The 57,671-nt window shown below is 38.0% G+C and carries 46 protein-coding genes and 1 pseudogene (2 of these 47 running past the window's edge); 28 read left to right on the forward strand and 19 right to left on the reverse strand.

Going from position 1 to position 57,671, the window contains the following annotated elements; genetic code table 11:
* The 3 genes from FJR11_RS17655 to FJR11_RS17665 all read left to right on the forward strand — a co-directional run.
* On the forward strand, positions 1 to 1,374 hold the 3' portion of the coding sequence (locus FJR11_RS17655) for a CHAT domain-containing protein (protein ID WP_254444777.1). The gene continues 1,149 nt to the left of window position 1, outside the view; 1,374 of the gene's 2,523 nt are visible here — the last part of the coding sequence; the start codon falls outside the window, past its left edge; it ends in the stop codon at positions 1,372 to 1,374.
* Positions 1,375 to 1,774: 400 nt separating this feature from the next.
* On the forward strand, positions 1,775 to 2,488 hold the full coding sequence (locus tag FJR11_RS17660) for a DUF928 domain-containing protein (RefSeq protein WP_254444778.1): 714 nt from the start codon (positions 1,775 to 1,777) through the stop codon (positions 2,486 to 2,488).
* A gap of 12 nt (positions 2,489 to 2,500) precedes the next feature.
* Positions 2,501 to 4,432, forward strand: a complete 1,932-nt coding sequence (locus FJR11_RS17665) for a CHASE2 domain-containing protein (protein WP_371417574.1) — start codon at positions 2,501 to 2,503, stop codon at positions 4,430 to 4,432.
* On the opposite strand, the gene FJR11_RS17670 is transcribed toward FJR11_RS17665, so the two are convergent.
* The 6 genes from FJR11_RS17670 to FJR11_RS17695 form a co-directional block, all read right to left on the reverse strand.
* A complete protein-coding gene (locus FJR11_RS17670; RefSeq protein WP_168506006.1) occupies positions 4,429 to 4,869 on the reverse strand; it encodes a ubiquinol-cytochrome c reductase iron-sulfur subunit in 441 nt (146 codons plus the stop codon). The genes FJR11_RS17665 and FJR11_RS17670 overlap by 4 nt on opposite strands.
* 54 nt (positions 4,870 to 4,923) lie before the next feature.
* Positions 4,924 to 5,229 carry a cell division topological specificity factor MinE gene (minE, locus tag FJR11_RS17675; protein ID WP_168506008.1) on the reverse strand — a complete coding sequence of 102 codons (306 nt, stop codon included), beginning with the start codon at positions 5,227 to 5,229 and terminating at the stop codon, positions 4,924 to 4,926.
* Positions 5,230 to 5,267: 38 nt separating this feature from the next.
* On the reverse strand, positions 5,268 to 6,074 hold the full coding sequence (gene minD, locus FJR11_RS17680) for a septum site-determining protein MinD (protein WP_168506010.1): 807 nt from the start codon (positions 6,072 to 6,074) through the stop codon (positions 5,268 to 5,270).
* A gap of 117 nt (positions 6,075 to 6,191) precedes the next feature.
* The gene (minC, locus tag FJR11_RS17685) at positions 6,192 to 7,358 is read right to left on the reverse strand and encodes a septum site-determining protein MinC (RefSeq protein WP_174763104.1); all 1,167 of its coding nucleotides are present in this window, start codon (positions 7,356 to 7,358) and stop codon (positions 6,192 to 6,194) included.
* Positions 7,359 to 7,475: 117 nt separating this feature from the next.
* Positions 7,476 to 8,801 carry a four-carbon acid sugar kinase family protein gene (locus FJR11_RS17690; protein WP_168506012.1) on the reverse strand — a complete coding sequence of 442 codons (1,326 nt, stop codon included), beginning with the start codon at positions 8,799 to 8,801 and terminating at the stop codon, positions 7,476 to 7,478.
* A gap of 11 nt (positions 8,802 to 8,812) precedes the next feature.
* Positions 8,813 to 9,475 carry a hypothetical protein gene (locus tag FJR11_RS17695; RefSeq protein WP_168506013.1) on the reverse strand — a complete coding sequence of 221 codons (663 nt, stop codon included), beginning with the start codon at positions 9,473 to 9,475 and terminating at the stop codon, positions 8,813 to 8,815.
* Between the two features lie 349 nt (positions 9,476 to 9,824).
* Here FJR11_RS17695 and FJR11_RS17700 point away from each other — a divergent pair, with 349 nt between their 5' ends.
* Positions 9,825 to 10,280 carry a DUF29 domain-containing protein gene (locus FJR11_RS17700; protein ID WP_168506015.1) on the forward strand — a complete coding sequence of 152 codons (456 nt, stop codon included), beginning with the start codon at positions 9,825 to 9,827 and terminating at the stop codon, positions 10,278 to 10,280.
* 26 nt (positions 10,281 to 10,306) lie between these two features.
* Here the strand turns inward: FJR11_RS17700 and FJR11_RS17705 are convergent, their stop codons facing one another.
* The gene (locus FJR11_RS17705; protein ID WP_168506017.1) at positions 10,307 to 11,005 is read right to left on the reverse strand and encodes a YdcF family protein; all 699 of its coding nucleotides are present in this window, start codon (positions 11,003 to 11,005) and stop codon (positions 10,307 to 10,309) included.
* A gap of 320 nt (positions 11,006 to 11,325) precedes the next feature.
* Here FJR11_RS17705 and ctpB point away from each other — a divergent pair, with 320 nt between their 5' ends.
* Entirely contained in the window at positions 11,326 to 12,660 is a 1,335-nt protein-coding gene (gene ctpB, locus FJR11_RS17710; RefSeq protein WP_168506020.1) for a carboxyl-terminal processing protease CtpB, read from the forward strand.
* An 84-nt stretch (positions 12,661 to 12,744) separates the two neighbouring features.
* The gene (locus FJR11_RS17715) at positions 12,745 to 13,731 is read left to right on the forward strand and encodes a glycosyltransferase family 2 protein (protein WP_168506022.1); all 987 of its coding nucleotides are present in this window, start codon (positions 12,745 to 12,747) and stop codon (positions 13,729 to 13,731) included.
* A gap of 81 nt (positions 13,732 to 13,812) precedes the next feature.
* Here FJR11_RS17715 and FJR11_RS17720 read toward each other — a convergent pair whose 3' ends face one another.
* Together FJR11_RS17720 and FJR11_RS17725 are read right to left on the reverse strand one after the other, a co-directional pair.
* Entirely contained in the window at positions 13,813 to 14,376 is a 564-nt protein-coding gene (locus tag FJR11_RS17720; protein ID WP_168506024.1) for a hypothetical protein, read from the reverse strand.
* Positions 14,376 to 15,770: an AAA family ATPase gene (locus tag FJR11_RS17725; RefSeq protein ID WP_168506026.1), complete on the reverse strand. Its 1,395-nt coding sequence runs from the start codon at positions 15,768 to 15,770 to the stop codon at positions 14,376 to 14,378. The genes FJR11_RS17720 and FJR11_RS17725 overlap by 1 nt, the downstream gene beginning before the upstream one ends.
* A 222-nt stretch (positions 15,771 to 15,992) precedes the next feature.
* Here FJR11_RS17725 and FJR11_RS17730 point away from each other — a divergent pair, with 222 nt between their 5' ends.
* A complete protein-coding gene (locus tag FJR11_RS17730; RefSeq protein WP_168506028.1) occupies positions 15,993 to 16,688 on the forward strand; it encodes a response regulator transcription factor in 696 nt (231 codons plus the stop codon).
* Positions 16,689 to 16,934: 246 nt separating this feature from the next.
* Here the strand turns inward: FJR11_RS17730 and FJR11_RS17735 are convergent, their stop codons facing one another.
* A complete protein-coding gene (locus tag FJR11_RS17735) occupies positions 16,935 to 17,216 on the reverse strand; it encodes an Npun_R1517 family heterocyst differentiation transcriptional regulator (RefSeq protein ID WP_168496733.1) in 282 nt (93 codons plus the stop codon).
* Positions 17,217 to 17,982: 766 nt separating this feature from the next.
* On the opposite strand from FJR11_RS17735, the gene FJR11_RS17740 reads away from it, so the two are divergent.
* The 4 genes from FJR11_RS17740 to FJR11_RS17755 all read left to right on the forward strand — a co-directional run bounded on the left by FJR11_RS17740 (position 17,983) and on the right by FJR11_RS17755 (position 23,325).
* Entirely contained in the window at positions 17,983 to 18,339 is a 357-nt protein-coding gene (locus tag FJR11_RS17740; protein WP_168506030.1) for an NAD(P)H-quinone oxidoreductase subunit M, read from the forward strand.
* Between the two features lie 309 nt (positions 18,340 to 18,648).
* The gene (locus FJR11_RS17745; protein ID WP_168506032.1) at positions 18,649 to 20,817 is read left to right on the forward strand and encodes a PP2C family serine/threonine-protein phosphatase; all 2,169 of its coding nucleotides are present in this window, start codon (positions 18,649 to 18,651) and stop codon (positions 20,815 to 20,817) included.
* A gap of 191 nt (positions 20,818 to 21,008) precedes the next feature.
* A complete protein-coding gene (locus FJR11_RS17750; RefSeq protein ID WP_168506373.1) occupies positions 21,009 to 22,610 on the forward strand; it encodes a CHAT domain-containing protein in 1,602 nt (533 codons plus the stop codon).
* 76 nt (positions 22,611 to 22,686) lie between these two features.
* The gene (locus FJR11_RS17755) at positions 22,687 to 23,325 is read left to right on the forward strand and encodes a hypothetical protein (RefSeq protein WP_168506034.1); all 639 of its coding nucleotides are present in this window, start codon (positions 22,687 to 22,689) and stop codon (positions 23,323 to 23,325) included.
* Between the two features lie 127 nt (positions 23,326 to 23,452).
* Here FJR11_RS17755 and FJR11_RS17760 read toward each other — a convergent pair whose 3' ends face one another.
* From FJR11_RS17760 to FJR11_RS17770, 3 genes are read right to left on the reverse strand one after another with little or no spacing between them, the layout of a single operon-like run.
* Positions 23,453 to 26,497: a hypothetical protein gene (locus tag FJR11_RS17760; RefSeq protein WP_168506036.1), complete on the reverse strand. Its 3,045-nt coding sequence runs from the start codon at positions 26,495 to 26,497 to the stop codon at positions 23,453 to 23,455.
* Positions 26,498 to 26,527: 30 nt separating this feature from the next.
* The gene (locus tag FJR11_RS17765) at positions 26,528 to 29,260 is read right to left on the reverse strand and encodes a tubulin-like doman-containing protein (RefSeq protein ID WP_168506038.1); all 2,733 of its coding nucleotides are present in this window, start codon (positions 29,258 to 29,260) and stop codon (positions 26,528 to 26,530) included.
* A gap of 21 nt (positions 29,261 to 29,281) precedes the next feature.
* On the reverse strand, positions 29,282 to 31,114 hold the full coding sequence (locus tag FJR11_RS17770) for a VWA domain-containing protein (RefSeq protein WP_168506040.1): 1,833 nt from the start codon (positions 31,112 to 31,114) through the stop codon (positions 29,282 to 29,284).
* Positions 31,115 to 31,252: 138 nt separating this feature from the next.
* Here FJR11_RS17770 and FJR11_RS17775 point away from each other — a divergent pair.
* Both FJR11_RS17775 and FJR11_RS17780 read left to right on the forward strand, forming a co-directional pair.
* Positions 31,253 to 31,378: pseudogene (locus FJR11_RS17775) on the forward strand (transketolase C-terminal domain-containing protein); the annotation flags it as partial.
* A gap of 162 nt (positions 31,379 to 31,540) precedes the next feature.
* On the forward strand, positions 31,541 to 32,017 hold the full coding sequence (locus tag FJR11_RS17780) for a DUF1499 domain-containing protein (protein WP_168506042.1): 477 nt from the start codon (positions 31,541 to 31,543) through the stop codon (positions 32,015 to 32,017).
* A gap of 346 nt (positions 32,018 to 32,363) precedes the next feature.
* On the opposite strand, the gene typA is transcribed toward FJR11_RS17780, so the two are convergent.
* Positions 32,364 to 34,154: a translational GTPase TypA gene (gene typA / locus FJR11_RS17785; RefSeq protein WP_168506044.1), complete on the reverse strand. Its 1,791-nt coding sequence runs from the start codon at positions 34,152 to 34,154 to the stop codon at positions 32,364 to 32,366.
* Between the two features lie 192 nt (positions 34,155 to 34,346).
* Positions 34,347 to 34,556, reverse strand: coding sequence for a ribbon-helix-helix domain-containing protein (locus FJR11_RS17790; RefSeq protein ID WP_168506046.1), 210 nt, complete (start codon positions 34,554 to 34,556; stop codon positions 34,347 to 34,349).
* Positions 34,557 to 34,673: 117 nt separating this feature from the next.
* Between FJR11_RS17790 and FJR11_RS17795 the strand changes: the two genes are divergently transcribed.
* Entirely contained in the window at positions 34,674 to 36,014 is a 1,341-nt protein-coding gene (locus FJR11_RS17795; RefSeq protein ID WP_168506048.1) for a serine/threonine-protein kinase, read from the forward strand.
* Between the two features lie 88 nt (positions 36,015 to 36,102).
* Positions 36,103 to 36,675, forward strand: a complete 573-nt coding sequence (locus tag FJR11_RS17800; protein ID WP_168506049.1) for an HD domain-containing protein — start codon at positions 36,103 to 36,105, stop codon at positions 36,673 to 36,675.
* A 65-nt stretch (positions 36,676 to 36,740) separates the two neighbouring features.
* Here FJR11_RS17800 and FJR11_RS17805 read toward each other — a convergent pair whose 3' ends face one another.
* Positions 36,741 to 37,757 carry a ribose-phosphate pyrophosphokinase gene (locus FJR11_RS17805; RefSeq protein ID WP_168506051.1) on the reverse strand — a complete coding sequence of 339 codons (1,017 nt, stop codon included), beginning with the start codon at positions 37,755 to 37,757 and terminating at the stop codon, positions 36,741 to 36,743.
* Between the two features lie 765 nt (positions 37,758 to 38,522).
* Here FJR11_RS17805 and FJR11_RS17810 point away from each other — a divergent pair.
* From FJR11_RS17810 to FJR11_RS17820, 3 genes are all read left to right on the forward strand, one after another.
* Complete coding sequence (locus FJR11_RS17810; RefSeq protein WP_168506054.1) at positions 38,523 to 40,202, forward strand: serine/threonine-protein kinase; 1,680 nt, start codon at positions 38,523 to 38,525, stop codon at positions 40,200 to 40,202.
* 66 nt (positions 40,203 to 40,268) lie between these two features.
* Entirely contained in the window at positions 40,269 to 40,952 is a 684-nt protein-coding gene (gene bioD / locus FJR11_RS17815) for a dethiobiotin synthase (protein ID WP_168506056.1), read from the forward strand.
* A gap of 128 nt (positions 40,953 to 41,080) precedes the next feature.
* Positions 41,081 to 42,298, forward strand: coding sequence for a M20 family metallopeptidase (locus FJR11_RS17820; protein ID WP_168506058.1), 1,218 nt, complete (start codon positions 41,081 to 41,083; stop codon positions 42,296 to 42,298).
* Here FJR11_RS17820 and FJR11_RS17825 read toward each other — a convergent pair.
* Entirely contained in the window at positions 42,295 to 42,966 is a 672-nt protein-coding gene (locus FJR11_RS17825; RefSeq protein WP_168506060.1) for an S-layer homology domain-containing protein, read from the reverse strand. The genes FJR11_RS17820 and FJR11_RS17825 overlap by 4 nt on opposite strands.
* Before the next feature lie 242 nt (positions 42,967 to 43,208).
* Between FJR11_RS17825 and rpiA the strand changes: the two genes are divergently transcribed.
* The 5 genes from rpiA (at position 43,209) to FJR11_RS17850 (ending at position 51,185) form a co-directional block, all read left to right on the forward strand.
* Positions 43,209 to 43,919: a ribose-5-phosphate isomerase RpiA gene (gene rpiA / locus FJR11_RS17830; RefSeq protein ID WP_168506062.1), complete on the forward strand. Its 711-nt coding sequence runs from the start codon at positions 43,209 to 43,211 to the stop codon at positions 43,917 to 43,919.
* Positions 43,920 to 44,177: 258 nt separating this feature from the next.
* A complete protein-coding gene (locus FJR11_RS17835) occupies positions 44,178 to 48,179 on the forward strand; it encodes a PAS domain S-box protein (protein ID WP_168506064.1) in 4,002 nt (1,333 codons plus the stop codon).
* A gap of 14 nt (positions 48,180 to 48,193) precedes the next feature.
* Positions 48,194 to 49,279, forward strand: coding sequence for a hybrid sensor histidine kinase/response regulator (locus FJR11_RS17840; protein WP_168506066.1), 1,086 nt, complete (start codon positions 48,194 to 48,196; stop codon positions 49,277 to 49,279).
* 105 nt (positions 49,280 to 49,384) lie between these two features.
* Positions 49,385 to 50,566 carry an aldo/keto reductase gene (locus tag FJR11_RS17845; RefSeq protein ID WP_168506068.1) on the forward strand — a complete coding sequence of 394 codons (1,182 nt, stop codon included), beginning with the start codon at positions 49,385 to 49,387 and terminating at the stop codon, positions 50,564 to 50,566.
* A gap of 85 nt (positions 50,567 to 50,651) precedes the next feature.
* A complete protein-coding gene (locus tag FJR11_RS17850) occupies positions 50,652 to 51,185 on the forward strand; it encodes a hypothetical protein (protein WP_168506070.1) in 534 nt (177 codons plus the stop codon).
* Between the two features lie 101 nt (positions 51,186 to 51,286).
* On the opposite strand, the gene FJR11_RS17855 is transcribed toward FJR11_RS17850, so the two are convergent.
* Together FJR11_RS17855 and FJR11_RS17860 are read right to left on the reverse strand one after the other, a co-directional pair.
* Positions 51,287 to 52,723, reverse strand: coding sequence for a diguanylate cyclase domain-containing protein (locus FJR11_RS17855; protein ID WP_168506072.1), 1,437 nt, complete (start codon positions 52,721 to 52,723; stop codon positions 51,287 to 51,289).
* A gap of 82 nt (positions 52,724 to 52,805) precedes the next feature.
* Positions 52,806 to 53,693, reverse strand: coding sequence for an alpha/beta fold hydrolase (locus tag FJR11_RS17860; protein WP_168506074.1), 888 nt, complete (start codon positions 53,691 to 53,693; stop codon positions 52,806 to 52,808).
* Between the two features lie 143 nt (positions 53,694 to 53,836).
* On the opposite strand from FJR11_RS17860, the gene FJR11_RS17865 reads away from it, so the two are divergent.
* The 5 genes from FJR11_RS17865 to FJR11_RS17885 all read left to right on the forward strand — a co-directional run.
* Positions 53,837 to 54,148 (forward strand): carbon dioxide-concentrating mechanism protein CcmK, encoded by a 312-nt coding sequence (locus FJR11_RS17865; protein ID WP_168506076.1) that lies wholly within the window; start codon positions 53,837 to 53,839, stop codon positions 54,146 to 54,148.
* 88 nt (positions 54,149 to 54,236) lie between these two features.
* Positions 54,237 to 54,587 carry a carbon dioxide-concentrating mechanism protein CcmK gene (locus FJR11_RS17870; RefSeq protein WP_168506078.1) on the forward strand — a complete coding sequence of 117 codons (351 nt, stop codon included), beginning with the start codon at positions 54,237 to 54,239 and terminating at the stop codon, positions 54,585 to 54,587.
* Between the two features lie 552 nt (positions 54,588 to 55,139).
* On the forward strand, positions 55,140 to 56,327 hold the full coding sequence (locus tag FJR11_RS17875; protein ID WP_168506080.1) for a HetZ-related protein 2: 1,188 nt from the start codon (positions 55,140 to 55,142) through the stop codon (positions 56,325 to 56,327).
* A gap of 355 nt (positions 56,328 to 56,682) precedes the next feature.
* Positions 56,683 to 57,366 carry a Crp/Fnr family transcriptional regulator gene (locus FJR11_RS17880; protein ID WP_168506082.1) on the forward strand — a complete coding sequence of 228 codons (684 nt, stop codon included), beginning with the start codon at positions 56,683 to 56,685 and terminating at the stop codon, positions 57,364 to 57,366.
* A gap of 111 nt (positions 57,367 to 57,477) precedes the next feature.
* Positions 57,478 to 57,671, forward strand: partial view of a class I SAM-dependent methyltransferase gene (locus FJR11_RS17885; protein WP_168506084.1) — the 5' end (the start) only. Its footprint extends 730 nt past the window's final position; the window shows 194 of its 924 coding nt (coding positions 1-194); its start codon is at positions 57,478 to 57,480; its stop codon lies off the right edge, out of view.

The raw sequence follows: 57,671 nt of genomic DNA on the forward strand, positions 1-57,671 counted from the left end.
CAAGCATTGAACTTAGTCCCATCTTTTGAATATCCTGATATTGCTTATCAATTACATTGGCAATTAGGACGAATTCAAGAACTACAGAAAAATACTGAAGCAGCAATTTCTCAATATACTCAATCTATTAAAATTCTCGGTTCTTTGCGTGGTGATTTGGTGACAGTTAACCCCGAAGTGCAATTTTCTTTTCGGGAAAGTGTTGAACCAATTTATCGGGAGTTAGTTGGATTGTTGTTGCAAGAAGAAACTCCCAGTCAAGCTAAATTGCAACAAGCTCGGCAAATAATTGAATCTTTGCAATTAGCAGAATTAGATAACTTTTTCCGTGATGCTTGTGCAGATATTAAACCGAAATTAATTGATGAAATTGATCCCACTGCGGCTGTTATTTATCCGATTATTTTAAATGACAGACTAGAAGTTATTCTCTCTATTCCTGGTAAACCCTTACGTAAATACACAACTAATCAACCCCAAGTAGAATTAAAAACTATCATCAAGCAAGCCCGAATTTCCCTGAGACGGACGGCTTTCCCCCAAGAGCGATTACCAATACTTCAAAAACTCTACAATTGGCTAATTCGTCCCGCTGAGGCTGATTTAACCGCCAATGGTATCAAAACTTTGGTGTTTGTCCTCGATGGTGCTTTGCAAAGTTTACCCATGGCCACGCTCTATGATGGTCAACAATATCTGCTGGAAAAATATAGCATAGCCTTGACTCCCGGACTCCAACTTCTCGAACCTAAACCCCTCACCCAAGTTAAGCTCAAAGCCTTAATTGCGGCACTGACAGAAGCACGTCAGGGTTTTCCCGCTTTACCAGATGTGGCTACTGAAGTTCAGCAGATTTCATCAGCAGTACCCACAAATACACTTTTAAATCAGCAGTTTATAGTTGAGTCCCTCCAAAAGCAAATCAAAGCCGCATCTTTTCCCATTGTTCATTTAGCTACTCATGGTCAATTTAGTTCTAATGCCGCAGACACCTTTATTTTGACTTGGAATGACCGACTAAATGTCAAAGAATTAGATCAATTACTGAGAGAATCCCGCAGCGATAACCAAAAACGTCCCATTGAGTTATTAGTTCTCAGTGCCTGTGAAACCGCTGCCGGTGATGAACGGGCGGCTTTAGGCTTGGCAGGTATAGCAATTCGTTCGGGCGCTCGCAGCACTGTAGGGACTCTTTGGCAAGTGAATGACGAATCAACCTCTATTCTGATTAGTGAATTTTACCGGCAATTGGCTAAATCTAGAGTTAGTAAAGCCGAAGCCCTTCGCAATGCTCAACTATTACTCTTGAAAAATCGCCAATTTCAGAATCCCTATTTTTGGTCTGCCTTTGTCTTGGTAGGCAATTGGCAATAAACATTATACCTACTTGTGGGATGGGCTTCTAGCCCGTCCAGGTTTAAGGGCAGGCAAGATGCCTACCCCACAATAATTAATGGGATATTTTTTGATTAAAAGTCCTCTTTTTAAAGTTATTGTGAATTTTCAATAGGGGGTATTTTATTTTCTACGACTTTTCAGTATAATCACACTAGTTGTGAGAAAAATCAAAATTAATTTATCTCTGTAATCTGTATAAAGTCAAAAAAAATTCATCTTGCACTCCTGCAAATTCTAGTCAATCAATGCTTTATCAGTAAATACCGATAATATTCGGTTCAGAAAAAACACTTAGAAATTAGCAATTGTCATCCCGGAAATACAGTAAATATTCCTTGTTTCTAAGATTAGTCACTTTCACTCCGACATTATGAATATGCAAAAATTATCTCGTTCTTTATTATCTTTGCTCTTTACCGGACTGGTATTACTACCATTAGTCCCAGCCCAAGCTGTCACCTTTAAAGCTAAAGGTAGTCCCCAGAAAACCGCAGGGGGAGCAACTAGGGGAGTTTGTCAGCATCTTGGGACTTCATCCCCCCAACCAATTTTGACTGCTTTGATTCCAGCCACAGAAAAGGAGTTAACAGTTGCAGCTTATCCCACTGTGCTAGTCAAGATATCTGAACCAGGGACTCAGAAAGCTGAGTTAACTTTATGGGACCAAGAAGGCAACGGAATTTATCAAACTATTGTGGATTTGACAGCTACTCCGGGAATTACTAGCTTTAAAATTCCTCAAGCGGCTGGGGCTTTGGCCGTTGGTCAGCAGTATAAATGGAATCTGGCTTTGATTTGTGATCCAGCAGAACGACAACGAGATATTGTTTTGGAAGGCAGATTGGAACGTGTCGAACTTAGTTCTACCCTCAATAGTAGTTTAGCAACTGCCAGCCCTTTGGAAAAAGCTAAACTTTATGCTCAAAATGGTCTGTGGTATGACACTGTAGCCACATTAGCTGATTTAAAGCGATCGCTTCCCCAAAATAGCCAAATTGGCGCAGAATGGCACGAACTTCTTCAGTCTGTTGGTTTAACTGAACTAAGCCAAGTTCCTGTAGTTGATTGCTGTCAGCAGCCCAAAAATTAAAAATCCGCTGCTGTGATTAAACTCAAACAGTTCCTCAATAACTGGCGAGCAGTATTGGTAATAACTCCATCAGTAGCGGGTTTTATCATTGTCATGCGGGTTTTGGGGTTGTTTCAGATGATAGATTGGGCAGCACTTGACCAATTTTTTCAACTGCGTCCCCCAGAACCTCCAGACTCCCGGATTGTGGTAGTTACTATTGATGAAGCCACAATTAGAAAAGTTGGACAATGGCCAATTCCCGATGCTGTCCTGGCGAAAATGCTCGATAAAATCCGCCAACAAAAACCTGTGGCTATTGGTTTGGATTTATATCGAGATTTACCTGTACAACCTGGTCATCAACAACTCATTAAAATCCTCAAATCTACACCCAATCTCATTGGGGTACAAAAGGTGGTAGGAGATGGATTTGGACCGGAAATAAATCCCCATCCCATCTTAAGTAAACTTGATCAAATAGCTGCTTCCGATTTGTTATTAGATGCTGATGGTAAAGTCCGTCGGGGTCTAATTTCTCTTGAGCCGAAATCCGGTGAGGAAGTCTTGAGTTTGGCAGCAAAACTATCTTTAATGTATTTAGAAAATAAAGGTATTGAGTTAAAAGAATTAGATGCCCAAAAACGTCATTATCAATTAGGAAAAGCTACTTTTATTCCTTTTGAAAAAAATGATGGTGGTTATATTCGCACCGATGATCGAGGTTATCAGATTTTACTAAATTTTCGAGGCACACAAGACCACTTTCAAAAATATTCAATTATGCAAGTGGTGAATGGTGAAGTCCCTGCAAATTGGGGAAAAGATCGGATTATTTTAATTGGTGCAACTGCGGAAAGTCTGCATGATGATTTTTTCACTCCTTACAGTAGTTCTTTGAGCGCTTTTCCGGAAAGAATGCCTGGGGTAGTTATTCATGCTAATGTTGTGAGTCAAATGTTGAGTGCTGCACTGGACGGAAGACCCATGATGCGAGGTACTTCGGAAGCAATACAATGGCTATGGATTATTTTTTGGTCTTTTGTTGGTGCTATTCTCGGCTGGACATTACGTTCTCAAAAATTTATTTATAAAAATATTTCCTATAAAGAAACAATATTAAGTTTAATCGTGGCTGGCAGTAGTTTAATTTTAGGTTCTTACCTGGTTTTTCTGCAAGGTTGGTGGATTCCTGTAGTTCCACCGCTGTTAGGTTTAGGAGGATCGGCGATCGCTATTGCTATCTATACTACCAGTTTAGAACGTCAAGACCGATACACTCTCATGGCATTATTTAAACAGCAGGTGACATCTGAAGTTGCTGATCAAATCTGGACATCTCGCCATAATTTACTGCAAAAAGGGTCAGTTATTGGGCGAGAAATGACAGCAAGCGTACTATTTTCAGACTTAGAAGGTTTTACCTCTATTTCCACAACCATGACTCCTACGGCACTAATGTCATGGCTGAATGAATATATGCAAGCAATGGCTGATATCGTTCTCGAATACAACGGTATGGTAAATAAATTTATTGGTGATGCGGTAATGGCGCTGTTTGGTGTGCCAATTGAACGCACAAACTTGGTAGAAATCGCCATTGATGCTGAAAACGCGGTTGGTTGTGCTTTAGCAATGGCAGATAAATTGCGATCGCTTAATCAACAGTGGCAGTTATCAGGTAATCCCACTGTTACCATTCGCATTGGTATTGCCACAGGAACAGTAGTTACTGGGATGTTAGGCAATGCCCAAAGAGCCGAATATACAGCCCTGGGAGACACGGTAAATGTAGCATCTAGATTAGAAAGTTATGATAAATCTTTAAATTGTGGACTTTGCCGAATTCTCATTAGTGAAGAAACTTATCAACATATTAAAGATAAGTTTCCTACCCAATTTATCGGCAGCATTAAGCTAAAAGGACGGGATGAATTAACTCAAATCTATCAAGTTTTATCTTAAGCCGTCTTCACAAACACAGAACCAGCTTCAATCTTAGCCTGGTAAGTTTTCAGTGGTTTTTTAGCTGGCCTTTGTTGTACCTTACCATCACGAGCAAATTCTGCACTATGACAGGGACAGATAAATTTACTTTGTTTTGCTTTCCATGCAACGGTACAACCTTCATGAGTACAGGTAGGATTAACCGCAATTAAGTTTTTGGCCGCTTTGGATGTGCCAACTACCAATACTGCGCCAATTGGCGAATTTTCTGCCAATAGTTGACCAGTTTTATCTAACTCTGCCACAGTACCCACCTTTTGCCAGCCCTTAGTAGCAGCATTAGATGTAGAAGTAGCTGATGCGTTTGTTTCCGGAGAACAAGCAGCAAGTGCGACAGGGAGAGAACTAGCTAAACAACCCAATCCTACCCAATTGATAAACTCACGACGTTTCATATTTGCTTTTAATTAATGTCTGATCTAACATCTCAAGGCACAGTATCTGCGCCCCTACAATAAGATATCACTGCTTTCTAACTTAGTTTCATCTAAACTTTCCTTAACCCTGCGGATGGGTAAATTAGCGATTAAAGCCGTTGTCCGTTGGCTGCTTTCTAGGGAGAATTCCAAACCATCTGTTTCTATTTCCACATAGCGACAAACAATAGCCAGGATTTCCTGACGCATTTTTTCTAAGGTTTGGGGGTCTAAGTCCGCACGATCATGGGAGATAACCACTTGCAGACGACGTTTAACATCATCGCGGCTGTTATCGGGACTACGAGCAAAAAGTTTTTCTAAAATTTCAAGAATCATTGCGGGTATGTGTCAGGCACAAGAAACTGGGAAGTTAATTAAACAATCTTTGACCACAACATCTTTCTTAAGCGGGAGAAGATGTTTTTATTAGATGAGTCAAGCTCAAGAAATTCGACAGTTTCCCCTTCCAATCTCCGAGCAATGTTCTCAAAAGCTGTGGCAGCTAAAGAGGGAGTGTCTGATAATACTAAAGGTTCGCCACGGTTGGTAGAGACAATCACACGCTCATCATCGGGGATTACTCCAATTATGGGGATGGCGAGAAGTTCCTGAACATCCTGTACAGACATCATATCATTTGCCTGTACCATTGCTGGTCTAATTCTGTTAACTATTAAGTTAATCTTTTTTACACCTTGGGCTTCGAGTAATCCCACTACCCGATCAGCATCACGGACTGCGGAAATTTCGGGAGTGGTAACAATCAGGGCTTCTTTGGCTGGTGCAGTCGCATTTTTAAACCCCATTTCAATCCCCGCAGGGCAGTCAATCATCACATACTGATACTTTTGCGCTAGGGCATTTACCAGTAACTTCATTTGATCTGGTGTTACCGATTCTTTATTTCGATGTTGGGTAGCTGGAAGCAGTACCAAATTAGGTTGTCGCTTATCTTTCACCAAGGCTTGTTCTAAACGACACTCCCTAGCTAGAACTTCCACTGCTGTATAAACAATGCGATTTTCTAGCCCCAGGAGTAAATCTAAATTTCTCAAGCCAAAATCGGCATCAATTAAGGCTACTTGCTTGCCTATTTTGGCTAAGGCCATCCCTAAATTAGCTGAAACTGTGGTTTTACCCACTCCCCCTTTACCGGAGGTAATGACAATAATACGAGTCATGATAATGCTGTATGAGACTTGAGGGAACAACAATAAAATATTTAAAGCTATTGATTGATTCTAATTCAGTCATCGTCACAGAATTAATTACTATAGATTCTTTGTTACCCAAGAACTTCAGATCAGATTTTGTGTAATTAATTGCGTCCGACTACTTAATTGACTACGAGAAAAATCAGCGGCTTTAACAATGCGAATTCCTTCGGTTGTAATATGTGCAACTTCAGGAAAAAAGTTGATTGGGGGCTTTTCTGGCGCTCTAGCGACAGCATCAGCAATTCGCAATTGGGTTGGTTCCATTTGCAAGGCCATGATCAGAGATTCCCGATTTCCACCGGCTCCAGCATGGGCAACTCCCCGCAATCGTCCCCAAATCAGAATATCCCCATCGGCAATGACGATACCACTAGGATTAATATCTCCCAAGATAATTACTGTACCGGGATGACGAATTTCCACACCGGATCTGACTGTCATTTGCAGATAGAGGGCATCTGCCAGGGGACTGGGGGTAGATTGAATATCACCGGAGAGGGATGTTTGGAGTTGGATTTGCTCTACGGAATAACCCAGGGTACAAGCAGCAATGGCCGTTTGTCTCCGACTGGTGGCTACGGATTTTAGTTGGATTTGGTATGTATTTAAAGTTTCTGCCAAATCTTGCAGTTGTCTGTTATCTAATAACCGATCTTTAGCTACCAGATGCAGGGCTGTATTTGGCTTCCGTAAGCGATCGCCTGCATTGAGACGCTGTTTCATTTGTTGCCAAATCTCCCACCAATTAAATTCTGATGGTGGTACTTGAGATTCAGTGGGCAAAATTAATAACAGTCGCTCTCCTTCAGTTTTTAACTGAACTTGAATATTATGATCTGGTAATTCTAAATCAGTATTTGGTAACTCAGATAAAATAAAACTAGATTCTCCAGAATCAGAAAGATTAGATTCTAAATTTTCCGCAGTAGAATTACCTTTTAAATAGGCAATCACAGAGTTTAACTCTGTATTGGGGATAATAGGATCAGATTCTACTTTATGATCAGCAGAGTCTATATTTATCTCGCCAGGGTTAGAATTAGTTACCTCTTGATCAACCTGCTCAGAAATTGACTCTGATTTAGGAAATTCAGAGTTTATTTGATCAGCTTGAGTAGCATCAGCAGCATCTACATTAGTTTGGACAGAATGAGAATTAGTTATCTCTTGATCAACCTGATCAGAAATTGATTCTGATTTAGGAAATTCAGAATTTATTTCATGAGGTTTAGCAGAATCAGAATTCATGCAGCACTAGCCAAAATACACCAACATTGAGATATTCATAAAAGTTGGATAATTGGCAATTGGTAATTGGTAATTGGTAAGACTCTTGCCTTTTGCCTTTTGCCTCTTGCCTTTCTTTTACATCTTCCCTATCAATCTTTGATAAACTGTCCCTAACGCATCAGCATTACCGACATTACCGGGAAACAATACCACTGGTAAATTAGGAAACAGGGGATGATCAGATGGTGTAATTACCATTGAACAACCTGCTAAAATTTGACCAAGTAACCGAGCGGAAGTTAAAGTCAGTCCCGTACTTAAAACATCGTTGGAAGTAATACCACCCTTACTGATTAGAAATCCCAGATCAGATGGTAAACCCTGGACAATATCCATAAGTAAAGCGGAAACTGTGCTGCCAAAATCTAACCTAGTTTTGACATCTTTAAAAGCCAATTCCTGACGGCTAGTATAAACTACTGGAGTTTTACCAGCATTATGTACTACTTTGACATTTTCGAGAATCTCGGTTAGCAGTTTAGCAGATTCATTTACCCCATTCTCAAGTAATCTGCCGACATTAACTTCTATACCTACTGTTCCCTCAACTTGTAACAGTGATTCTAACTGTTGAGTTGTCTTTTTGACGTGAGAACCCACAATGATTGCACCGGGTTTACCACCACGCACGTATTCTGCCATATTTTCAGCAGCAATGGGTTGGGGAGGTAAGGCAGCCAAAGCTGTTAAAATACTAGCAGCAGACCGGAATAAAAAGCGTTTTCCCTGACTTGCGGCTGTTAATAAATCTACAGCAAAGGTGTTGAGATCCTCCTGATTTTCCCCGTCTACGACACCACACTGATTATTCTCAAGTTGCAATAAGCTTTCTAAACTACCAGCACGGATATCTGCAAGTAAAAATCTAGTCACGGTATCTTCTTTGATCCGGCCTTTGGTTTTTTCTTCTACATACTTGGGCAGGTAGCTATAATTGTAACCAAAGACGGAATCACGGGCAAATTCTGTTTCATGTACGGGAGTGGGAACACCATCAATAATTAGATAGTGAATGCTATCGCGGGTAATTCTCCCTCCTTCAAAAAATGCGGGAACGAGAAAATGAGCATCAAAAGGACCGAGTTCTTCGGTAATCACATCAGTTTCGATGGGATAATGTCCCCGTAAGGTGGAGTCAGAACGACTAACTACGAGAAAATCGCCGATTTTTTCGGCTGCTAATGCGAGTTTAAGGTTATGACAAACTTCTCTAGTTACAGATGCGGCTGCTTCTGGGGTGAGGGAACGAGTATTTGTTAAAATAAAGAAAATGGGAGCATCATCTTTTAGTCCTAAACGTAAAGTTTCTACATCCCAGCGCATTAATAATAAACAACTGTGGACGGTTTGCGAACCGGTGGGATCATCATCAAGGACAATTATTTTGGGTTGGTTATTCATAATTTATTTTTTTACACTTTTGTGAGTTTTCTGAGTTCTGCTTGCACATCTAAGGCAATCTGTAATGATTGATTCAGAAGTTGAGCATATTCACTAGCTTGATTACTAATTTGTAAGTTTTGCAGGTTGGCTAAATTATTTACCACTAAATCCTGGTTATTAGCAAGCAGTTTTTTATTATCGCGCAAAATCCGCTCACTTTTTAAGGCGCGGACTAAATCTTCTCTAATTAGTTGCAATGCAGATATTACCTGTTCTCTGTCGCTAATGCTACTTTTGGCGTTACCAGAGTTAGTAAGTTGATCATTAATATCTATAGCTTGAACGACTTGATGATATTTTTCCACTTCGTCTAACAGGGTTGTGAGTGCGTGGGGACAGGTTTTTTTTCGCCAGAGCGATCGCCCGACAACCACCGCAACGGGTACAATAATGAGTAGAATCACCCCCAGTTTATTGGAAGATCCCAACGTGGGTAAAATGATAAAAGCATAAATAGTACCAACTATAATCGGTGTCAGCGCCAAAGCTACCAAAGCTTCATTGAGAAAAAAGCCAAGTCGCTTTTCTTTGTCTGCCATGATTGAGGGACGAAAAACGTCTTCAGGATCAAATCCAGTTAAGCGTCTTAGTTCCCCTTTGCTGATTTCTAAACCTACTAAATCTGGCTGCACTCGGTAGATACTCCTTGAGAAAGGGTGAGTTAAGTATCTATTTTAGTTGATCTACAAGATCCCCGACTTCTTTGAGAAGTCGGGGATCTAAATTCAAATATGATAGCTATATTCACGGAAACCAGTTTTCAGGATTTGTGCCAAAGAAGCAATGGATCTTACCTATTCTTCCAGCCTGTAAATCCTTAAATCCTGGATATCCTGATAGCGTTCGCGGTAGCGGGTATGACTCCTACGTCGTCACGCAAGCTATAGCCATTTCAGACAAAATAAATTATGTGCTATGATCAAGTGCATATAATTGTTCATAGTTTGACATTTTTAATTAAGTAGGGAATATGAGGTATTGATGAAAACCACATTAACCAGCTTATCATCTTCTCTCTACAACCAAGATTTTCATCTTTGGGTAAAATCAACAATTGAAATATTACAACAAAAAAGATTTGCAGAATTAGATATTGAAAATTTAATTTCTGAAATAGAAAGCATGGGAAATAATGATAAAAAATCAGTTAAAAGTAACTTGAGAATTTTATTAATGCACTTGTTAGAATGGCAATATCAACCAGAAAAACGGACAAATAGCTGGCGCACAACCATTAAAGAACATCGTCACCGTTTGGAAGATGATTTTGCCGATAGTCCAAGTTTAAAGAATTACTTTTTAGAAGTGTTTAATGAATGTTATCAAAAAGCTAGAGATTTAGCAGCCTCAGAAACAGGTTTATCTATATCTGTTTTTCCTGTGGAATGTCCTTTTGATGCTAATTTAGTTCTCAAGTCTGATTTTTTACCAGAATAGGGGAATTAATGGTTATGATTAGCCCCTTACCTCTTCAACCCCCCCTGATATTCACAGCGAAAACCCTTTTGTTCCCATACTGGCATATCAACATCAACTAACTTAATAATATGTGGACATTGGGTCTGAATAAATTGACTTAAAACCGCCCAGCCTAAACTGCGGATAATATCTAAAATAGTTTTATACCAATATTCCCGATTAGCAGGAACGCCTTTTTCCTTCACCACTTCCGATTCTACCCAAATCCCATGAGAACCTAAGATAATTTGCGCCATTAACTTAGCTCGGAAAGTATGCGTGCCAGAAGTAATTAATTTTACCTTGTGTACCCCCCAACTTTGTAAAATAGGTGTTCCATAGTAAAAATTATCAAAAGTAGAATTAGCGCAATTTTCTAAATTGACTTGCTGAAAATCTACACCTTCCCGCTGAAAAATTAGCCAAATACAAGGATCTTGAGAACCGCGAGAAATTAAAATGGGGATGTACGGAGACTGTTTTGCTAATTGAGCAACATGAATTTCCCGACGAATACTACCACCCAGCACAAAAAAGCCATCTACTGGCTGTAAGCAAGCAAAAACTAAGGTTATACTGGTAATAACCAGCCAGCTAATTAGGAGTATTCTTAAACCCCACCATAATTTTTGTAACAATCGCCACGATTTATTAAATTTACCCGGAAAGTGAATTAATAAATTGATGTTAAATTTAGGAAACATAAAGAACTAATAAAAGTTTAATTATCTATTGATGGAAATCACAGCTACTCAGCTAAGAAAGTGCTATCTTAAAGAAGATAATTGAGCATTTATCAATAACACTGATACAAGTGTTACATATTTTGCCTTGTTGTTTTGCCAAAAAAACGATCAACTCAAACCATATTTGTGAACCGACAAATAACATACCTAACTCATCATTGACAACAGGCCAAAAGATGGATGGAGTATAAAGGTTATTAGGATAAAAAAAACAAAGAAGACATCAGGAAATTCTGATTGATAAACTGTCAAAAACACAACTATTTCAGCTAATATACATGAACCAATCTGCGAAACGTTACTCACCGCTCCAAGCTGCCATGATTGGTGGAGCGATCGCCACAACTGCTACTATATCTGTATTTGGTCAAGCTTTGACACGCTCCGTTCATGCGGCTTTACAAGACAGTCCGAAAGCGTTAGTTGACCAAGTTTGGCAGTTGGTGAATCGTGAATATGTTGATGGTAAATTTAATCAACAAGATTGGCAAGCAATCAGGCAGAGCTTATTAAGTAAAGACTATACTTCTAAAGATGAAGCCTACGTAGCGATCCGCGAAGCTTTGCAAAAGCTAGGCGATCCCTATACCCGGTTTATGAACCCCAAGCAATACGAATCCCTGACTAGCCAAACATCTGGGGAAGTGTCCGGGATTGGTATTCGGATGCAAGTCAACGAAAAAACCAAGCGTCTCACTGTTGTAGAAGCTATAGAAAATTCTCCAGCCCTAAAAGCCGGACTCAAATCCGGTGATGAGATTTTGGCAATTGATGGTAAATCGGCTCTGAAAATGTCAGTCGAAGATGCCTCAAAATTAATTCGTGGTCGAGTCGGTACTTCTGTTAGCTTGGATCTGGAACGACCAGGTAACAAATTTAACATCAAACTCACAAGGGCGACAATAGAAGTTCCCACAGTTCGGTATACCCTCAAACAAGAAGCTGGTCGGAAAGTTGGGTATATTAGATTACAAGAATTTAGCTCCCACGCCGCTGATCAAATGCGTGTAGCTATTCGTAACTTGAACAACCAAAAAGTTGATTCCTACGTTTTAGACTTGCGCGGTAATCCTGGTGGTTTGTTGAATGCGAGTATAGAAATTGCGAGAATGTGGCTAGATGATGGTCATATCGTCAAAACCGTAGACCGCAAAGGATCAAGCGCCCAAACAAAAGCTAACCGTACAGCTATTACCAAATTACCTTTAGCAATTTTAGTTGATGGTAATTCTGCTAGTGCTAGTGAAATCCTCACCGGCGCACTCAAAGACAATAAGCGGGCTGTGGTTGTTGGTAGTCAAACCTTTGGTAAGGCTTTGGTACAGTCAGTCCATGAACTAGGAGATGGTTCCGGTTTAGCTGTGACTATTGCTCATTATTACACACCCAACGGTACAGACATCAACCATAAAGGGATTGTACCGGATATCAAGTTAGATTTGACACAAACTCAGGAACGCCAATTGGCTTCTAATCCAAATTTAATCGGGACAAATAGTGATCCCCAATATGCTCGCGCTATTGCTGTTCTTTCTAATGGCAAATTAGCACAAACCGTGAAAAGTCAAAATTCCCAGTCTGTTAGTGTCAGCGCTAAAGACTTGAAATTTTAGGATTTGAGGTTTAATTCCATCCTTTGGGGTGGGATTAAATTTAATTTTCAGTTATTAGTTATTTTTCTTAGCACTGCATCTGAGATGATAAATTCCCCAGCAATTGATATAACCACTGATAACCTGTTTACACCCAAGGTATCAGTGGTTATTCCTATTTATAATGGTGAAGCAGATTTACCAGAATTGCTCAATTGTCTATTTTCCCAAACTTATCCACAAGACAAAGTAGAATATTTATTAGTAGATAATCATAGCAGCGATCGCACTCTGGCCATTCTCAAAACAACCGCTGAAAATTCACCGATTACTATTCAGCCATTAAGTGAAAATAATATTCAAAGTTCCTACGCAGCCCGCAACACAGGAATTAAAGCCGCTACTGGTGAAATTATCGCTTTTACCGATGCTGATTGTCGTCCCCAACCTCAATGGTTAAATACATTAATTCAACCTTTTATAAATTCAGACGTGGTAATTGTTGCTGGTGAAATTGTAGCATTACCAGGTACAAGTTTATTAGAACAATTCGCCGATAAACAAGAAACCTTATCTCAAAAACATACTCTTGCTCATAAATTTTGTTCCTATGGACAAACTGCAAATTTAGCAATTCGTCGTCAAGTTTTCAACACTTCAGGTTTATTTCGTCCCTATCTGACAACAGGAGGAGATGCGGATATTTGTTGGCGAATTCTCAAAGCTAATTTAGGTAAATTAGAATTTGCTCCCAATGCGATTGTTCAGCACCGTCACCGCGTCACTATTAAAGAATTAGCCAGTCAATGGCGACGTTATGGGCGTTCTAATCGTTATTTACATGAATTGCATGGGGTTGAATTAATGCGCGAGTTCACAGCAAAAGAGTACCGCTATCGTGTGTTACGTTGGTTATTCAAAGAATTACCAAAAACAACTATTAAAAATATTGTTGGTAAAGCCAGTTTTGTGGATTTATTAGATACTCCCATTGGATTATTTACTGCTAATGCGCGTTCTCAAGGACAAAGAAATGCGAAGTTACCAGAAAATGCCAAAATTATTGAATGGTTCAACGACACATCCCTTTAAAATTGGATTTTCTGTATATTCTTTTCTCAGAAATTGCGTCAAGCAAATCGAAAAAGTCTTTATGCAGTGCTATGCTATTCTCTATCTACCTCCAATCAAACGATTAAATTGAAGACCCTTCGGAGAGCTAATTTTTAGCATCCGTTCTGGAATGTCATGAGTAACCGTTATTTCCTCACGCGTTGGTCTCTTATGAATGTTGATATTTCTGATAGTGACGAAACGATAAACATAACTGTCGAGGAATGTCGGTTGCGCCCAAAACTCTTTGCCAATTTTCTGACAATAGGTGACAAAACACTTTGCACCTTTAAGTTGCTCAATAATTTTCTTCTCTGTGCTTGTCGTTGTCTTCGCCTTCATCTCAATGCAAAGAATAACCTTTTTCGTGTCAGTATCGGCAACGATGACAAAATCTGCACGTTTACATTCACCTTTTGAGCCAATAAACACTGTATCTGGTGACTTAAACTCATCTGCCTTGATGATAATGACCTCATCATTATGGGGCATTCCATGAATTGTTACGAAACAGTCGGGGAGATCAGGCTCTGTCAGTGTAACCAAATTTTTGCCGTTTTTCTTTTCCAATGGAACTGTAGCGATTTCCTTGATCATCTGTTTGAGGATAGCAATATCAGACATTAATCCTCACCCCAAACAATTGCTTCCTGAATCCGATTCATTGTTTCAATAGTTTTATCAAAACTGCGGGCTTCAATACCCAGTTCTGGGTTGATATCCGCTGGTATCAGAGTTTGGCCTTTAGTTCTTTTTGTCTTCCCCCCTACTGTTGTTCCTGTTGTAAACGCCTCTTCAGCGATATAGACTTTGATTTTTTCAGAAGAAATTAGTTCTTCTAAACGATAACCTTCTTGTTCAGCAATTCGCTTGAGATGAGGTTTATCATGATTGAGCATGATCAACGTATTCAGTTCTTTAATAATGTAATCACTGTGGGTAGTGATAAAAACCTTAATCCCCAAGTTAACCAGTCGGGCAAAAAGCCGCGCAACGCGGCGTTGATTTTCAGGGTGGAGGTTCAATTCAGGTTCATCTACCATGAATAAATCACCTGGTTGAGCTTCGTGTCTTAGGTAAAAGCCGATATCCAGTAAAGAACGCACGGCGCTGGAACTTTCATCCATAGAAAGCTTAACCCGTTTACCCTTTGGCTGATAATAAAGCTCATCATTGCGAGTTACGGTGTAATCACCGCCGATAATGTCAGCGAAATCTGCCAGTACATCAGGATGATGTTCAGCAACAAAACTGCTTTTTTTGACAATAGTTTCAAGTTGCCGGATAAAATCTACATTCGTCTTTATTGGTAGAGCATAATCTCCATAATCTTTAAGTAGAAGTTCCATTCGATCAATATTTTGTCCAGCCTGACCTATTTCTTCAAATAAGCGATTGCGGTCAAAATTCAAGTCTTTCCGAAAAATAGCTGCTCCTGTTCGTTCGCTACTGGCGATGAAAGGGCGAGGGAAAAGCGGATCAAATATAATATCTTTGAGAGCGTCGCCAATAATGCGCTTAAGGATGTCCGTGGGTATTTTTACTTTCTCTTTCTCAATCAGCAGAGTAACAACTAATTCTGTGCTTTCTTCACTTTTAGTAATAGAGAAAAGTGATACTTCACCAGAGCCAATTTTCAGATCAAATCTCTTTGATAAACGGATACTTTTTGTGTCTAGGCTTACTTGAAATTCTGATTCTTTGAATCGTTCAGCCGATGCGGCAAAAATCTTTGGTAATTCCTGGGTATATGTCTGACAACCTTGAAAAACAATTTGCTCAACTTGATTGACATATTCTTGTATATCAAGACAAATTACTCCGTCAGCAAGGAGTTGCTCAATCTTATTGTCGTTGATTTTCAGCGAAAATATCTTGCGCCAAGTATATAAAAAACCGAATAACGCGTAAGTGGCGTAAGTTTTACCTGTATTGTTGTAACCACAAATGATTGTCAGTTCACCAAGTGTAAATTCTGCTTGTTTTAAAGCACCAAGATTTTTAACTTTAATTTTCATTAGTTTATATATAATTTATCTACGTTGGAAAAATGGGATTGTCGGCATTTTATTCCCTGATATCCAGAATTTTTTTTAGCTAATATCTTCATAATATCAGTTCTTAACAGCAGCGATTGAATGACTCTTCCCTGTAATCCCTCCAATCTCCCCCTTTCCCAGTAGCCAAGACCAACCAAATTTCGCTACATTAGGAAAATGTACACCTAATAGGAATTTTCAATGTCAGCACAACTGTTACTGGTAGATGACGAACCGGGATTGCGGGAAGCCGTGAAAGAATATTTACAAGAAAGCGGTTTTAGGGTTCAAACTGCCAGTAACGCCCGTGAAGGTTGGGACTGGATGCAAGAGAACACCGCCGATTTAGTCATTTCTGATATTATGATGCCCCAGGTGGATGGCTATCAGTTCCTGAAACAAATGCGAGATGACCCCCGTTTTCAAGCTTTACCAGTGGTATTTTTAACCGCTAAAGGGATGACAGGCGATCGCATCCAAGGCTATCATGCCGGAGTTGACGCATATCTACCTAAGCCCTTCGATCCTGATGAATTAGTCGCCATAGTTGAAAACTTACTCGCACGTCGCAGCGCCCAAACCCCCTCCACCGGGGAAAACAGCGAAACCCCAAATCTTGCCGATTTGGCGAATCAAATCGCTCAAATTAGAATATTATTAACTCATCGCAGTGCCATATCCCAAACTCCAGCCCCGTTTAAAATAGATTTGACCCCTAGAGAGCAAAGTGTTTTAAATTTGGTAGCAGAAGGATTAATGAACAAAGAAATTGCCCGTCGTTTAGAAACAAGCGTCCGCAACGTCGAAAAATATGTGAGTCGTTTATTTAGTAAAACTGGTACTAATAGTCGCACAGAGTTAGTTCGTTTTGCCCTAGAACATGGACTAGCTAAGTGAACTACTCGCACTGGTAATAATTAAGGTTAATTAGTAGAAAAATGGTAAAATGCACCCGGCTAATTTTGCTGCTAAAATAGTAACTTATGTTACAGATTTTTACTTGTAATTTTCCCAGCTTGCTGGCATTGAGACAAAAATGCTGTAGACGTGACTTTACGTTTACAAGCAAACTCATTATTAGGAAAAACAGGTAGAAGCAGACTTTCAAAACTTCATCTTGGAAACGCAAAACTACACTGATGACTATTGAATAGTATCAGCGAAATTCCGTAAACGCATTAGTTGGCGACGCATTTGCGGAGAGGCTTTAAATTCGGAAATCTCCTGAGCCTTAACAGATGCTTGCAAGGTTTCTAAGAAATCATCAGATCCTTCGGTTAAAGCCTCTAGTAATACTTGTAACAGTTGGTCACGATCACTTAACAAACTCTTTTCCTCAATCAGACGGAATTTGAGGTGGATTTCACACTCATAAACACCTACTTCGGGGTTATTGATTTGACGTGGTAATGCTTTGGAGTTCATAGTTTTGAGGATTCCTTTACTTAGTGGTCATACAGGTGCGGGACTAAATCTCCAGAAAAATTCCTTATAGTTTCCTTATACTTTTCTGAATCCAAGGTTTTTGAAGATAAGAATTTTTCTCATCCATAAAACTGGCATTCTATTTTACTCCCCCTGTATTTTTTCAATTAGATTTTACTGTTTTTTGATGTTTCTTTACTAGTTATGGCATATGCAAGCCATAAACTATTATTCAGTTTTTAAGATGTCATACCATGAAGTTTTTGTAAAAAATTGATTAGACCTTGTTAAAGGTTTTTACATCAACTTGTTCAAAACGTCAAGAAATATTATTTTTTTTACTATTTCCGCGTGATAATACTTAAGCATTTGCACTGAAGACGCTCCTTTGATAAATGCAATCTATAATTGTAGAAAAATTCACTAACTGGAGAAAACTTCAGTAAAGTCACTACAATATATGTATAGTTACATGAAAAAAAATCATAATCAGTAAAAAAATCAGAAAATTTTTGGTGAATAATCACATACATGGGTAAAAATCACTGCAAAAAAGCCTGATAGCGGTGCAGGGAAAAGACAAGTACGCGTTAAAATCAGATAATAATTTTCTCTACACCCCTAGACTCCTACACCTCCACACCCCTATTTTCCTAAAACTTCATACCCCAGATTTTAGACTTTAGCCTTCATTTCTGCTATATGCTCAAACATAGCAGTTAAAATAATTGCAGTGTAATTCAGCTAAACTCTTACACCCAAATTTATGGATAACCTGATGCTGCTCAAGTCCACAACCCGTCATATTCGCATTTTTGCAGCGGAAATGGACAAAGATGAACTAATTCCGAGTAATCATGTCTTGACATTAGATATTGATCCAGACAACGAATTCAATTGGAATGAAGATGCTTTGCAAAAAGTTTATCGCCAGTTTGATCAACTGGTAGAAGCGTCTAGTGGCGTGGATCTAACAGACTATAACTTACGTCGTATTGGTTCAGACTTGGAGCATTATCTGCGATCGCTTCTACAAAAAGGCGAAATTAGCTACAATCTCTCCAGTCGCGTGACTAATTACAGCATGGGACTACCTCAAGTTGCAGTTGTAGAGAATCAATAAACTGACTACATACAGCAGGATTTAGGAGTCAGAAGTCAGGAGTAAAACCCAATTTATCCTTGATTTTTGATAAAGATTTTGGACTTTATTTACTTGGAATCTGCTGTATCTATCTAACCCTGGCGAATTATATTCGCCGGGTATGTCAAGTTTTAGTGACAGCTTAAGAATTAGTTCTGCTATGGCTACATATTCCCACAACAATAAAAGTTATGATGAGGCTGTGGGTTGCCAAAAATATGCGCGGTATCAAATGCCGCTCCCAAATACTGTTGAAGAAAATGCCAATTGCTGATCGGTGGGAAAACTATGGAAAATGATGCGGTAACGCTCTGCTGCCCAAATGAATATTGTCAATCTGCTAATCCCCTCACCCATAACTTTTGCCAGCAGTGTTCCACACCCTTACCGAAGCGTTATCTCTGGGCTGTGGGAGATGATCTCAACCATTGTCATCCTGGAGATATTTTAGCCGATGCCTGCGGCGTGGGAAACTATCGCTATTTAGTTATTAATAAATCCATCCTTTTAGATCTCAAACCTGGTTTATTGCCCCAAATACCTGAGTTAGATAATTTAGAAAAAATTAGACCTTACCTGAAACTAATTCCCTATCGTCTCCATATACCGCAAGTTTATGGAGTCCTAAATTTAAGCAATCAGCAAACCCAAACAGAAATATTACTATTAGAAAGACCACCATTATTAACTGATGCAACCATCACTAAAGCAAATTTATGTAGTAGTTTAGATACTGTTTGGAGTGAAGCTTCATCAATCCGTCAAATCCATTGGCTGTGGCAATTAGCTAATTTATGGCAACCTTTAGCCCTAGAAGGAGTAGCATCTAGCCTTCTAGACCCCTATGTATTAAGAGTGGAAGGGGCATTGATTCGCTTACTAGAATTGCGTTTTGATGGAGAAAAATCCCCTAAATTATCTCAATTAGGAGAATTTTGGCAGCAACTGCTCAAAAATGCTCAACCAAATATTGCCTCATTTCTTCAACAAGTGTGTGAGTTTCTCATCCAGGGCGAAATTAACTCATCTGAACAATTAATTAAAGTTTTAGATCAAGGATTAAACCAATTAGAAAGATTCCAAACAACCACTATTAAAATCTATACAAAAACAGACTCAGGGCCAAGCCGCCCACGCAATGAAGATGCCTGTTACCCCCCTAGCGATACTTTAATCAGTAAACCGCCCCAGCATAGTGCCATAGCAATTGTCTGTGATGGCATTGGTGGACATGAGGGCGGCAATGTGGCCTCTAACCTAGCAATTGAAACTATTCAGCAACAAGTTCAAGGACTGACTTCAGTTCCCTCCGAAAACATAGATCCCTCACTGCTACTTTCTGACTTAGAAGGAGCAGTAGCAGTTGTTAACGATAAAATCAGCCAGCGCAACGATAGCGAACACCGCCAAGGGCGACAGCGCATGGGAACAACCATCGTCATGGCTTTACCGATTGCCCACGAAATGTATATTACCCATGTTGGTGATAGTCGTGCCTACTGGATTACTCGCCATAACTGTTATCAAGTTACTTTAGATGATGATGTTGCTTCCCGCGAAGTTCGTTTAGGTTATGCTCTTTACCGGGAAGCATTGCAACACAGTGGTTCTGGCTCATTAGTTCAAGCCTTGGGAATGAGTAAAAGTACCTCACTGCATCCCACATCTCAACGCTTTATTATTGACGAAGATGCGGTTTTCTTACTCACATCTGATGGTTTGAGTGATTTTGACCGAGTAGAAGAATGTTGGGAAACAGAAATATTACCCATTCTTTCCGGGAAAACAAGTATAGAAAATGTTGCCCAAAGACTAATAGAAATTGCCAATACTAAAAATGGACATGATAATGTCACCATTGCTTTAGTACATTATCAGGTCAAATACTCAGAACCAGATATCACAATTACAGCAGATATTTCTAACCTTTTACCCAGCACACAATTAGATCCATTAGATCATCCGGTGAATGACGAGAGTTTGATTAATAATCAGAAAACTCAAGTCATTACGGAAAACAAGACTAGCAAACTTGCCCCAGTCCCACTCCAGTTGGTGATTATTTTAGGATTAACGTTATTAGCTGGTTTATTGGGATATTGGTTTAAACTGCAACTCAAATCACCAACAATAATTTCATCTCCGTCCCCATTTTCTAGTCAACCACCAACTGCGGCTACAGAAAGAACTTTAGAAAATCTCTCAACTACATGGGTAATTCAAGCAAATAGTTCTATAAATATAAATAATCAAACTTTTCCTGCTCAAAGTTTTTTCCAAGTTATAGAGAAAAAAACTAATCCTAATGCTGCGGATAATCCAGAAGTGCGTTTGCGTCTCTGTCAAAAATCTAATTCCGTAGCACAAACTCCAAAAACAGTCGAGTTGAACTTTTCTCAACTGCAAGATTTGGATATCTCTATTTTGCCATCAGATCAACCTAGTCCCTGTGAATAGGCAATAGCAACAAATAGGAATTTTACCAATCAACAAACTCGCTAAATTGTAAAAAACCTGAAATAATACAGATAATAATCATAATAAACAACAGCAAAAATACTTGCTTGTCGAAATTTCTGCCTAGAATATCTGTATCTGTGTTTTGAACGTTTAGTTTCCACCAATCCATGTCCAGCCCGAATTTGGCGATGCCTACGGCGAGTATAGCTATCGCCCGTCTAGTAAATACTGGCACAGATAACTTCGCCATTTGGGTAGTTAAAGCACCCTATCCTAGTGGCTATGTTCTCCGTGATTGTGTTTTCTCCGCTGAACTTAATCAAGTTTGGCGAGAATGGCAGCAAATGTTTGCTGGTCATAGTCCTTTGGATATTACTTCCTTGCCAACTTCTCCATCAGCTACCTTACCCTTAGCTGTAATTTCATCGGCTCAAGGTCAAAGTAAAAGTCCTTATAGTAGCCGTCTGATGCAATCCTTGGGCATCAATTTATGGCGGTGGATATTTGATGGGGCGATTCTGGGTAGTTGGGAACGGAGTCGCGGTATGGCCATGGGTCAACAGACTCAATTACGCTTTCGGTTAGAAATTCGTGATCCTGATCTGATTGCCTTACCTTGGGAAATTATGCAGCCGGAAGCTGGACAATCAGCCATATCTCTTTCCCAAGATGTTTTATTTAGTCGTACCATCAGTGAAGTTGAACCCTTGCCAGAATTGCGAACTGACCGGGCTTTAAGTATTTTGTTGGTGTTAGGACATGATCATAAATTACAACTAGATCAGGAAGCATCCTTACTGAAAAAAACATTGTTAGAAGGTCGTGGTGGGGGCAAAACCAATTCGGGATATGCACCTTGTACGGTGAAAACACTCTTGCAACCGACAGCACAAGAGTTAATTCAGGAGTTAGAAACCAAGGCTTATAATGTTTTCTTTTATGCCGGACATGGAGTACCAGACCCGGATGGAGGCTTATTATTTTTAGGAAATGGATTCAACATTAATGGGATAGAATTAGCTCAAGTCTTAACTCGTACAGGTGTCAAACTTGCAGTTTTTAACGCCTGTTGGGGGGCGCAACCAGCGGCAATTAATCACCAAGCTATACTTGCTAGTAGTTTGGCAGAAGTGCTAATTCGCCATGGTGTACCGGCTGTGTTAGGGATGCGTGATGAAGTTGCTGATGCAGAAAGTCATAGTTTTATTCAAACTTTTGCGTCAAGCTTGCGATCGCGTAAATCAATTGATGAAGCGGTAGCAGCAGCCAGGCAAGAACTGTTAACACTGTATAAATTCAATCAACCAGCTTGGACATTGCCAGTTCTCTACCTCCATCCTGATTTTGATGGAGAACTGATTAAAAGCGTAGATGAAGGCATTACAGAACTACCAGATCCGGCAATTTTTGGCATAGATACCCCTGTAAATACAGCTTATGTGCGATCGCTCTCACCAGGAGGGAAAACTTGGTTGTTACGTTCTGGTGTTACCCGTATCGGTCGCACGAAAGATAATGATATTGTCATCCCCGAAATTTATATTTCCAAACGGCACGCGGAAATTTTATGTCGAAATACTCTCAATGAAACTACATCTAGTACAACTTATTACCTGCAAGATTTCTCTACCTATGGAACTACCTGGTATTTAAGCCCCAACGGTTGGCAACAAATTCTGCGGGAAGAAGTAGCTTTAGTATCGGGAATGCAGTTTATGTTTGGGAGTTCTAAAGGTGAAATTTGGGAATTTATTCGGGAAGAATACAGCAGCAATGATGCAGATCCTTGAGTTAATTATTTTACGGAAATCTAATTCTTCAGGTTGTAGCTGTCAATAAGACCAATGAAATAATAGTGAGAGAAAAATGAAAAATCCAATTAACGACTTAAATACTTTAAATATTCTCCCATCGAATATAGATTTAGAATTCCTAGAAACATTACTAGAACCTGAAGATACTACTTATCCCTGGAATCTGGCTGATGAAGCCTCAGACGCTTATTTTCATCATCTAGAACTACAGTTTGGTTTACAGGATTTCTTAGACGCAGAACCAATGACAAGTTCAGAGAATTTTTACCACAATCTAGATATAATTTGGGATCAAGTTCCTGTTTTTGAACATCATAATATTAGTAAAAATACAGTTAATTATCTTCAGAAAGCTTTGCAAAATGCTTTTTCGGTTATCCCTGGAGTTTTGCTGACTGCTATCGCTGAAAAAGCTTCTGAAGTCTTTATTCTTGAACAATCAGCCAGTGAGAAACTAGTGGAATGTGTGCAATCTTTATTACCCAGTTGGGAAGTAGATGATTTATTAGTTTTAGCTCGTCCTTTTGCCTACTCTATGCGAAGTAACGAACCACATACATTAACATCTATAATCAGAGATTTTGAACATCGAGATTGGGCAAGTTTATCAGAAATAGAACAAGCAAAAGTTAGTTTAGCGATCGCTGATTATGCCCTCCAATATCTCTCTAAATGTGATTCTCAACCCTAGTTTTTATTTGAATCAGGATGTACAGGATTTAATAAATTTCTTAATCCTGTTCATCCTTTGATCCAGAGTATCCTGATTTAGACAATTTAATTTTGAACATCCTGGATAAATTGCTGATCATAAAAAGCTAATTCAAAGGATTGTACTTTAAGAGTAACTTATCTAAAAGCTTACGTTCATAAGTAGTTAAATCTGGTGCTGAAGCTGTGAATTCTTCTACTTTCTCGTAAATCATATCTGGTTCAAATCTTTCTATATCATCTTGAAGTTGATCGTATATTTCCTGAAGAGTAAATTCAGTTGCTAAAGCCAAAGCAATTTGTTTACGATCTTTACCTAGTAATTGAGTTTTTAACTGAGTTTGCAAATGATAATGACCTTGAGAATTTTTGGCTAATATATCAAGGGAAAGAGATAAAAGCAAAGTTTTATAGGCTTCTTCTAACTCTCTATTTGCACCTATTTCCTCTGGAACTAAATCGGGAATATGATCTTCATTCTCGATTTTTTCACTTTGACTCTGTTCATAACAGTGACGATAAAATTCAATTTGACTGAGAAAATAAGCAGGAAAGCCTAAATGACGAGTCAATAAACATAATCTTTGTTCATCTTCAACTACTAAAGTAGTTAAACTCCGATGAAAACGACTATAAAAACTAATCATTTCTTCTTTATCTTTAGCACCTACCCAAAGATTAATTTCTTTTTGAGAAGCAGAATTTAAGTTAGTTTCAATATCCTGAAGTCTCACCAATAATTTAGAACTATCATAAAGTTGATTTAATCGTTGAGTGCGCGTGTTTTCGGGAATTATATCTGCTTGTTTTAATAATTCTCCAATTGACAAATTACTCAAATTATCAAATTCCTGTCTAGCAAAGGATATCAGTTGATTTTGAAATTCTGCGGCTGATATTTGCCAAGATTGAGAACGGCTGATTTGTTCCTGTGTGAATTTATTCGTTGGTAAATTTGATAATACATAATAATCATCAATATCTTTGTTAGTTAATACAGTCAGTCTAATATCAGAGAAATAAGTATTAGCTTGCTCTCGTTGAGTTAATAAATCGTTGTGAATTTGCGAAAAATTACTGATGGTTTGGCGTAACTTTTCTCCATATTGTTTTGCTGTTTTAATTAAATAATTTAAGGTTTCAAGGCGAAGATTTTGGGCATAAAGATCATATTCTAATTTTAATTGTTCATTATAGCTACGACGCAATTCTACCGCATTAGCTTTTAAACTACTTTCTAAGCTTTTAATTCTTTTCTTAATCTGTTGGATAGGTTCGCGGATAGTAGAACTATACTTAATCCAAATTGTACCCAAGTAAGTCAATACAGCTATAAATATCCACAATAAATAATTAACTAAGTTCCCCCAAAAATGTTTTAATAAAAGCCATAGTATTGATTGACTGAAAATACCCAATAAAACAACTAAACCTACAAGGATAAGTAAAACTAAAGTAGGATAAACAATCAAATACTTATTCCGAAATTCAGTTTCTTTTGTGAGTATTTGGTCGAGTTTATCTGTAGCAGTTTCAATTTCCTTTTCTAAAAAGTTTAGCTGCTTTTCTACGCTGTCAATATTTTGTTTTACTTGATCACGAGCGCGTTCAACTGCTGTAATCCGAATTTGACGAGCTTGTTCAATTTCTGTATTCACAGCTTGACGATATTCGGAAATTGTATTTTCTAGCTGTTTTTGAGTTGTTTGTAATTCCTCTAACAATTCTGAAGAATTAAGTTCAGCTAAACTTTCTTGTAATTGTTGCCTTTTTCCCCTTAAAGACAAAATTTGATTGAGTAAGTTTTGTGTTTTTTCTCTATTAATCGTTACTTCTAATCGAGAATCAAGAAATCCTTCAATACTACGTAATTCTGTAATCAGATTTTGTGGTTGTTCACTAATCGCATCAGTTTGTAATTCTAAATAAGAATAAGTGAGAATTTGTAATAATTTTACTGATTCATTTAAACCACTAGATGTAGTATCTGCATAATTACTAATTCTGCTATCTAAAAAGGATGTTAATATTGTTTGGACTTCTTTACTACAATTTTCTAGAGTCCGTTTGTATGTAAGTAGTTGTTGATTTTGAAATTGCCGATATGCACGTTGTAATTCTTTTCCGTATTCCTGAGCCATACCAGGACGCATATCAATACGCGGATTAAAATCTTGCCATACGGGTTTACCGTTATCTCGTTCTAATTGTAAAAAAGCATCGCTAAAGTCATCACTTAAAATAAATTCTTTAGCATCTAATAATAACTTACGGTTAGTTTCTGGTGTTGATTCTTGTTGTGGTAAAAACTGCTGTTTCATAATATCAGCAGCTAAGGCAGAACTCAAACGAGTAATCGCTATTTCTACCGGAAAAATTAATTCTCCATAGCCAAAAGAACTATAAGCAGATATTTTACCGCGAACTTTATTTGTCCCAATTAAAACCCCAGCGGTATCTGGTTCAAAGTTGAGAAAACCAACAAAAGCATCTGCATAATTGGATAAATTATCTTTGAGTCCGCCACTTTGTCCATCAATTAACCAGCAATTGTCAAAAAGTAAGCCTTTTTGTTGGTTAGTCATTGTGAAATCAAGTTCTTTGAGAAACCCATAAGCAGCACTATAATCAGAATTATTCGCTGGTGAAAATAAGTCTGGTAACAGTAATATAGCTTCTAGACTGTGGGGAATATCAACAAAGAATTTGCTAAATAACCACCGCAATAAACGAGATAATTCAAAAAATACACCTCTAGAAATCTGCTCTTTCGCTGATAGCATAAAATATATTCTATGCTGGTTGCTGATATCAATTCCTGCTCTTTTAGCAGCGTTTATTTCTGGAGAATTATAGCTGGCTGTGAGTAGTTCAATCAACAAAGATTGTAACTTGCTTGTCGCTTGTTTAAATTGTTTACGAATTTGATTTACAGAGTTTAATTGACTAGAAATTTTTTCTCTGTCGGATTTTTCTGTAGGCATTGACTGTAACTTAGAATTAAAGTCAAAGTTAATACCATCCCAAGTCAAGGTATGAACTTGTAGTAAACTCGCTTGAATTGGGGAATAACGTTCAAGTTGCTTTTGAATAGCTGCACAGAAAACAGCACTATAAGGATCGAGGGCAAAGATAATAGTTGGTTTAGGCATAATGCCAATCTCAAATTATTGAATAAAGGGCTATAAAATTACATCCAAATCTTCGAGGTAGGCTTCAATTTCTTGAATTTCCATTTCTACCTGTTCTTTAATTTGAGCATCAACCTTGTTTTCTTTTAATACTTGCTTGATTTTTTGGATGTAGGCTTCTAACAGCAATTTGGCCTTGTCTTCGTCTGCGTGAGTTATTTCTTCAACTTTATCAGCAATTTCCTTAACTAAAGATGAGTTATTTTTGAAGGCTTTAAATGCTGATTTGCGATCGCTTCCCAATGGTAAAATTTGGCCTTCTAATTTTCTGGCTTGTTCTGTATAAATAGAGTATTGTCTTCTCTGATTGACAATTAATTTATAAGGTTCAGGAACTAAAGCCAAAGCAAACCAACGCAATGCCCCACCGTCCTCTTCTGGGGGAATCAAATTAGGCAGGCTATTCCACTTTCGATCTAGATGTTTAAAGACCTTGTTGGGGTCTAAATAGGCTTGTTCCATATCTCTAACACCGTTAAGAGCAAATAAAGGAATACCTACTTCAACTCTAAATAAAGTCACTTTATGAGCTTCACCCGTGGGGACAAAAGAAGGATTATCTCTGCCTTTTGGCAACCGATTAACTAAGGGAGGATTACTAAAAATAGTATTATTACTTTCCACACCATAATAATAAAATTCAGTTATTAGGTGTTGCTGTTGTACGGGAATTTCTGCTTCTTCGTATTGCCATAAAGGAACTGCTAATTTACCCAATTGTTCCAAATCTTTACCCGCATCTTCGGGATTACTATTTGCTAATACCTCCTCTATTGTCATGGTGGTAAGTGGGCTATAAATCTCATCAACAAATGCCAAAATTTCAGCTTTGATATCTTCGGCTTTTTTATCTGACCAATTCGTTAACGTTTGCGACTTTTCTCGATACCAACGGATAAAATCTTCTCCATTAACTTTCGGTCTTTTTGATTCCAAGTTAACTCGCTGGATAGTATGAATAAAAGGATTATCACTATTACCTTGACGACTTACCTCACTATAACTTTGTTCTAGGTCTTGATAGATTCTGTCTAGGTTAATGCGAATACGTTTACATTTTTCTTGAATTTCCTCTACTTTAGTTCGCAAAATTCCGTAAAGTTCTGCTGCTTTATCACACCGCTTCCAATGTAAATAAAGTCTCCATTTTTGATCAGCCCTTTCTTTAAACCGTTGACAAGCTGCTTGCACATTGTTTTTATTCACAAACCAAGTTTCAGCAACTTCCTTAATTTTTTCTTCCTGTTGTTCTAGTTTTAAGAGATTATATTGATATTGTGCCTCTTGGGATTTTTTCTGGACACTTTGTTGCAACTCATCGAGATTTTTCGCTAATTTGGCGGCAAATTGCCCTGCATAAGCTAAACCATTAGGACGGTTAATTGCTCGCTCGTACCAAGTAGAAACAGCTTCTGTAATGTTCTGTTCTAAGCGATAATGATTAACTCCTAACTCTTGATTAGTCCGTTGTTCCATTTGATCCATCTGCCGCTTATATAATTCCTTAATTGTCGGTAAAGCAGTCCGATCAAAACGCATTTCCCCCATTCTTAACTCAGGCTTAATTTTGCCACCTTGATTACTTGCAATCAAAGATTCTAAAACCGTTACCTCTGCTAATTTAGCATCTTGGAAAAACCGAGTAATTTCACTTTCTAAATCAATACCTTGAGCAGATGCTATCAACTCATTAGCTACAAACTTTTGAGCATCTTCTAGTTTCATGCGCTCATATTGTTGGGTAGGCAAAGTCAAAGCCGCAAACCCAAAACTACAATAATTGATTTTGCGTCCTCGAACTTTTTCTGCTGTTGCTAAATAAGCCCGCAAATTATCAGCCACGTTAGCAGCATCTAAACCGATTTGTGAACCAATTTGAACATATAAACCATCGGCAACTAAGTTTAATAAATCATCAGGACGACCAACTACAGTCCCCTTTTTATTAATCCCATCAATTACAAATACCGTATCAAATGGGGGACGATCAGCTTTAACTTTAAAGCCACCATAATCAATTTCCATTGGATTACTAGGTGAGAGTCCCCAAAGATATTCTATTTCTTTAAGAGCGCCATAGGTATTTGATTTCACCATGTTAGTTTGGGGAAGATTAGCAAATACTCTCGGTAAAACAAATACTCCTGTAATATTAGAAAAAGTATTCAGATATCGCTGCGCTAAAAATGCTATATCTAAAAATGTACCGCTGCCAGTTCCCCCAGCTAAACTGCCAACAATAAAAATTTCGACACCATCACGATTAGAAACTTGAAAGTTATCGGAAAATGCTTGTTTGTTGGTGCGAATTTCACAAACAGCATTGATAGCTTGTCCAATCAAACTATTAATATCACCTACTTTAGCGAATAAAGCCAACCTACCCCTTGCCCGAATTTGTCCAGCACCATTAATAATACCGTGAGCGGGAATTTCCTTCGGCCACCATTCATTAATATGATCATTTCCTACTAGGAGTTTCCCTGGATTAGCAACAGAAATAGGATAGATTTCATTGGGTTCTAAAACTACTGTGTTACCATCTGGTGATTTTTCTCGACTTTGGATATTTTCAGTAGTATCAATGGAAAGAAACCGGATAATTTCTGGGACTGCACCGTAAACATCTATAAAACGCTTTTTCAGTTTTAGCACAACGCCATAACCTGTACCACCTAAACCGATGACAACGGTAGGACGAAAAACAACTGTGGGACGGGACATTGAATCTCCTCTGATAATTATTTAAAACTTGTATTCCCCAGTGTTTTGCTCAAAGGGGCGTTGGTTGCCATGCCAGTAATATCGCAATTTAATATTACCGATTTTAATTGTATCCTGATCGTATAGTTCCGTAGTCGTTATTTCTTCATTGTTGATAATAATTTTACCTTTGATCAGGTTTAAATAAACTTTCTTTTTCCCTAACTGGCGAGTTGTGGTTAATTCAGCATCGCTGTCAATTGTGGAAATTGCGGATATCAACTTACTTAAAGTTACTTTATTTGTTTGTAGTTGGGTAAGACTGATAAATTGATCTTCTGGTGATGTTGGCAATGGTGCAATGATTTCTAATTCACCTTCTAGGTGGTTGCGGTTACGAATATCTTGAACTAATTCCCAAGGTGTTTTGCGTTGAATTAAACAAACCACTATGAGAACAATTAATAATAGAAGCAGGAATAAAAGTGACCAAATTATTATTTTTCTGGATAGTGGCATCAAGACATCAAGATTAACTTCTGTATTGATAGGATTAACAAGAGAATTATCTGGAGTAAAGACCAAAGTTAAAGTTTTTTTACCATCAGAACTGTTATCAGATACCTGCAACTGTATAGGAATTTTATTCTCACCTCTTGTCAAGGAGATAGCTTTTGTAGATGTGCCTAAAGAAACATCTTGAGGATTATCTGGAAACTGTAAATTAGCTGTTCCTGACTGATTGCTATTAACTACCAATGTTTGAGAATTAGTAGTTTGACCTGCTTCTACAGAACCAAAATCTAGACTCTTTGGCTGTACATCTATTAGCCATTTAATTGTTACTGGTAATTCAATTGGAATAGGTGATATCGCTTTATCTGTTGAAGTTAAAACCAAGCGGATATTTTCAGTTCCACCCTTGGCATTTGCGGGAATTTTTAACTGTATGGGAATAGCTGTAGGTTGATTAGCTCCTAAATTAATTTCTTGATTTGGTTTAATTAAGCTAATACCACTTTGATTTGGATCTTCTAGTTTCACCTTTACCTTAGCGTTAACATTACTCATACCATTAATATTAAAAGGTTGAGTAGTGCTACCAGGTGATATTGGTTGTGTGTTATTTATAGGTACATCAACATCCAACTGAGGTTTAATTAAAATTGGTCGGATACTTTGCGCTAACTGGTTTAATTTTGCTCCCCCTGGATCTCTTAATACCCGTCCTTTTTTACACAATGCAGGATTATTAGCAAAGTTATTTAGTTGTTTTTCGTGTTCTTTTAGTCCTAAAGAAACAAAAAACACATAGGGTTTACATTTTTGCTGTTGTAATAATTGGGTGTTGCTAGGAATAGTCACAGGATTAGGAATTCCGCGCACATCTTCTAATCCATCTGTCAAAAATACTATACTGACAGTTCTACCTAGAGCATCACCACGTTGATTTAACTTAGCAGAATGTGTTAAAGCCGCTTGTACTGCTTTCCCTGTATGAGTCCGCATTCCATTAGCTTGGAGGGCGTTAATCATTTGCTTGAGTTTCCCTCTGTCTTCATTCTTGGTAATGGCAATATTTTGGGTTTTTAATTGTACATCCCGATCAAATGTATAAAGAGTTACTGTATCTCCAACTCTGGCAGTATTAACAAAATCAGTAATAGAATTTTTGACTTGAGTAAATATATTTTTTGTCCCCCCCACTCCACGCATGGAGGCAGAAGTATCTACTACGACAATCCAATCAATTCCACCTTTAGGCGTAGTTTGAGCAAATGTCGGGTAAATGCAAGAAATTAATACCAAAGTTACAGTAGCAATACTTTGGTATAATATATGTTGACAATACTGCTTTAAGTTAGCAAAACCCATTGATAGATATCTCCACCTATATCAGTTTAGATTGACTAAATTTCCTAGTTCAAGCCAGAAGCAATAAGTAATATTCTGCAATATGAAAGTATTTTTAATAACTAAATTTCGTTAAAATTGCAAGTTCTTAAAAGGTAACTGCTCCGTCAAGATGATGATGTATCAATCATCGGCTATGGTACAATAGTTTACCAAGGAATGCAAGCAGCAGAAATTCTCTGCGAACATTGTATTCAAGCAACTGTGATTAATGCCCGTTTTGTATGTACTTTGTGATCCTGTTTATTTTTGGTCTGAATCAGAATTTAATGAATTTCTTAATCCTGTACATCCTTTAATCCAGAGCATCCTGATTCAGACAAATGAATTATTTAATTGAAAACTGATAAAATATCTAAAATTGCAAAATATAGCATTAAACCAATAATGTCCAACCTAACAACTATCGCCCGAATACAAAATATTATTTTTTCAGTATTCCTAACTCTGATAATAACTTTAATAGTTCCTGCAACTGCTTCCGCTTCCAGCTTGGGAATTGAGTCAGGTTCTCTTCGTCCTTGTCCAACATCCCCTAATTGTGTTGTTAGTCAAAATGCTGATGCAAAACACGCCATTGCACCGATTACCTATCATGTAGCGCGAGATAAAGCCAGAGAAACCTTACTCAAAGTTCTCACAGTTGTTCCCCGCACAGAAGTTATAGAACAAACAGATAATTATATTCATGCTATTTCCAAAAGCCGCATCTTCAAATTCGTTGATGATGTAGAATTTAATTTCCCTAACAATGAATCAATAATTCATATCCGTTCCTCATCTCGTGTGGGAGATTCTGATTTTGGAGTCAACCGCACCCGCTTAGAGCAAATTCGTTTAGCTTTAAAGGATTTAAATATTTAATTTTACCTTTTAGTTTCTTCTTAGTTTCTTCCCTCTGCGTTCTCTGCGCCTCTGTGGTTCGATAAAATACCTTTAAACCGCTCAACCCACAGAGGAATAATAAAAAATAAAAATATAATGCCCTTGGATTTTAACTAAATAATAGCAGAAAAAAATACTATGTCAATATCAATGGCTGAAAAAACCTATTTCCGTAAATTTATTGATAATATTCTCAATAATATTGATAATAGAAGCTAATTATTGCAAAAGTGCAAATTTTATAAAACCGGATATTTAAAAAAGTTATCTTTCTGAATCAATACAAATAAAAAATCAGGGTGGGAAAACCCCACCCCTACAGCTATTAGCGTTTCACCAATTTCTTGGACATCTTACGAAGACGAATAGATTCAGGTGTAACTTCCACCAATTCATCTTGAGCAATGTATTCCAAAGCTCGTTCCAAATTCATGTCTATGGGTGTTTGTAACTGAGTAAGTTCTTCACCACCAGATGAACGGTGGTTGGTTAACTGCTTAGTTTTACAAACGTTCAATTCCAAATCTTGGGGACGATTATGTTCACCAATAATCATACCTTTGTAAACCTTAGTTCCGGCACCGATAAAGAATGCGCCTCTATCTTCACAGTTTTTCATGGCGTAGGAAGTAGAAACACCTTCATCAAAGGAGATGAGAACGCCTTTGTTGCGGGCTTCAATATCACCGCAAAGGGGACGATAATCAAGGAAACTGTGGTTCATGATGCCTTCACCGCGAGTCATCCGCATGAATTCACCTCGGAAACCAATTAAACCACGGGCAGCTACGATAAACTCTAATTGAGTGCGATCGCCACCACCGGGCTGCATATCTTGCATTTCCCCTTTCCGTTGTCCTAACCGTTCAATACAGCTACCAACAGCATCAGCGGGAACGTCTAAAGCTAGAAGTTCAAAAGGTTCGCAAGGTTGACCATTAACTGTGCGGTAAATTACTTGAGGTTGAGATACTTGGAACTCAAAACCTTCACGACGCATGGTTTCGATTAAGATACCCAGGTGTAATTCACCCCGACCAGAAACTAAGAATTTATCAGGAGAGTCGGTGTCTTCAACGCGCAAAGCTACGTTTGTTTCTAATTCGCGGTATAAGCGATCGCGGATTTGGCGAGATGTTACCAATTTACCTTCTTGACCAGCAAAAGGTGAATCATTAACCCAGAAGGTCATTTGTAAAGTTGGTTCATCCACCTTAATCAATGGTAGAGCCAGAGGTTCATTAGGATCTGTAATAGTTTCGCCAATGTAAGCATCAGCAAAACCAGCTACAGCCACAATGTAACCTGCGGTAGCTTCTTCCATATCTACCCGTCTTAAACCATCAAATCCCATTAACTTGGTGATTTTACCCTTGACAATGCTGCCATCTTCCACTACCAAAGCGGCTTGTTGTCCAGCGCGGATAGTCCCATTGTGGATTTTACCAATGATAATCCGGCCTAAATATTCAGAATAATCCAGGGTAGTAACTTGCAATTGCAGAGGCTTGTTAGGATCGCCCACAGGTGCAGGAACGTGGCGAAGAATAGCCTCAAATAGAGGCTGCATATCTACCGATTCTGCTTCCAAAGTTTCTTTAGCGAAACCAGCCATACCGGAAGCAAACAGATATTTGAAATCACACTGGTCTTCATCTGCACCTAATTCTAAGAACAGATCCAAGACCTTATCCACAGCGATATGGGGGTCACATTGTCCACGGTCAATTTTGTTGATAACAACGATAGGACGCAAACCCTTTTCCAAAGCCTTTTTCAAGACAAAGCGGGTTTGGGGCATTGGGCCTTCATTGGCATCAACAATCAGGATACAACCGTCCACCATGCCGAGAACTCGTTCTACTTCTCCGCCGAAGTCAGCGTGTCCAGGGGTATCAACAATATTAATCAGGGTTTCTTTGTAGCGAACCGCTGTATTTTTAGAAAGAATTGTAATGCCTCGTTCCCGCTCTAAATCATTGGAGTCCATGACACAATCCGGAACGTCTTCGCCTTCGCGGAAAATGCCGGACTGTTTGAGGAGAGCATCAACCAAGGTGGTTTTACCGTGGTCAACGTGGGCGATAATGGCGACGTTACGAATTGGGAGCGTCATAGATGATTTGGGTAAACTTTAGGGTTTTTAGATTAAGAAGCTTAATGTTGGGTTGTTTTAACAGAAGTGGGGATGATTTGCCAATTCTGTAACGAACCTTTAATAATTCTAGCGTAATTGTCACAAATATTGTTATTTTGATAATAAATATCAAGAGCATTTTTGAGATATAGGGTATTTGCTTCAATAAAGCTAACTCGCGTATACCCCTAAACGACGGTACAATTCAGAATTTTTCTTGATTACATAATTTGCGGCTTGCTCAAAATCACTTTTTGGATAATTGAGCCAGTCTTCTATAGTGGCACGTAATAATTCTTCAGGAGAAATCCCGTTTGCTTGTGCCATTACTTGTAGTTGTTGTAATTGTTCCTCTGGAATATTGATGGTGATTGCAGCCATAGTAGTTTTTGATAAAAGTTAGTATGTCTACTATTTTAGACTCATGAGGGGCTGAAATTAGCACTTACAACTAAAATTGTGCCAAAATGAACTTATAACTTTATAAGTTTACAGGTTATGGCTTGGTTATCAGGACAGCAATTACAAAATGGTAAATATACCATAGAAAAAGAATTAGGTGAAGGTGGTTTTGGAATCACTTATCGCGCTAGAGATAATCAGGGAAATTTCGTTGTTATCAAAACTTTAAATGATGTAATTCAAAAACGTGCTGATTTTGCTAAATTTCAACAAGACTTTCTCAACGAAGCGATTAAATTAGCTAAATGTAGTCATCCTCATATTGTGCAAATTTACGAAGTCATTCATGAAAATGATCTTTGGTGTATGGTGATGGAATATATTGATGGGGAAGATTTAGGAACTTTAGTAGAAAATCAAGGTATTTTATCTGAAGCTGAAGCATTAAGCTATATTCAGCAAATTGGATCAGCATTAACTGTAGTTCATAATAACGGCTTATTACATCGAGATATTAAACCACAAAATATCATGTTGCGTTCTGGTAAATCAGAAGCCGTGTTAATTGATTTTGGGATTGCGCGAGAATTTACACCGAATTTAACTAAAACCCATACCAAAATATTATCTGATGGTTTTGCACCAATTGAACAATATGATGCTAGAGCAAAACGGGGAGCATTTACAGATGTTTATGCTTTAGCTGCAACTTTGTATTCTGTGTTAACTGGAGAATTACCAACTATATCACCAATGAGAGCTATTGGTACAGAATTGGAAGAAGCAAAAAAGATTAATTCTAGTATTAGTGATAGAGTTAATCATGCAATAATCAAAGGAATGGAATTAAAACCAGAAAATCGTCCTCAGTCGGTGGAAAATTGGCTAAAATTATTAGGTGCAGAAGTTGTCAGTAAAATTTACTTTGCACCTCCAAATCAAAGCAACTCATTTCCTGTTATTCCATCTTTGAAATCTGATTATTACAAACTGCGTGATTTACTAGCGGATGGAAACTGGAGAGGTGCGAATATAGAAACCAGTAATCTAATGCTTTCTTTAGCTTGTCCCACAAAAGGACGCTGGCTTGATTCCGAATCTATTAAAAAAATTTCCTGTGAAGAATTTCGTATAATTGATCAACTATGGATAAATTATAGCAAAGGTAAATTTGGTTTTAGTGTTCAACATAAAACTTGGGATTATGTCCAAGGAAATATAGATCAATTTGGTACTATTGTTGGGTGGCGTGTTAAAAAATCGTGGATTCCATATTCTAAATATAATTTCAGTATTTATGCTCCTGATGGACATTTACCTGCTTATCTAGAATTTTTGGGCTTTGTGTGGAAAGATGGCTGGTTTGGTGCTTATTGGGATGGTGATTTAGGTCGTGTTAAAGCTTTGATTTCAAAATTAGAACAATGTCATATTTAATTTACTATTGACACTTGTAATAAATCTCTCTTCTTCTTCTCTTCCTTCGTGTTCTTCGCTCCTTCGTGGTTCATTTCCTCTTAAAAAAATGCTATCAGAAAGATTTACCCAAGCGCTGACCTACGCCCACGAACTCCACGCCACGCAAAAACGCAAAGCTGGGGATATTCCCTATATTACCCATTTACTAGGAGTAGCCAGCATCGCCTTAGAATATGGTGCAAACGAAGACGAAGCGATCGCTGCCTTATTACATGATGCCATAGAAGACCAAGGCGGAGCAGCCACCAGAGCAGAAATTCGCCGGCGATTTGGGGATCATGTCACCGCCATAGTTGATGGTTGCACAGATGCAGACACCACACCCAAACCCCCTTGGAAACCCCGAAAAGAAGCCTATATTGCCCATATTGCCACCGCTTCCCCAGCAGTATTGTTAGTTTCTGCCGCTGACAAACTCCATAACGTCCGTTCAATTCTCAAAGATTATCGGATTATCGGTGATGCAGTTTGGGAACGGTTTCAAGGTGGAAAAGAAGGCACACTTTGGTATTATCGTTCCCTCGCAAATGCTTTCCAAAAACATCAAATTACGCCCTTAGTAGCAGAATTAGAAAGGGTAGTTGCCGAATTAGAAATTTTAGCTGGATACAAAAAATGAAGAACGAAAACTTTCATCCTTCATAAATTTATATTTCATCCTTTGGGATGATATTTATTTGCTGATTAACGGAATAAACTACTGAGTGAGCTATCCTCATGAATCCGCCAAATTGCTTCTCCCAGGAGATTAGCGACAGAAAGCGTCACCAATTGGGGAAAGCGATCGCTGTCAGGAATGGGAATGGTATTAGTGACTATCACTTCCTCAAATACCCCACTGGATAACCTTTCAATTGCCGGTGGTGAAAATACTGCATGAGTAGCACAGGCATATACCTGACTAGCTCCTTCTTGACGCAGCAACCTCGCCCCTTCTGCAATCGTGCCGCCAGTATCAATCATGTCATCCACTAATATGGCGGTTTTGCCTCTAACATCACCAATGATATTTAAAACTTCGGCCACATTATGAGCCTGACGGCGTTTGTCAATAATTGCCAATGGAGCATCATTCAATTTTTTCGCAAAAGCTCTTGCCCGTGCCACCCCACCCACATCTGGGGAAACAACCACAATATCCTGTAATCCTTTGCTAATGAGATAATCCAGGATCACTGGTGAACCATATACATGATCAAAGGGGATATCGAAATAACCCTGAATTTGGGCTGCGTGTAAATCCATTGCCAGAACTCGGTTAGCACCTGCTTGGGTAATCAAGTTAGCAACTAATTTAGCCGTAATAGATTCTCTTCCTGCCGTTTTCCTGTCAGCACGAGCATAACCATAGTAAGGAATTACTGCTGTGATCTGTCGTGCAGAAGCCCGACGACAGGCATCAATCATAATTAGTAATTCCATCAAATGATCATTGACGGGTTGACAACTGGGCTGGATTAAATAGACATCACAACCCCGAATTGATTCTTGGATTTGAACATAAAGTTCTCCGTCCGCAAATCTTTTGCGAATCATTGGACCCAAGTCCATGCCTAGATAACGAGCGACTTCTTGCGATAGTGCCAGATTGGCAGAACCGGAAAACAGCCGTAGGCGATTATTGTCAGGTAGTCCCGTTGCTATTGACTGGACGGGTATTGTTGCAGAACTCAGCACAGCAGATCCTCGAAGTGCATTCATAGAAATATCATCACAGATTGAGCAAATTTAACAAAAATAGAGTAAACAAAACATCTATCAGTTTTGTTTAAGTTTTCATGAAAACTTGAAATATTTCTCCATAAAATTAACAATTCCTAATTTTTTGGTCTTCCTGGGAAACAAACTACAAGTAATTTAACTGACATCTAGGCTGTCAAATAGTTTCAGAGTTCCAAGTTTCTGGGTTCAGGTAAAATGCCCAAATCTGGTGAACAGTTGCGCTGGTAGATGAGTAGATTGTTGATTCTACTGGTTTTTTTGTGACCCAGAGGAGATTACTCACAGATTATAGTGATTCTCAAGTTAGCTCTGAGGTGCTAGAACACCCATGAATTAAAAGCACTGAATGTGCAATTAATTATTTTATGATACTAGTGACAAATTAATGAACTATTAAATATTTATGTTATGAATCAAAAAAACTTAGTAGAATCAACGGTACACCACAATCTACCATTTATCAGGTAGGCAAAAATTAAACGGTAATTTTGACCATTGCTGCTAATGCTGCTTGATTTACCTATCCTTGATTATAGCTGCTACTATGTTAGACACATCCTGACTAAAGGCAGAATGTGAGAATAGAATAATGCAAGACTTATTTTTAGTATACACTTCCTTGTAACCTGGGTGACTGAGGAAAATTACGACAGCTACAATTAAGACAGCTTAAGTCATGTTGTGGATGGATAATGCTTTTGCTCCCGTTCTAGCTCAGTTGCTATTATATTCAATTAATAGACCATGCAATCACCGATTACAGTTGGTACTATCCTACAAAATCGTTACCACATAATTCACATTATTGGACAGGGGGGATTTGGTAGAACCTATCTAGCAGAAGACCAAAGACGCTTTAATGAGCTTTGTGTTCTCAAAGAATTAATTGCCCCAGGAACAGGAACATCTGATGGGGAGAAGGCACAGGAGTTATTTGAGCGAGAGGCTGCTATCTTGTATCAAATTGAGCATCCACAAATTCCTAAATTTAGAGAAAAATTTGCTCAAAACGCAAGATTGTTTTTGGTGCAAGATTTTGTAGCTGGCAAGACTTACCGCCATTTGCTGAAAGAACGCCAGGAAGTTAGCACAACTTTTACTGAAGCAGAAGTATTACATTTATTACGGACTTTATTACCTGTTCTTGGTTATATTCACGGACAGGGAATTATTCATCGGGATATATCCCCAGAGAATATGATTTTACGGGAAACTGATTATCTGCCCGTATTGATTGACTTTGGGGTAGTGAAAGAATTAGCGACAAAATTACAATCTTCCAGTCCCACACCAGTTACTACTGTGGGCAAGCTAGGTTATTCGCCTAGCGAACAAATGCAAACGGGCAGAGCATATCCTAGTAGTGATTTGTACGCGCTGGCTGTGACGGCGATAGTTTTGTTAACTGGGAAAGAACCAGCGGACTTATTTGATGAGCAGCAACTAACTTGGCGTTGGCAACAGTGGACAACAGTGACACCGGAATTTGCTCAAGTTTTGCAGCGAATGTTGAGTTATCTGCCGGGGGAACGGTATCAAAATGCTGCTGATGTTGCTCAAGCAATGCTTAATATCAGCTATACCAGCAAACCTGCCGCTAATTTATCTTATCTGCAAACTATCGCCGTCGGTCATCGTCCTGAACCCAGATCAACAGCACCTGAAAATCTCCAACCTTCAGTTAATTCCGGTAATTCTGGACAAAGTAGCTCTATTTTAGATAATCCTTGGGCGTTGGGAGTAATTGGCTTTGTTGTGATTATTTTAGCAGGATTTGGTTCTTGGACATTGGTGAGTTCGTTGCGAAGTCAGTCACGAAAATCACCAGAAACAATCACAACTCCCCAATCCTTTCCTTCCCCGGTTATTCCTAGTGCAACAACATTGACACCAACTCCCACACCGACTAACAGTGAACCTGTTGTTAATCGCCAACGTCTCAAATTAGACCAATCTAACACGGCGAAAGTAGAAGGGATACTGAAAGAAAATGATTTAGTTCAATATAGTTTACGGGGGAAAATCGGGCAAAAATTAACTGTATCTGTGAATGAGGGTAGTGGCATTGTCTTGACAATTTTAAATGCTGATGGTGAAATTATTAATACTCAAGATCCACAATCTACATCCTATGAGGGAATATTGCCGGATACCGGAAAATATATGATTCAATTAGGTTTGTCTGGGGGTGTATCGGAGGTTAATTATAGTTTGAATGTGGCTTTAGAAGCACCAACCCCAACGGAAACTCCCACACCGACGGAAACTCCCACACCCACGGAAACGCCAACCCCAACAGAAACTCCCACACCCACGGAAACTCCCACACCCACGGAAACTCCAACTCCCACGGAAACTCCAACTCCGACAGAAACGCCAACTCCGACGGAAACTCCCACAGCAGGGTTTAATGGGACTAATTAACGCTAATTTTTAAGCTAAATTATCAGAAGAAGCAAATTAAGTTGTCATTTTTAGCAGAAAACGTTGTTGAATACTTTACTGATTACGGGAACTGATACGGACGCTGGTAAAACTGTTGTCACGACAGCATTAGCAGCTTATTGGCAAAAATATTATCCCCAGCGCAGTTTGGGGATTATGAAGCCAATTCAATCGGGGGTAGGAGATAGGGAACTGTACCAAACTCTGTTTAATTTGGAACAGTCACCAGAAGAAATTACACCTTTGTATTTTCAAGCACCTTTAGCCCCACCTATAGCCGCTGCTAAGGAAAATCGCCAAGTTGATTTAGCGATAGTTTGGCAAACTTTGTTAGCTTTGCAAAAACAGCGTGATTTTGTGTTGGTGGAATCTTTGGGGGGTTTAGGTTCACCGGTTACTGATGAATTGACGGTGGCTGATTTGGCAGGTGAATGGCGATTACAAACTATTTTAGTTGTGCCGGTGAGATTGGGAGCGATAGCGAGTGCTGTTGCTAATGTAGCATTAGCTCGGCAAAAGAAAATCAATCTGCGCGGAATTATTCTTAATTGTACCCAACCCCGCACCCAAGAAGAAATTGCTGATTTAACTCCACCAGACTTAATTCAATCATTGACAAACATACCTGTTTTAGGTTGTGTTCCCTATTTAGAAAATCCTAGAGATTTGGAAAAACTTGCCGCAGTGGCAGCGGCTTTAGATTGGGAAACATTATATTATGATAGGTGATTAAAAGTAAGCATTCAGCTAGAGAAACCAGATCCCCGACTTCTACCATTAATTTATCACTTATTGACATCATTAAAAAAGAAGTCGGGGATCTTAACTTTTGAATTTTGAATTTTTAATTGATAAATATGGTTTCTACATTTCCTCTGGCTTCAACGGTAAATCTCAAAAATGTGCGGTTAGAAATTCGGGCTTTACAACCGCAATTAGTGGAATGGAGACGACAGATTCACCAAAAACCAGAATTAGGTTTTCGAGAGAAAATTACCGCTGAGTTTATTGCCCAAAAGTTGCAAAACTGGGGAATTACCCATCAAACAGGGATTGCAGAAACGGGCATTGTTGCTATTATCAAAGGTGAAAAACCTGGGCATGACAAAGTATTAGCAATTCGGGCTGATATGGATGCTTTACCTATTCAAGAAGAGAATGAAGTTGCCTATTGTTCCCAACATAATGGGGTAATGCACGCTTGTGGACATGATGGACATACAGCGATCGCTCTCGGCACAGCCTATTACCTCAATCAACACCGTCAAGACTTTAGCGGCACTGTAAAAATTATCTTCCAACCCGCAGAAGAAAGTCCCGGTGGTGCAAAACCCATGATCGCAGCAGGTGTACTTAAGAACCCTGATGTTGATGCCATTATCGGTTTACACTTATGGAATAATCTGCCCTTGGGGACAGTGGGAGTTCGCCCAGGGGCATTAATGGCCGCTGTCGAATTGTTCCGTTGCACCATTTTTGGTAAAGGTGGACATGGGGCAATGCCTCATCAAACCGTAGATTCTGTAGTTGTGGCGGCGCAAATAGTCAATGCTTTACAAACTATTGTTTCCCGCAACGTTAACCCCATTGATTCGGCTGTTGTCACCGTGGGAGAACTCCACGCAGGGACAGCAGTTAATGTGATTGCTGATACTGCGAGAATGAGCGGAACTGTGAGATATTTCAATCCTGATTTAGCAGGTTTTTTTAAAGAACGGATTCAGCAAATTATTGGCGGAATTTGTCAAAGTCATGGGGCAAATTATGACTTGGATTATACTCATCTTTATCCCCCAGTTATCAATGATGTTGGCATCACTGCATTAGTGCATTCAGTTGCAGAAGCAGTGATAGAAACCCCCATTGGTATCGTTCCTGAATGTCAAACCATGGGTGGAGAAGATATGTCATTTTTCTTGCAAGAAGTTCCGGGTTGTTACTTTTTTCTCGGTTCTGCAAATTCAGAGAAAAAATTAAATTATCCTCATCATCATCCCCGATTTGATTTTGATGAAACTGCTTTACCAATGGGTGTGGAAATGTTTGTCCGCTGTATGGAAAAGTTTTTGGCTTAAAATGGAGAAATGCCGGGAACTATAGGCGTTTCCGGTTGTTTCTGTTGTCGTTGCAAATACTTACTCAATACATAGGCTAAATCTCCCCTGGTCATGGGGCGTAGTGGGTAGATATTGCCTTGTGAATCCATATTGATAAATTCCTCCGTTATGACGGTAGCGATGGCTTTTCTAGCCCAATCAGGAATATTTTTGGCATCTGGATGAGACGAAAGAATCTCATTAACAGTATCATCAGGAAATTGAAAAACCCCATAAGCTTGGGCAAAAATTGCTAAACCTTCTGCCCTAGTTACCTTTTGGTTTGGGAAAAACATATTTCCCCGATAACCTTTCATAATCTCGGTTTTCAAAACTATTTGAATGTCTTGATATGCAGAATTAGAACTAGGAACATCAGGGACAAAAATAGATTGTTTTTGTTGATTTATTAGCCGTTTATCTAAATAAAATGCTTTGACTAAAATTGATGCTAGTTCTGCCCGACTAATTAACCTATCTCGATAAAATTCACCATCGGGAAAATTATCCATTAACTGAGAATCAATTACCTTTTGTATATACTCTGAATTGGTAACAGGTATTGCATTTGGTGATTGTGCATGGGCAATAATTGGGCAAGTTTGCAGCAGTGTGATTAAAGTCAATGTACCCAGTAATTTTTTCATTTGACCATTATTTTATAACCGCATCATAAATATTGACATTGATTGCATAATTAAAGTTGCCAATTTTCTACATAATTAGTGATGAGGATTTTTTTGGCATAATTGATAAAACTTTATATTTAGAGCAGATTGTAACTTAATTAATTATCCTTTAAAATTTTATCTATTAACCATTACCAATTTTGTAGTATAGTCGGCTGTGATAGTATCTTCCATAGCGTGAATTGTTCAGGAGTTAAAGAATGTCCATACCAGCAGATCCCGTTAAATTGATGAAGCAAGAAGTTGGCAGAGCCGCTGCCAATTTGGTAAAATCTGGTTCCATAGTTGGTTTGGGTACAGGTTCAACCACAGCTTACACGATTCAGTATTTAGGAGAACGTCTCAAATCAGGTGAACTCAAAGATATTGTCGGTATCCCCACCTCATTTCAATCAGAAGTTTTAGCAAAAGAGTATGGCGTTCCCCTCACCACTTTAGACGCTGTAGACCATATTGATATTGCCATAGATGGGGCAGATGAAGTAGACCCCCACAAAAACTTGATTAAAGGTGGCGGTGCGGCACATACGCGCGAAAAAGTCGTAGATTACCTAGCAGCACAGTTTATTGTAGTCGTTGATGGTGGTAAATTAGTAGATCGGTTGGGTTCTAGTTTCGCTGTACCAGTTGAAGTTATTCCTATGGCACTTACCCCCGTCACCAATGCCATTAAAGCACTCGGTGGTAAGCCAGAATTGCGGATGGGTGTGAGAAAAGCCGGTCCAGTGATTACTGACCAAGGTAATATGGTTTTAGATGTTACATTTGATAACATTGAAGACCCGGTAAACCTAGAAAAAACCCTGAATAATATTCCTGGTGTTTTGGAAAATGGTATTTTTGTTAATTGTGCCGATATAGTTCTCGTTGGTGAAGTTATTGACGGTAAACCTGTAGTTAGACAGCTTTAACCTAGTCTAGCTATGTCCGTTGCTAGTTAGGAAAAAAGCAAGAGAGCGTAATTACAAATTATACTGGTGTAAGCTTTACTTTCAAGAAACAGGGGTGTAGGGAAGAAAAAATTGTTTCTTTCATTCATAGCAGCTAGTAACATCATCTGTATGCTTGCTTCTAACTAGCAACTTGAGTAATCTAGACATAACTGTACAATGGAACTAGCTTAAAAGTGTAGTAGCTTAATTTTTCTCCCACTCTACACCCTATTTAATATGTCTTATACTTTTTTGACAGAAGAAAATCTTCTAACACAAGTTATTATCAACAATCCCCTCATTGTGTCCCCTGAGCAATTGGTAACTGAAGTTTTGGCACTCATGAGTACATTACAAGCCAACTGCTCTTTAGAGGATAACGTTAATAGCAATTTTTCATTGCTGTCCACAAAAAATTATATTAGTTGTGCATTAGTCGTTAAAGACAATATACTTATAGGAATTTTCACGCAAAGAGATATAATTCGTATCAGTGCGGCAAGGTTTTCACTGGTGGGTATAACCATTGCAGAAGTTATGGTGAGTCCAGTAATCACCATGCGTAAGTCTGAATTTACTGATATCTTTGCAGCCTTAAACTTCCTCAATCAACACAAAACCCGTCATTTACCCCTACTGAATGACAATGGAGAGGTTGTAGGATTAATTACCCATGATAGATTGCGGCAACTGCTGCGTCCAGAGGATTTACTGCGCTTACGTCTGATTTCAGAAGTCATGACGAGGAATGTAATTCATGTACCATCTACTACTAACCTGTTAACAGTTATTGAACTGATGCTAAGACATAAAATTAGTAGTGTGGTGATTACTAAACAACAGGAAAGTGCGGAAGCAAAGAGAGCATTAATTCCTTTAGGCATTATTACAGAAAGAGATGTGGTGCAGTTTCAAACCTTAAAACTGGATTTTGCTAAAGTCCAGGTAGAAACGGTGATGAGTACACCAGTATTTTCTTTATCTATTCAAGATTCGCTTTTTTCTGTAAACTTATTGATGCAGAAACGAAAAATTAGCCATATTGTTATTACTAATGAGCGAGGAGAATTAGCAGGAATTGTAACTAATAGTAATATGTTACAAATTCTTAATCCCATAGAAATTTACAAATTGGTAACCACTCTAAAAAGAAAAAATGACCGACTAGAAGCAGAAAAATTAGAGTTAGCTAAAAACCGTAATATTGAATTAGAAGAACAAGTTCAGAAACGTACCCAAGAATTATATAATCAAACCCAACAGGAACTATTTTTAGCAGATATATCTGCCCGGATTTGTGGTTCCCTAAATATTCAAGAAATTCTCAATGTATCTGTAACCGAAGTCCGGCGGTTACTAAAATGTGATCGGGTTATAGTTTATAAATTTCTCCCCAATCATCTCAGCACAATCGTTTCTCAATCAGTGACTTCAGAGAAAAAAATATCTCTTGATGATCCAATCGAAGATCCCTATTTTTATCGTGAACTCGTTTCAGTTTATCCCCCAGGTAAGTGTATTGCTATTTCTAATATTCATGAATTTAACTATCCAGAAGATTATTTACAACTTTTAGATAAGTATGAAGTCAAATCAAAATTGATCATACCAATTATTGTAGAACATCAATTCTGGGGATTGTTAATTGGGCATCAATGTGATAACTATCGTCAATGGGAACAATTTAATTTAGAAACAATGGAGCGATTAGCGGTACAATTAGCGATCGCTATTCAACAAGCTAATGCCTACGAATTATCTCAAATTCAGCTAGAAGAACGCCGCAAAGCTGAAATTGCTTTACAAGAAAATGAAGAATTATTCCGTAATACCTTTGAACAAGCTGCTGTAGGCATGATTCATATAAGTTTAGATAGACAATTTTTACGAGTTAATCAATGCTTCTGTGATATCGTTGGTTATTCAATGTCAGAACTTCTGGCTCTCTCTGTTCCAGAAATTACCCATCAAGAAGATAGAATGATTGCTTGGGATCTGCGGGAAAAATTATTTACAGGTGAGATCGAAAATTTCGTTAGGGAAAAACGCTACATTCGCAAAGATGGTTTAATTGTATGGGCAAATGTGACTGTTAGTCTCCTAAGAAGTGCTACTGGAGAACCAAAATACTTCATTACCATTGTTGAAGATATCACTGCCCGCAAAGCTGCCCAAGCATCCTTAAAATTACTCAATCAAGAATTAGAAAAGAGAGTTGAGGAACGAACGCTAGATTTGCAACAAAGCGAAAAGCGATTTCGCACCTTGTTTACAGTAGCCCCCGATTATATTTATGTCCTCAATCTTCAAGGGATTATTCAACAAATAAATCGCACAGTAATTAATAAATCTGGCTACACAGAAGCGGAATTAGTCGGTAAACCTTTGAGAGATTTTTTATCGCTTACTTCCCAAAAACTGTGTCAGTTAAACTATTCTACTGTTTTACAGCAGGGTAGTGATGATCAAGAAGTTGAATTTTACTGGAAAAATGGTGAACTACGAATTATGGATAGTTCTGCCACTATAATTTATAACGAAGAAAATCAGCCAGACTACATTCTGATTTTACAGAAAGATATTACCGAACGTAAAAATATAGAAAATGACCTCCAGCAACGTAACGAAGAATTAGCTATTGCTAACACCAATCTACAACGTGTTACTAAACTCAAAGATCAATTTCTCGCCAACATGAGTCATGAACTACGTACCCCTCTCAATGCCATTTTGGGTATGTCTGAAGCATTACAGGATCATACCTTTGGCGAAATTAATCCTCAACAAAGACAATCATTACAAACCATTGAACGCAGTGGTAAACACTTACTAGATTTAATTAATGATATCCTCGAACTCTCGAAAATTGAGGCAGGTAAACTAGAATTACACCTTAGTTCTGTTTCCGTTATTGATATTTGCAGATATAGCTTGACATTTATTAGTCAACAAGCACTTAAAAAAAATCTGCACATAGATATGAATATTGCTGAAGGAATTAGGGAAATAATTGTTGACGAAAGATATATGCGTCAGGTTTTAATTAACCTATTGAGTAATGCAGTTAAATTTACTCCTGATCATGGCAATATTCAATTAGATGTTACAGTAGAACCAATTGATTTAGAAAATAATTCTGTTTCCCCAACCCATATCCTATTTTCAGTCATTGATACAGGCATTGGCATTGCTCCAGAAAACATCAATAAACTTTTTCAATCCTTTGTACAAATAGATAATAGCTTCAGTCGTCAGTATGCAGGTACAGGTTTGGGTTTAGCCTTAGTACATAAGATTGTTGAATTACATGGTGGTACTGTTTCTGTGAAAAGCAAACTTGGTGAAGGCAGTTGCTTTACTATTAAGCTATTTTATCAGACTGATTTACCACAAGATTTAACTAACACCCCAACTCCTACTTTCACGCACTTATTACCCAGCCAAAATTCCCAAGTATTATTAATTCAAGACTCCTATACTACCAATAAACAATTGACTCGCTACTTCAAAAAAATGGGCATAAGATTTGCCATTTATAGCCAGGGAGAAGGGGCTGTCACAGAAGTCAAACATATCCGTCCATCTTTAATTATTCTCAATAGTCATCTTCCTGATATTTCCGCTTGGGAAGTTCTCCAAGCACTCAAAGCTGATCTACAAACTTGCTTAATTCCTGTTGTGATGATAGGAAAAGAAAATGAGCGATTACAGGCTATGTCCTTGGGTGCAGAAGAATCTTTATGCAAGCCAATTAATTATGATAAATTTAGCAAGATACTCAAACAATTGTTTTCATCTATTCCATCTCCACCGATAAACCCAGTGGTAGAAGATCCACAACCCAAGAAAATTAGCACATCTTCATCTGTTGTTAATCCTCTCATTCTTTTAGTAGAAGATAATGAAGCTAATATTAGTACCGTATCAGATTATCTGATCAGTCGAGGATATCAAATTGTCGTAGCTAGAAATGGTACGGAAGGCATTAATCTGGCTAAAACTCACAAACCCCAATTGATTCTTATGGATATTCAAATGCCAGGAATGGATGGACTAGAAGCAACGCGTCATATTCGTGCTGATGAATCTTTAACTAATACTCCTATCTTTGCCCTTACAGCCTTGACTATGCCTGGGGATCAAGAAAAATGTCTAGAAGCAGGAATTAATGAATATATATCAAAACCTCTGCGACTTAAACATTTAGTTGATACAATCCAACAATATTTGGTTAGATAGGATGTGAGAATTTTATGAAGAAATTAAACTCAGTGTTAGTAGTAGATGACGAACCAGACAATTTTGATGTAATCGAAGCTTTACTAATCAATGAAAAATATGAACTTAACTATGCTTCTAATGGCTCAAAAGCCCTAGAGCGTATGAACATGATTCAGCCAGATTTGATTTTGTTAGATGTAATGATGCCAGAATTAAATGGGATTGAGGTTTGTCAAATAATTAAAGCTAATCTCAAATGGCAGCATATTCCTATTATTATGGTGACAGCCCTAAATTCTAAAGAAGATTTGGCAATGTGTCTAGCAGCAGGCGCTGATGATTTTGTCAGTAAACCAGTCAATAAAACTGAATTGCAAGCGAGAATTCGCTCAATGCTGCGATTAAAACAACAGTATGATGCCCTGGAAGAACTGACAAAATTGCGGGAAGATATGGTTAATATGATTGTCCATGACTTGCGTAATCCCTTAGCCAATATCTTGCTCTGTGCAGAAATTCTTCAGCTACCAAATATACCACACACAGCGTACCAGCCCAAACTTGAACAAATTGTTTTCGGTGTCCAACAATTGCAATCCATGATTGATACTTTGCTCTGGACAGCTAAACTGGAATCTGGACAGATGACACTAAATCGGCAAGACGTTGATTTATATTATGTGTGTATTTCAGTATTAAAAGATTTCCAACTCCTCACAACTCAAAAAAACATCCAACTCATTGGAGATTTACCTGAACCAGGTCATTTTGTCAGCTTGGATATAGCTGTATTTAGGAGAGTTCTCGATAATCTGATCTCCAATGCTCTCAAATTCTCACCGAATAATAGTCAGGTGATGCTGCGAGTATATTATCCCACTTCTGCACAGGTGGTAATTCAGGTAAGTGATGCAGGAATAGGAGTGCCGGAACAATTAAAACAAACTATTTTTGATAAGTATGCCGTCGGCAATCCAGTTCAAGGAGTTTCCCAAACAGGTTTAGGCCTGGCATTTTGTAAAATGGTGATTGATGCTCATGGTGGCACAATTTTTATAGAAGATAATCAGCCTACAGGTAGTATATTTACTATTAATATGCAAACAAGTACAAATTAATATGACTATAATTGTGCAAATGATATTGGCAATTAAATCATCAAATTTAGGCTGAAATCCCTAACTACAAATTAGATTTTGATTGGACATTTACAAAAATCACAAATGCTATACAAACGCTTTGGCAGAACAGAATTACAAATGCCCGTTTTCTCTTGCGGGGGAATGCGATATCAATATAAATGGCAGGATGTTACACCGGCAGAAATTCCCACAGATAATCAAGAAAACTTAGAAGCAACTATTCGTCGGGCTGTAGAATTGGGAATTAATCACATTGAAACTGCGCGGTTTTATGGAACATCGGAAATGCAGTTGGGCAAAATCCTGCCTCAGTTTCCCCGTGAAAAGTTAATAATACAAACTAAAGTTCCTCCGGTTGCAGATCCTCAAGAATTTCGCAATAAGTTTGAAAAATCTTTGGCTTATCTTCAGTTAGATTATGTTGATTTGCTGGGTTTACATGGCATTAATGATGCAGAAAGTTTGGAATATAGTATTACTAATGGCGGTTGTTTAGAAGTAGCCAAACAGTTACAGTCCGAAGGTAAAGTGAGATTCATTGGCTTTTCTACCCATGGATCCACAGATATAATTTTGCAAACAATTAATACTAATCAATTTGATTATGTTAATTTGCATTGGTACTATATTAATCAAATAAATTGGTCAGCAATTGAAGCTGCAACCAAATTAGATATGGGTGTGTTTATTATTAGCCCATCTAATAAAGGTGGATTATTATATGAACCCCCAGCAAAGTTAGTTGATTTGTGTGCGCCTTTGAGTCCCATGGTGTTTAATAATTTATTTTGTCTGAGTCATCCCCAGGTGCATACTTTGAGTATAGGGGCAGCAAAACCAAGTGATTTTGATGAACACTTAAAAACTTTAGAACTGTTAGATCATGCGGCAGAAATTTTACCACCAATTATTTCTAGATTAGAGTCAGAAGCTATCAATGTTTTAGGAGAAGATTGGGTAAAAACCTGGGAAACGAATTTACCAAGTTGGCAAGAAACACCAGGACAAATAAATATTCGGATGATTTTGTGGTTGTTAAATTTAGCCTTAGCTTATGACATGATTGAGTATGGCAAAATGCGCTATAATCTCTTAGTTAATGGTGGTTCTTGGTTTCCTGGTAATCGGGCTGATAATTTAGATGAATTAGATTTACGAGAATGTCTTGTTAATAGTCCCCACGCTGATAAAATCCCGCAGATGTTAGCTAAAGCTCAAGAGATATTAGGGGGTGCAGAGGTGAAGCGGTTATCTCAGAGTTAAATTCCCTTGTGCTAATTTACAAAATCCCTGTTGAGAAATCCGGGTTATACTTGAATCATGATCAGATCATGGAGTTCATCAAGTAATGCCTAAAAAAAATCTCTCTAACTTAATACAAGAAGAAAACACGAAATTTACACCCCTGCAAGGTGAACCTGTCATTGAAATTACGGCTGAACAAGTATTAGAAACACAAATACAACCCGCTGATACTTCCATTCTCCCAATTAACAATCAGTTAAAACTAGAAGCTAGTATTCAAAAATTGCAACGAACAGTTGATAAATTGACAGAGAAAAAATCTATTCTTGAAAAACAAATTAGTGATTTGCAAATAGCTGTTTCTGACAAGGAAGCATTAGCAGAACGCTTAACTAAAGAACTTTATGAAACTAAACAAACAGCATTGCAACTAGCAGATTCTAACTCTCAGTTGTTAGAAGAAATCAAAGTTTTTAAACAACCTAGCCAAACAACTCATCCACAACCTAGTTCACAAGCTAGTCAAATTGCCAAATCCATTCAATACAAAAAATCCCATAGATCAATAGAACGACTTCAAGAAAAGCCCAATCAAGACAGTGAGGATTTTTCCAAAAATACTTGGTTATATGATTGAATTTAAAAAGCAGGTGACTGACGATAGAATTTAAAGTCTTTTGCTGTATGGTTTTTCCGTAAACTTTGTATCTCATTCAATTCCATACAGCTATATCATCTTTAATCGCTATAAATACAGATACAATTACGACCCTTAGTTTTAGCTTGGTATAAAGCTTGGTCTGCTTGTTGATAAATTATTTCTTGATTTTCATGAAAATTAAAACTAATTATTTTTAAACCAATAGAAACAGTTACTAAATTAAAGGGGGGATTGTTTTTGTGTTCAATTTTTAAATTTTCAATATTTTCTTTGAGATTTTCCGCTAGAAATAATGCTTCTTGAGTTGAGTCAACTAATATAAATGCAGCAAATTCTTCTCCACCTAGTCTAAAACTAAAATCTCCTAACTTCTGAAAATATTGTTTTAAGAGTTGACCAAGTTTAATTAATACTCGATCCCCTTCTTGATGTCCGTAAGTATCATTATATTTTTTAAAGTTATCAATATCAATAAGTAAAAAAGCAAATAGTTTTCCCTGAGATTTATCATAAACTTGATGAAAAATATTATTAAAATGACGGCGGTTATATAGTTGAGTTAATTCATCAACAATAGCCATTTTTTTGGCTTTATTTTCGGATTCAGTTAGTTCAAATATTACTACTGTAATCACAAAACCAACGAGGGAAATAGTTACAATAAAAAACCATAAATTAAACATCATTATGGTAAGACTCTTCTGTGTCAGTGGTCCTAATTGATGAGCAGTTCCCCATAAAGCAAATAAAGAAACAATTAAAATAGCAATTGATGTACCTACGTGACCAAACCGTAATGATAACCACACGATCAATATAAGAATTACAAAAATTGGTATATTAGGCACATATTTTAAAGATGGATCATTAAACAAAAATATCTTTAAACATAATAATGATAATAGGATTAAAACACTAATATATTCAATTATTTGCTTCAGGGTATAATTAAAATTATGAATTTTAGGATATTGTGACAAAATTAATAAGCTAGGGGTCATTAATAAAACTCCTAGAGCATCACCTAAAATAAATTGTAACCAAAAATCTCGTAATTTATTAGGTGCGATAATTCCACCATAAAAAAGCGCAGGAATATCAATTAAAGAGCTAACAATTGGGTTAATTATTCCCCCGCAAATAATCAGAAAAAAGATATCATAAGTTCTAGTTAAAGTAATTTGAAAGCCAATTTTTTCTAAACATAAACTTCCTACTATTGCTCCTAAAGAAGAACCAATTCCCATGACAAAAATTGTTAAAAAAGGTAAGTTATTGCTAATATTAGCGAAGAAAACGCCTAAAAAAATACCAGCCCATAACTTCCTACCAAAAATCAGCATTGCGCTTAAAGCAATCCCTGATGGTAGCCAAATTAAAGATACAGTTCCACCCAATAAAGAAAATACTTGTCCGGCTTTTCCTGCGAATACATATAGCAATGTTAGCGACAAAATTTTAATTAATAAATCAATATTAAAAATTGAATTTAAGTTTAAGTTTAATTTTTGCATTGACTATCATTAAAAATTGGTTGTTGTTCTATAAACATAAATTCATTTTAGTTTTCCTGATAAATTATTTAATCAAATCAGATTAATTCCGAAAGTCTAATATATGTTCGGCGACAATTTGTGGTTGTTCTAAGTGGGGAATATGACCACAATCTTTAATCCAAATTAGCTTACTTTGGGGAATACCTTTAGCAAACTTCGCAGCGTCCCCAGTTCCCAAAATTTTATCACTATCACCCCACAAAATCAAAGTTGGTTGCTGAATTTGGGCAAGTTGCGGCAATTTAAAAGCACCATAACCGCCACTTTTAGTAAAGGCAATTAAGGCTTGAGTCCAATTAGGCATTTCTAGGTGTAACCCTCCGCAGCATAAAGCATCCTCAGAAATTAGATTGGGGTTTTTATATGCGGTTCTACAAATGCTCTTACGCACTTTGGGATTTCGCAAAAATTCCGTCGCCCAATAATCCAAAGGCGGAAATATATACTTACTTAATGGGGAATTACCTTTTAACCCCGCACTATCCATTAATACCAGTTGTTTTACCGCTGCTGGATAGGTGAGGGTAAAATCTATAGCCGCAGCCCCACCCATGGACGCACCCACCAAAATCACAGGTTGGTTAATTAGGGTTTGCCAAAAAGAGTAGAGATGGGTTTTAATAGCGATCGCACTATAAGCAATTTCCGGTAATCTATCTGTAAAACCAAATCCCAGTAAATCTACTGCCCAAACTTCATTTTTTTCGGCAAGTAAAGGCAAAAGTCGCCGATATTCTAGTACCGAACTATCAAAACCGTGAATCAATAGAATAGGTGTACCACCCTGACCTTGTTGGACGTAAGTGGTATTAATGGGTTCATTAGCTAGGAGAGTGCTAATCGCCTGACTTTGGATATTTTGAGCCAAAGCGATAGATGCTGGTTCTGTTAATTGCCCAACTGCGGCAGGAAGAAAATTTGGAAACATAGCTCTCAGTTTACATCACAGCGCAACATCTCCAGTCATAGACAATGACCAAACTAGAAAAGAAAATTTCCGCAAAAATTAAAATAGGTACACAATCCCCGTAAAATAAGAATCACTTATCCCTAACGTAGGAGATTCAAGCCATGCCAATGGCAGTTGGCGCAATTGAAACATTAGGTTTTCCGGCGGTTTTAGCATCAGCAGACGCAATGGTTAAAGCTGCTAGTGTCACGATTGTTTATTACGGTATCGCGGAAAGTGGTCGCATGATAGTTGCTGTCAGGGGACACGTTTCGGAGGTACAAACAGCCGTAGCTGCTGGAATTGCCGCTGGTGAAGAGGTTTATGGTGGTGAAGTTATTACCCACTACATTATTCCTAACCCCCCGGAAAATGTGGAAACTATCTTACCTATCCACTTCACCTCCAAATCTGAACCTTTCCGTATTTTCTAAGTAAGTTCGCTATGAAAAATTGAAGCATTGCTTCATAAAAATAACTTGTAGCAACCGATAACTTTATATTCAAAACAGGAGATTAAAAATGTCATCATCACAGGCAGTTGGATCACTAGAAACCAAGGGTTTTCCCGCCGTTCTCGCAGCAGCAGACGCAATGGTAAAAGCCGGTCGAGTTACCCTCGTTGGTTATATCAGAGTTGGTAGCGCCCGCTTTACCGTCAATATTCGTGGTGACGTTTCCGAAGTCAAAGCTGCTATGGCTGCCGGTGTGGATGCTGTAGAAAAAGTTCATGGTGGTACTCTCGAATCTTGGGTAATTATTGCTCGTCCCCATGAAAACGTAGAAGCTGTATTGCCAATTGCTTATACAGAAGAAGTCCAAGAGTATCGAGACTCTGTGGAAAATCCCATTATCGGTGCTTCCAGACGCTAATTCCAGATTTTATAGTCCATAGCCAATAATTAACTTTGACTACGGACTCTATCACTAATATGTTTGATCACTGATATTGCACCTAAAAGTTAACTGAAGTTCAGTGATCTCCGTCACAGTATACATACGGTCTATTTATAGTATTATCTTGAATAACGAATCAATTAGGAGTTATTATCTTCAATTAAATTACTAAATCTAATATTTAAGTATTCATCAATTGCCATAAATATTACCATTCCAAGTAGCCGAAAGGTGAATTCTGTCGGCTTTTTGAGTTGTATAAATCAAAATCAGGAATTTATATATTGCCAAAATAGTGTGAAAAATAAAACTCTAGCAAAAGTTGAAACTTATCAAAATAAAACTGCGTCTTAAAAGGTATTTATCTTAGATAAATTACCATTTCCATCTATTAGTAATAACACAAATTACTAGTTAGGGGAAAATCCCAAATCAGAGGGAATATATAATCAGTAATCGGCAAAATTTTAGCAATTACTAATTATCAATGACCACCAAAAGAATCAAAGTTCACTAAATTAAGTCAGAATGGCGATTGTGATGCAAACTTTACAACAGAGTTTCGAGGAGTGCAATCTTGCGATGGTACAAGAGGGGGCGAATTTAGCTCAATATTGGCAACAGCGACTAGCTACAGAATGTCCAGAACAAAGTCAGGCTACTAGAGAAAGTATTCTTAACTGGCTTTTGGGAGTAGATTTAGAACGGTTTGATCTACTTAACCCCAAAGAACTAGAAATTGCTAAACAAGCCATGGAATATCGCTGGCGGATTCTCCATAAACGCTATTTAGGCATGAGCAGAGAACGGGCTTATCGTCAACTGATTAGCCGCTTGGGTAGTGTGGTTGCCATCAGAAACAAAATTCAAACTTGGGTAGCCCTCAGCCGCGATCGCCAACGGAGTGTGATTGATGTCCTCCAAGAAGTCCTCCAAGAATTACTACAAAGTGATTCATATATCCAACAACAAATGATGCAGATTACCGCACTAACAACAGATAAAAGATTGCGGGATACGTTATTATTTGCCAGCGTCGAAGAATATTGTTTACGCCCAGTTCGCAATCAACCTATATTCATGTACCGCTTTGTTAACTACCTGCGGCGAATTCAGCGGGGAGGCTTAACACAAGTACCTAGCAGCGAATTAGTTAGACTTGTTTCTGAAGAAATTCTCACAGAAAATCACGAAAATCCCATTAGCTTAGTTGATAATCAAGCGATCGCTAAATATCAAGAAACCCAACACCTAGAAGAACAACAACTTGCCCGTCAACTCGTAAAGCAAGAATTTGAACAATATTTATTAGAAAATATTGGCCAACAAGCAGTAGATTGGTTACGCTTATATCTTCAAGGAAAATCCCAAGAAGAAATTGCTAAACAACTCAACAAACCCATCAAAGAAGTATATCGTCTCCGGGAAAAACTCAGTTATCATGCAGTGCGAGTCTTTGCCATCAAAGGCCAACCAGACCTAGTTGATAATTGGCTTTCCACCTCTTTACCAGAACATAACTTAGGGTTAACAGAACCCAAATGGCAACAACTCCATGAACAATTAACCCCTTTAGCACAACAAATTCTTAAGCTCCGCAAAGCTGGTAACTCCATAGAAGCTACAGCCCAGCAGCTACAACTCAAAACCCATCAAGTTTTAGGTGAATGGACAAAAGTTTATCTTGCTGCTCAAACCTTGAGAAGTCAAAATTAACTTTGAGAGTTAACTCTCAAAATCAGATAGAATTACACCACCAAATCATAGATTTGGTGGGGGTCTTAAACCTAATTATACATCCGCTTTTTCGTAAATAATTCATTCTGTAGGCGTAGCTATGCCCCAGGCTATTCTGGCTCTGTGACTCTTTATATTCTTTTTGATAAAAATATGTCTCCATACTTGTAAATTAGGATACGAAAAATAATATTCTTATCAGTAAAAACCTCAGATTTTTTCTAAATAACCCAAGTTGCTAGTTATCTAGTTTAGGCTGGTAATTAATTGGTCATTGGTAAAACTTTTACCCATCACCTGTTCCCTACTTAAAATCCCTCCTTAGATATAATCCATGAAAACAGAGGTTTTTAGTGATACTTTCCCATTACTAAGTACAGCTAGTCCACAAACCATAGAATGGCTGCTCAACATAGCAACTGAACACGATTACCCCTCAGAACGGGCTGTTTTAATGGAAGATTCCTGGGGTAATGCAGTTTACTTTATTGTTTCTGGTTGGGTGAAAGTCCGACGCACTAAAGGGGAAGATTCCGTCGCCATAGCAATTTTAGGACGTGGCGATTTTTTTGGAGAAATGGCGGTTTTGGATGAATCCCCACGGTCAACGGACGTTATTTCCCTTTCACAAGTAAAATTACTGAGTGTCTCCAGAGATCGTTTTATTCAAATCTTATTCAAAGATCCACAGTTACATCATCGAATGCTACAAATGATGGTAAAACGAGTCCGGCAAATTAACCTCCGGTTACAAATGCGTTTATCACCACCGGCGGTCAAACTTGCCCATACCTTAGTGAGTTTAGCTGATAACTATGGACAGGAATCAGGCTTGGGTAAGAAAATTTTGAATATTCCCCTGAAAGATTTAGCAGAAGTCACAGAAATCACACTGGACGAAACCACTAAAATTATGGAAAAACTCCAGGAAAAAGGATGGATTAAAATTGATCCTACTAACAACACTATTGATTTAATTAACTATAAACAAATCGTGGTTTTAGCTACCAAACTCTAAATCTTTAATAGGCAGAAATACTTGAGAAAATGCCAGATTCAATTGGATATAGACTCAACTCCAGCAAATATGTCATAAGTTAAAAAGAGTATCAAAGACAAAAATTGATTTATGAGTACCACCATCAACACTACTCCTGATGTAGCTTCCCGTTTCGTCAATAGTATTTTGGCAATTAAACCCTTAGCCAATCTTGCCAAACATCAAGCCAGACAAATGATGATTAAACGGGCTGAAAAGATTGGTGTGTTTTGGACAAAGGAAGTACAGCAACTTCAAGCTCGTGATTGGGCAAGTGATTTAGC

The sequence above is a fragment of the Anabaena sp. UHCC 0187 genome, from assembly GCF_009712035.1.
Lineage (GTDB): Bacteria > Cyanobacteriota > Cyanobacteriia > Cyanobacteriales > Nostocaceae > Dolichospermum.

Excerpts from the sequence above, each read along its gene's own strand:
- FJR11_RS17660 (WP_254444778.1), top strand. The coding sequence starts at position 1,775 with ATGCAAAAATTATCTCGTTCTTTATTATCTTTGCTCTTTACCGGACTG.
- FJR11_RS17670 (WP_168506006.1), bottom strand. The coding sequence starts at position 4,869 with ATGAAACGTCGTGAGTTTATCAATTGGGTAGGATTGGGTTGTTTAGCT.
- minE (WP_168506008.1), bottom strand. The coding sequence starts at position 5,229 with ATGATTCTTGAAATTTTAGAAAAACTTTTTGCTCGTAGTCCCGATAAC.
- minD (WP_168506010.1), bottom strand. The coding sequence starts at position 6,074 with ATGACTCGTATTATTGTCATTACCTCCGGTAAAGGGGGAGTGGGTAAA.
- minC (WP_174763104.1), bottom strand. The coding sequence starts at position 7,358 with ATGAATTCTGATTCTGCTAAACCTCATGAAATAAATTCTGAATTTCCT.
- FJR11_RS17690 (WP_168506012.1), bottom strand. The coding sequence starts at position 8,801 with ATGAATAACCAACCCAAAATAATTGTCCTTGATGATGATCCCACCGGT.
- FJR11_RS17700 (WP_168506015.1), top strand. The coding sequence starts at position 9,825 with ATGAAAACCACATTAACCAGCTTATCATCTTCTCTCTACAACCAAGAT.
- FJR11_RS17705 (WP_168506017.1), bottom strand. The coding sequence starts at position 11,005 with ATGTTTCCTAAATTTAACATCAATTTATTAATTCACTTTCCGGGTAAA.
- ctpB (WP_168506020.1), top strand. The coding sequence starts at position 11,326 with ATGAACCAATCTGCGAAACGTTACTCACCGCTCCAAGCTGCCATGATT.
- FJR11_RS17715 (WP_168506022.1), top strand. The coding sequence starts at position 12,745 with ATGATAAATTCCCCAGCAATTGATATAACCACTGATAACCTGTTTACA.
- FJR11_RS17720 (WP_168506024.1), bottom strand. The coding sequence starts at position 14,376 with ATGTCTGATATTGCTATCCTCAAACAGATGATCAAGGAAATCGCTACA.
- FJR11_RS17725 (WP_168506026.1), bottom strand. The coding sequence starts at position 15,770 with ATGAAAATTAAAGTTAAAAATCTTGGTGCTTTAAAACAAGCAGAATTT.
- FJR11_RS17730 (WP_168506028.1), top strand. The coding sequence starts at position 15,993 with ATGTCAGCACAACTGTTACTGGTAGATGACGAACCGGGATTGCGGGAA.
- FJR11_RS17735 (WP_168496733.1), bottom strand. The coding sequence starts at position 17,216 with ATGAACTCCAAAGCATTACCACGTCAAATCAATAACCCCGAAGTAGGT.
- FJR11_RS17740 (WP_168506030.1), top strand. The coding sequence starts at position 17,983 with ATGGATAACCTGATGCTGCTCAAGTCCACAACCCGTCATATTCGCATT.
- FJR11_RS17745 (WP_168506032.1), top strand. The coding sequence starts at position 18,649 with ATGGAAAATGATGCGGTAACGCTCTGCTGCCCAAATGAATATTGTCAA.
- FJR11_RS17750 (WP_168506373.1), top strand. The coding sequence starts at position 21,009 with ATGCCTACGGCGAGTATAGCTATCGCCCGTCTAGTAAATACTGGCACA.
- FJR11_RS17755 (WP_168506034.1), top strand. The coding sequence starts at position 22,687 with ATGAAAAATCCAATTAACGACTTAAATACTTTAAATATTCTCCCATCG.
- FJR11_RS17760 (WP_168506036.1), bottom strand. The coding sequence starts at position 26,497 with ATGCCTAAACCAACTATTATCTTTGCCCTCGATCCTTATAGTGCTGTT.
- FJR11_RS17765 (WP_168506038.1), bottom strand. The coding sequence starts at position 29,260 with ATGTCCCGTCCCACAGTTGTTTTTCGTCCTACCGTTGTCATCGGTTTA.
- FJR11_RS17770 (WP_168506040.1), bottom strand. The coding sequence starts at position 31,114 with ATGGGTTTTGCTAACTTAAAGCAGTATTGTCAACATATATTATACCAA.
- FJR11_RS17780 (WP_168506042.1), top strand. The coding sequence starts at position 31,541 with ATGTCCAACCTAACAACTATCGCCCGAATACAAAATATTATTTTTTCA.
- typA (WP_168506044.1), bottom strand. The coding sequence starts at position 34,154 with ATGACGCTCCCAATTCGTAACGTCGCCATTATCGCCCACGTTGACCAC.
- FJR11_RS17790 (WP_168506046.1), bottom strand. The coding sequence starts at position 34,556 with ATGGCTGCAATCACCATCAATATTCCAGAGGAACAATTACAACAACTA.
- FJR11_RS17795 (WP_168506048.1), top strand. The coding sequence starts at position 34,674 with ATGGCTTGGTTATCAGGACAGCAATTACAAAATGGTAAATATACCATA.
- FJR11_RS17800 (WP_168506049.1), top strand. The coding sequence starts at position 36,103 with ATGCTATCAGAAAGATTTACCCAAGCGCTGACCTACGCCCACGAACTC.
- FJR11_RS17805 (WP_168506051.1), bottom strand. The coding sequence starts at position 37,757 with ATGAATGCACTTCGAGGATCTGCTGTGCTGAGTTCTGCAACAATACCC.
- FJR11_RS17810 (WP_168506054.1), top strand. The coding sequence starts at position 38,523 with ATGCAATCACCGATTACAGTTGGTACTATCCTACAAAATCGTTACCAC.
- FJR11_RS17820 (WP_168506058.1), top strand. The coding sequence starts at position 41,081 with ATGGTTTCTACATTTCCTCTGGCTTCAACGGTAAATCTCAAAAATGTG.
- FJR11_RS17825 (WP_168506060.1), bottom strand. The coding sequence starts at position 42,966 with ATGAAAAAATTACTGGGTACATTGACTTTAATCACACTGCTGCAAACT.
- rpiA (WP_168506062.1), top strand. The coding sequence starts at position 43,209 with ATGTCCATACCAGCAGATCCCGTTAAATTGATGAAGCAAGAAGTTGGC.
- FJR11_RS17835 (WP_168506064.1), top strand. The coding sequence starts at position 44,178 with ATGTCTTATACTTTTTTGACAGAAGAAAATCTTCTAACACAAGTTATT.
- FJR11_RS17840 (WP_168506066.1), top strand. The coding sequence starts at position 48,194 with ATGAAGAAATTAAACTCAGTGTTAGTAGTAGATGACGAACCAGACAAT.
- FJR11_RS17845 (WP_168506068.1), top strand. The coding sequence starts at position 49,385 with ATGCTATACAAACGCTTTGGCAGAACAGAATTACAAATGCCCGTTTTC.
- FJR11_RS17850 (WP_168506070.1), top strand. The coding sequence starts at position 50,652 with ATGCCTAAAAAAAATCTCTCTAACTTAATACAAGAAGAAAACACGAAA.
- FJR11_RS17855 (WP_168506072.1), bottom strand. The coding sequence starts at position 52,723 with ATGCAAAAATTAAACTTAAACTTAAATTCAATTTTTAATATTGATTTA.
- FJR11_RS17860 (WP_168506074.1), bottom strand. The coding sequence starts at position 53,693 with ATGTTTCCAAATTTTCTTCCTGCCGCAGTTGGGCAATTAACAGAACCA.
- FJR11_RS17865 (WP_168506076.1), top strand. The coding sequence starts at position 53,837 with ATGCCAATGGCAGTTGGCGCAATTGAAACATTAGGTTTTCCGGCGGTT.
- FJR11_RS17870 (WP_168506078.1), top strand. The coding sequence starts at position 54,237 with ATGTCATCATCACAGGCAGTTGGATCACTAGAAACCAAGGGTTTTCCC.
- FJR11_RS17875 (WP_168506080.1), top strand. The coding sequence starts at position 55,140 with ATGGCGATTGTGATGCAAACTTTACAACAGAGTTTCGAGGAGTGCAAT.
- FJR11_RS17880 (WP_168506082.1), top strand. The coding sequence starts at position 56,683 with ATGAAAACAGAGGTTTTTAGTGATACTTTCCCATTACTAAGTACAGCT.